This is a genomic window from Bradyrhizobium embrapense, from assembly GCF_001189235.2.
In the GTDB taxonomy this organism is placed as follows: Bacteria; Pseudomonadota; Alphaproteobacteria; order Rhizobiales; family Xanthobacteraceae; genus Bradyrhizobium; species Bradyrhizobium embrapense.
The window spans coordinates 845,113-900,603 of record NZ_LFIP02000002.1 but is presented as its reverse complement, the minus strand read 5'-3'; the positions used below and the strand labels follow the sequence as shown (position 1 = coordinate 900,603).

Genomic DNA, 55,491 nt, shown 5'->3' with positions numbered 1-55,491 from the left:
CTGGAACACGGTGACGCGCCGCCTGTCGGCCGCGGTGGTCTCCGACATCGCCGCGCTGATCGACGTCTACAAGATCTATCCGCAGGACAAGGACCGCGCGCAGCTGCGCGGCATCGCCCAGAAGCTGCAGCTGGTGGTCGACTTCCTCCCCGCCGGCGACATGCCGCCGCCGGGGCCGAAGCCGTTCTTCTCGCTGCTCGACCAGACCCTCTCGGTGCAGCTCGGCCGCCAGATCAGCCGCCCGTTCTGGATCGACACCGTCGGCAAGTCCAATCTGGTCGAGATTCGTGTCCAGCTCGACGATTCCGTGATGCGGATCTTCGCCCAGCGCAGCGCCGCCTACGCCTCCAATTCGGAGATCTTCATCTTCTGGATGGTCGGCACCTCGTCGATCCTCTTGATCGTCGCCGTGCTGTTCCTGCGCAACCAGATCAAGCCGATCCTGCGGCTCGCCGACGCCGCCGAAAGCTTCGGCAAGGGAAGAGAGGCGCCGAACTTCCGGCCGCGCGGCGCGCGCGAGGTGCGGCGCGCGGCGCAGGCCTTCATCGAGATGAAGGCGCGCGTCGAGCGTTCGATCGAGCAGCGCACCGCGATGCTCGCCGGCGTCTCGCACGATCTGCGCACCATCCTGACCCGCTTCAAGCTCGAACTCGCCCTGATCGGCGAAGGCCCCGAGATCGACGCAATGCGCAAGGACGTCGACGAGATGTCGATGATGCTGGAGGACTACCTCGCCTTCGCGCGCGGCGATTCCGGCGAGGTCGCGCAGCCGACCGACATGGCGATGGCGCTGGAGGAATTGCGCAGCGACGCCGAACGTCACGGCCACACCGCAACCGTCGCGTTCCACGGCCTGCCCGTGGTCACGGTGAAACCGGCCTCGTTCAAGCGCTGCCTCGCCAACCTCGTTTCCAACGCGGCGCGCCACGCCAACACGATCTCGATTACCGGCCAGCGCGACCATCGCTATCTCAACATCACCGTCGACGACGACGGGCCCGGCATTCCCGCCGCCATGCGCGAGGAAGTGTTCAAGCCCTTCCTGCGGCTCGACGATGCGCGCAACCAGGACGAGGGCGGCAGCGGCCTCGGACTTGCGATCGCCCGCGACATCGCCCGCTCGCACGGCGGCGACATCACGCTCGGCGAAAGCCCGATGGGCGGCCTGCGCGCCGCGGTGCGGATTCCAGTGTAGCTACCAGCGGTAAGACAGGGTGCCGATCACCTGACGCCGTTCGCCGGCGTAGCAGTAGCCGGACTGGCAGGTCTGGTAGCGCGTGTCGAACAGATTGGTAGCGTTCAAGCGCGCGGTGACGCCGAGCAAGCGTCTGTCGAGCTTGCCGAGATCGTAGTCGATCACGGCATCGAACAACGTTCTCGCTGCATTCTGGAACGTGTTCTGGTCGTTGCCGAAGTTGGCCCCGATGTAACGGACACCGAGACCAAGCCCGAGCCCTTCGACCGGGACGCCGGACTGGAAGGTGTATTTGCCGAAGGCGGCGAAGGAATTCCTCGGAATGCCGGAGAGCTCGTTGCCGGTGGTGTCGGGATTGCCCCGCGTGATCACGACGTTGAGGTGGGTGTAGGCCGCGGTGAGGTCAAACCCCTGCTCGAGCGCGAGCTTCGCCTCGAGCTCGACGCCCTTCGATTCGACCTGCCCCGTTGCGGCCTGGAACGCCATGTTGCTGGGATCGGTACGCAGCACATTGTCCTGCGTGATGTCGAACACCGCGGCGGTCAGCAGCACCGGAAGCTGCGGCATCTGGTACTTGATGCCGATTTCCTTCTGCTCGCCGGTGGTCGGCCTGAACGGCGATCCCGATGCGTCGACGCCGACCTGCGGGGCGAATGAAGTGGCGTAGCTGATATAGGGCGCAATGCCGCTGTCGAACACGTAACTGAGGCCCGCGCGGCCCGTGAAGGCAGTCGCCTTCTGCGTTGACGGCACGCCATCGAGACCCGCGGTCGTCGTCTGCGAGACCCAGCTCTGGCGGCCATTGAGCGTCAGAATGAAGCCGCCGAGCCTGGCCTGCTCCTGCGCATAGACCCCGACCTCGTCGGTCGACTGCTTGTTGAAGATCGAGAATGCCGGTGTCGCGATCGCCTGGGCACCGTAATTCATCGTCAGGAGGTTGAGATCGGGAGCCGCCCCGTAGCCGATCTTGTCGTTGTAGTTGGAGTGCCCGTAATCGACGCCGAACAACACCGTGTTCTTGATCGCGCCGAGCGTGAACTTGGCCTCGGCCTGATTGTCGAGCGTCACCGTATTGAAGCTATCCAGGATCCGCCATGCGGAGCGCGACGCGAGATTGGTGCTGCTGTCGATAGAGTCGATCTGGGTGTATTTCGCGTCGGTGTCGACTTGGTAGAAGCGGAAGTTCTGCCGCACCGTCCAGACGTCGTCGACATTGCGCTCGAACGCGTAACCGATACGATACTGCTTCTGATCCATGGCGCTGAAGGCCGGATCGTTCGAGTAGATGTTTGTCAATTGTCCGTCGGGCATGCGGAAGTTGCCGATGCTCGCGGCGGTCCGGCTCTTTTGATATTCGCTGAGGATGGTGAAGGACGTATCGACGTCCGGCCGCCAGGTCAGCGCAGGCGCGATATAGGCGCGATCGTCGTCGTTGCCGGGATACCAGGTCTTGGCGTCACGGAGCAGACCCGTCAGGCGGTAATACAGCTGGTCGCTGCCGGGCACCGGACCACCGATGTCGAAGCTGCCCTGGTAACGATCATAATTGCCGGCCTGCAGCTGCACCTCGCCGAACGGTGTCAACGGCGGCCGCTTGGTGGTGACATCAACGATGCCGCCCGGAGAGCCGAGACCATAGAGGCCCGAGGCTGGGCCACGGAGGATCGACACGCTGTCGAGGCCATAAGGTTCGATCTTGGGAATGGCGAAATTGCCGCCGCCCTGGCGCAGGCCGTCGCGATAAATCCCGGTATAGGTCGCATCGAAGCCGCGGATGTAGAAACTGTCGAACCGGGGGTCATAGCCGAACGCCGAGGTCGTGACGCCGGGCGTGTAATTGACGGCGTCCTTGAGCGTCTGAACGTTGCGATCCCTGAGCTCCTTCTGCGTGACGACCGACAGCGACTGCGGCGTCTCGATCAACGCCGTGTTGGTCTTGGTGCCGGCCGGGCTGCCGGTCGCAACGTAACCGGTCGTCGTCCCGATCGTGCCGGCGGCGCCTTGCGAGCGCGGCGCCTGGGTCTGGGCCGGCGCCGCGGCAGCACGGCGCCGGCTCGCCACCGTGGTGCGCGAAGATCTCGCGCTCCGGCTTGCAGCGGCGGCACTCCGCTTCCTTGCAGCGTCGGGTTCATCCACCGTCACCGCGGGAAGCACGCTGACGTTGCTCTGCGGAGAACTGGTTTGCGCTTGCGCGCTGGCGAGGTCGGCACCCATCGGCACCAGCATGACCGAACCGAGAAGCGCTGCATTGATCGCAGCCGTTGATGCAAGCAAGCTGCGCTTGCTCCGCGACGAAGCCATTCCCACCAAGCAATCCCCACACTTCCGCAAGGCCGATCTTGATCGAGCCGCGTCTTCCTCATTGAGCGGACATCGATTGGGGCGGACTTCTATCGGCGGGCTGCGCGGAATTCCACACGCGCAAAATAGAATCCATTGAAGCGCGCGATGCACGACACTGGAACGATTCAAGATGCGCAACACTGGAGTGATTCAAAAAGACATGTTGTCGCAGCTAGCTTGCCGCGCGAGGAATGCGATGCGTGCACTCGGTCTCTCAGAGAGTGTTGAGCGCGAGGCAAGCAGCGATCATTCAACGATGTCGATGTCGTGCAGCAATGCTGTCGTGCATTGCGCACGACGGCGCCCAACACCTGATGCCTTGCTTGGGAGTCGATTGAAGGCGAGGGCCGGCCAGCATCGCAGCAGAGCTGCGAGCCCGGCGTAGCCTTCTTGGCGCAGCCGGCGCGGGACATCGCCGTCTTTGCCCTGATCACGGCAGAAACGCAAATGGCCGGGACAAGCCCGGCCATGACGAAGCGAACATCGCTTTCAGTTAGTTGAGCGCCGCGCGCTACTTCTGTTTAGGCAGGAGGCCCTTCAGCTTTTCCATGTCCTTGACGTTCATCTTCATGCCGCCCGGCATGATGATGTCACCCGGCTTCTGGTCGCCCTTGCAGGCGCCGAGCCATTTCGCCTCGATGGTCATCGTGGTGTCGCGTGAGCCGGCCGCGCCGCCTTGCGCGTGCGAGGTGCTCTTGACGGTGTAGGCGGAATTGAAATCGCCGACGATCTCGGCATGGCTCTGCATCGACATGCCGGCGACGCTGCACACGCTGTCGCTGACATAGCCGGTCGCGGTCTTCTGGATGTCTTGCTTGGAGCAGACTTCCTTGGCCATCGGCGAGGCCGCCGCGCTCATCTCCTTGTCGGTGGTCTCGTCAGTGCAGTGCTGCATGGTGATTTCCGGCATCGGCCCGCCGGTGCGCACCATTTTCATCTCCCACAGACCGGCCTTGCGGATCGGCAGGTCGACGGCGCTCGCGGCACCGGTGGACAGGACAACGCAAACAGCAGAACCAAGCAAGGCAAGCTGTCGGGTCATGCGGTGAGCTCCCGGCTGAACGTTTGGAGGATCTGGAGCGCGCTCAGTACAGCGTGCGCACCGGCCTCTCGGCCGAACCATAGGGCACCCAGCGGCAGGCGAAGGAGATGTAGCCGCCCGGGTAGCGCTGCACCCCAAGGAACTTGACCACCTTGCCGTAGGAGGCGCAGTGGTCGACGGCGAGCTGCCGCGCGTCGGTCTGGGCCGCCAGCGTATAGGCGATAATACCGCCGGTATCATTGCCCTTGAACGGCGGCACCGGCTGCATCCAGTCGGCTTGCGCCGGACCAACGGCCAGCATCCCGCTAACGGCAACCAGGCACGCGGCCAATTTCCTTCGCATCGCAGACTCCATTTCGCTTGCGACCAACATAGAGTGCGCCGGCGAGCATGAAAAGAACGAGCGGGCTACCGGCGGTGGACTTCTCGGCAGGTGTTGCCGCGCTGCACTTGACCTTGCCGGGGCTTCACGGCACCGTCCGCGGCATCGGATCATCGGGTGGATTCCCATGCGCAACCTGTTCAACTCCCCCAATAAACTCAGCCATACGCTCGGCCTCGGCGCCGCGCTCGTGGTCGGCCTTCTGGCGTTCGGGGGTACGGCTCAGGCCGCCAATCCGTTCGAGCTGAATTTCTGGCTGTCCGGCCCGCGCTATGACGGCAATGTGGCCCCGTGCGAGAGGGCACTGCCGGTTATCAGCTCGCAATTCCACGAAAAGGAAGCCACCTTCTGGAATTCGCCGCTCGTGATCACCGGCTACAACCGGATTCACGAAACCGCGTTCCGTCCCTGGCAGTCGGATAACATTCCGCGCCGCTATTGCTCGGGCGATGCGATGCTGAGCGACGGCAAGGTCCGCAAGGTGCACTATTCGATCATCGAGGACGGCGGCTTTGCCGGCCTCAGCCAGGGCGTCGAGTGGTGCGTCGCTGGGCTCGACCGCAACTGGGCCTATAACCCGTCCTGCAAGGCCGCCCGGCCCTGATCCCCGACCAGTTCGGTCAAAACGGAAGCCGCCGCCATCCAGTCGGCGGCTTTTGTTCTTGAAATGTTCCGATGGCCTGCTAGGTTCTGGACGGTCGTGTGAGGGAGCGTTTGATGCCTCGGTTGGACACAATTTCCCGATTTCTGATTTCAGTTGCCTTTGCCCTGTGCGGTGCGACGGGGGCCTCGGCCCAGGATCGCCGGCAGAATGCGCCGGGCGAGTTCGATTTCTATGTGCTGTCGCTGTCATGGTCGCCCTCGTTCTGCGAGGCGGCGAGCGAGCGCGGCAACAACGGCCGCGGCACGCAGGCACAGTGCGGCGGGCGGCCCTATTCCTTCGTGGTGCACGGGCTGTGGCCGCAATATGAGCGGGGCTTTCCGGAATACTGCCAACGGCCCTCGCCCCGCCTCGCCCGCAACATCATGACCTCGATGCTCGACCTGATGCCGGCGCCCGGGCTGATCTACAACGAGTGGGACAAGCACGGCACCTGCTCCGGCCTCGGCGAGCGCGCCTATTTCGAAGCCATCCGCAAGGCTCGCGCCGCAGTGAAGATCCCCGAGGAATTCCTGCAATTGACGGAGCCGAAGACGATCGCGCCCGACGACCTGGAGACGGCGTTCATCAAGGCCAATCCGGGGCTCAGCAACTCGGCGATCTCGGTGACTTGCGACAGCAAGCGACTCAGCGAGGTGCGGATTTGCCTCAGCAAGGATCTGCAATTCCGCTCCTGCGAGGAAATCGATCGCCGCGCCTGCCGCCGCGATCAGGTGCTGATGCCGCCGGTTCGCGGCGGCTGACGTCTCGTCCACGTCATGGCCGGGCGGACGCGCGTCGTCGCGCTTGTGTCCCGGCCATCGACGCCATCACGAAACCAGCGAAACAAGGCATGATGCCCGGGACAGGCCGGGCATGACGCAGTACAACATGCGCACCCTCTGGAGCGCAGCGTCATCGCATGAACTATCGCCACGCCTTTCACGCCGGCAGCTTTGCCGACGTCATCAAGCACATCGTGCTGGTGCGCATGCTCACCTACCTGCAGGAAAAGCAGGCGCCGTTCCGCGTCATCGACACTCATGCCGGCGCCGGCCTTTATGATTTGACGTCGAGCGAAGCGCAGCGCGGCGGCGAATGGCTGACCGGCATCGCGCGGCTGATGCAGGCGCGACCCACCGACAAGGCGCTGCCGCTGATCGCGCCCTATCTCGACATCGTCAGAGCATTCAATCCGAGAGGCGAGCTGAAAGCCTATCCCGGCTCGCCGTTGATCGCGCGGGCGCTGCTGCGTCCGCAAGACCGTCTGACGGCCTGCGAGATCGAGCCCGTGGCGCGCAAGCAATTGATCGATGCATTGCGACGCGATGCGCAGGCGCGCGTCGTCGATCTCGATGGCTGGATGGCGTTGCCCGCATTCGTGCCGCCGAACGAGCGGCGCGGCCTGGTGCTGATCGATCCGCCATTCGAAGCGAAGGACGAGTTCGAGCGACTGGCCAGTGCCTTCACGGCGGCGTTCGCGAAGTGGCCGACCGGCGCGTACCTTTTGTGGTACCCCGTAAAATCCCGGAGAGCTTCCGACGAGCTCGCACGCAGCGTGGCTGCAGCAACGGCGACTCGCCGCCCCGCGGGTAAATGCTTGCGCTTGGAATTCAGTGTGGCGCCGCAAGAAGCGGATTCCGGCCTCGTTTCCACGGGCCTTTTGATAGTGAATCCGCCGTGGACGCTGGCGGGCGAGCTGAAGATCATCCTGCCCGAACTCGAGCGACCGCTTGGTCAAGGCGGCGCCGGACGCTTCAGACTCGAAACGCCTAAACCTTGATCGGTAGCCCCCACCGAAAAGTTCTATTTGAGCATAGGCAACGCGCGCGGAACCGTATTATGCTCATCCTGTTACGACTGGCTTTACGTTCCGCTTCCGCGAATGGTTGCGGCGGAGTGACAAGGCCGAAATAAAATCCAGACAGACCGGCGGCGTGACGCCGGCCTGTTCAGGTGGCCAAGCTTCCGACAAGCGAATGTCGGTCAACCGCTACGCGGCGTGCGCGTAGCGGTGGAGCAATACGGGGGAGGAGTTTCCCGATGGCCATGACTGGGACAGTCAAGTTCTTCAACGGAGAGCGTGGCTATGGCTTCATCAAGCCTGACGATGGCGGCCGCGATGTGTTCGTTCACATCACGGCTGTCGAGCGTGCAGGGTTGAAGGACCTGACTGAAGGACAGCGCATTACGTTCGAGGTTGAACCCGACAAGAAGGGCAAGGGCCCGAAGGCGGTCAACCTGGTGGTTTCATGATGAGCGCGCGCGGTGCGTGGCTCGTGATGAACGGCGAATGAAGCGTTGCGTGTGAGTTGACTGCACGGCGCGTGGCTCGCGCTCGCTGCACGACCAGCTGCATGATGCGGACGCGATTGACGGTGCCCGCATATCAGATGCGTGCGGCCGTCCGGCTGGTTTCGCGGACGCCGCGGCGTTCATGCAGCAGCGCGCGATGTCGACGTGATCAGCACAAAGAAAAACCCGGCCGCGCGAGACGCGGCCGGGAGTTGATGTCTGACGTTTTCTTGTTCTCAGAAGTGATAGTTGATGCCGGCGCGCACCAGGCTGAAGCTGTAGCCGTTCGACGCGCCGCCGGTGATCGTGAAGTTGCTGTTGGCGAGATCGACGTAGAGATATTCGATCTTGGCGCTCCAGTTCGGGGCAAAGCCCATTTCGGCGCCGGCGCCGACCGTGAAGCCCGCGTTGGTGTGCGACTCCGTGATGCCGAAGGTCTCGCCGCGCAGTTCGCCGAAGGCGAGACCGCCAGTCGCGTAGAACAGCACGTTGTTGACCGCATAGCCGGCGCGGCCGCGCACCGTGCCGAACCACGGGTTGGAGAACTTCCACGGCGCGAATCGGTCGTCGGCCGTGGTGCCCTGGATATCGGCCTCGATGCCGAACACCCATGGAGAGCCGTTCTGGAAATTGTAGCCGGCCTGCACGCCGCCGACGAAGCCGGACGGCTTGGTCGGGTTGTTCTCGACCGAGCCCCAGCCATAGCCGACGTTGCCGCCGAGATAGGGACCGGCCCAGCTATAGGCATTGAGCGGCTGATAGACGGTATAGGGCGAGCCATAGTTGAGATCGGCCGCCGCCGCCGAGGTCGTCCAGCCTGCGACGAACAGTGCCAGCGCACGCGCAACAAACCGGGTCATAGCTACTCTCCACCACGCAACTGCCGCAGCCCGCTGGTCCCCAAGGCCCGGCGTGGTTACGGAACTCCACTTTTTTCGCTAAGGTTTATCGAGAGTTTTAAGTTAAAGGGTTGTTAAGCCCGGTTACCGGCCCGCTCATCAGTCTTAATAATGTGTTACCGCCTCGCCCCGGCGGCCTTGCCTGGCCGATAACCTGCTGCAATCGAGTTGTTTTTTCCTACGCCGCCAGCGCTGGCGACCGGTCGCCCAAGCGCTTAATTTACGGCCCATGGTTCACGATTCTCCCGAGCGCCCGACGCCGGCCCCCGAGGCTGATTCCAAGGCAGCCCTCAAGCCACGGCGCGGTTCAAAGTCCGACCTGCCGCAGGACGACCTGACGCTCGATACGAGCGACGTCGATCCCGAGAGCTCCGCCACCGAGGAGGACGACGAGGCGCGTCTGCCTGAGGCATCGGAGGACGCCTCCGAGCCGGTTGCCGAGGGGACGCTCTCGATCGGGCATGAGGCGATCGAGAACGCGGTTCGCCTCGCCCCGACCTCGCCGGGCGTCTATCGCATGCTCAACGCCGCCAACGACGTGCTCTATGTCGGCAAGGCGAAGAACGTCAAAAAGCGGCTCTCGTCCTATGCGCGGGCCAACGCACCGCTGCCGGCGCGCATCCTGCGCATGATCGCGGCGACCACGCATGTCGAGATCGTCTCGACCATGACCGAAACCGAGGCGCTGCTGCTCGAAGCCAATCTGATCAAGCAGCTCCGGCCGCGCTTCAACGTGCAGCTGCGCGACGACAAATCGTTTCCCTATATTCTGATCACCGGCGATCACTGGGCGCCGCAGATCCTCAAGCATCGCGGCGCGCAGTCCCGGCCCGGACGTTATTTCGGCCCATTCGCCAACGCCGGCGCCGTCAACCGCACCATCACGGCGCTGCAGCGCGCGTTCCTGATCCGCTCCTGCACCGATGGCTTCTTCGAAAGCCGCACCCGGCCCTGCCTGCTCTATCAGATCAAGCGCTGCGCCGGCCCCTGCACGCGCGAGATCGATTTTCCCGGCTATAGCGAGCTGGTGCGCGAGGCGACCGAATTCCTCTCCGGCCGCAGCCACGCCGTGAAGGAATTGCTCGCGGCCGAGATGGAGAAAGCGTCCGGCGAGCTCGAGTTCGAGACCGCGGCGCTGTACCGCGACCGCCTCGCGGCACTGTCGGCGATCCAGTCGCAGCAGGGCATCAACCCGCGCACCGTCGAAGAGGCCGACGTGTTCGCGATCCACCAGGAAGGCGGCTATTCCTGCGTCGAGGTGTTCTTCTTTCGCACCGGCCAGAACTGGGGCAACCGCGCCTATTTCCCGCGCGCGGAAAAGACCTTCACGCCCGAGGAGGTGCTGTCCTCGTTCCTCGCGCAATTCTACGACGACAAGCCGCCGCCGAAGCTGATCCTGCTGTCGCACGAGATCGAGGAAAGCGCGTTGCTCGCCGACGCGCTGTCGGTGAAGGCCGGATTTAAGGTCGAGGTCTCCGTGCCCAAGCGCGGCGAGAAGAAGGAGCTGATCGGCCACGCGCTCACCAATGCGCGCGAGGCCCTCGGCCGCAAGCTCGCCGATACCGCAACCCAAAGCCGGCTGCTGGAGGGCATGGTCACGACGCTCGGCCTGCCGCATACGCCGAAGCGCATCGAGGTCTACGACAACAGCCACATCCAGGGCACCAACGCAGTCGGCGCGATGATCGTGGCGGGACCCGACGGGTTCATGAAGAACCAGTACCGAAAGTTCAACATCAAGTCCGAAGGGCTGACGCCCGGCGACGATTACGGGATGATGCGCGAGGTGCTGGAGCGCCGTTTCAAGCGGCTGCTGAAGCCGCCGGAGGGCGAGGCTGCCAAGGCGAAGACCGACGACGAGTCGTTCCCGCAATGGCCAGATCTCGTCATCATCGACGGCGGCCGCGGCCAGCTCAACGCGGTCCGGGAGATTTTCACAAATCTCGGACTGACCCAGGTCTCGCTGATGGCGGTGGCCAAGGGACCGGAGCGCGATGCGGGGCGGGAAACCCTGTTCATGCCGGACCGCGAAGCCATCAAGCTGGAGCCGCGCGACCCGGTGCTGTATTTCATCCAGCGGCTGCGCGACGAGGCGCACCGCTTCGTGATCGGCTCGCACCGCAAGCTGCGCAAGAAGGACATCCGCGAGGCCGGCCTGCAGGAAATCCCGGGCATCGGCCCGTCGCGCAAACGCGCCTTGCTGCACCACTTCGGAACGCTCAAGGAGATCGAGCGGGCCTCGATCGCCGACCTCGGCAAGGTTCCCGGCGTCAGCGCCGAGAGTGCCCGCAAGATTTTCGAGTTTTTCCACGCCCAGCCGGGTTAAACCAAAGGCTATTCATCAGGGCGTCGCCTGCGACAGGGCATCTAGGGCATGATGCAGCAAAGCGTCCCGCAATGTTACGAAAAGATCATGCATAAACAACGAGCTAAGACGCCATGACGATTCCGCGTAATCTCGCCGCGCTTTGGCGCCCGCACGGTTGACCTTCTCGCTTCAGCGGTATTGGTAGAACGGATGAACATCGCGACGACCCGGGGACAGACCAAGACCTTGTCCCTCCCGAATATCCTGACCTACGCCCGGATCGCCGCGATCCCGGTGGTGATCGGCTGCGTCTACTGGCAGTCGATCCTGGACGGCCCGCTATGGCTGCGCTGGGTGGCGCTGGCCGTGTTCATTGCGGCGGGGATCACCGACTATCTCGATGGCTATTACGCCCGGATGTGGGACCAGCAGTCCGCTTTCGGCCGGATGCTCGATCCGATCGCCGACAAGCTGCTGGTAGCCTCCTGCCTCCTGATGCTGGCCGCCGACAACTCGATCCATGGCTGGACGCTGTGGGCGGCGATCGTGATCCTGTGCCGCGAGATCCTGGTCTCGGGCCTGCGCGAATATCTCGCGGGGCTGCGGGTCAGCGTACCCGTCACCAAGCTGGCGAAGTGGAAGACCACGATCCAGCTGGTGGCGATCGGCTTTTTGATCGCCGGCGAAGCCGGCGAGCAGGTGTTCCCGGCGACCACCCTGATCGGCATCGTGCTGCTCTGGATGTCGGCGATCTTCACGATCTACACCGGCTGGGATTACTTCCGCGCCGGCATCCATCACCTCATCAAGGAGGATGAGGGATGAAGCTGAAATATTTCGCCTGGGTGCGCGAGCGCATCGGCAAGGCCGAAGAGACCGTCGAACCGCCGGCCGAGGTGCGCACCGTCGGCGAATTGATCGGCTGGCTTGCCGCGCGCGACGACGGCTACGCCCATGCGTTCGAGAAGCCAACCGTGATCCGCGCCGCGATCGACCACGCCCATGTCAAACCGGACGCTGCAATCTCCGGCGCCCGCGAGATCGCGTTCTTCCCGCCGATGACCGGCGGCTAGATCTTCATATGGCCACCGCAGCGACCATCCGGATCCAGGAAGCCGACTTCGACGTCGCGCAGGAGATCGCGGCCTTGAGCAAGGGCCGCACCGATATCGGCGCGGTGGTCAGCTTCGGCGGCATCTGCCGCGGCAGCGAACAGGGCGAGCCGATCGCGGCGCTGACGCTCGAACATTACCCTGGCATGGCGGAAGCCGAGATTGGACGCCATGCCGACGAGGCGCTGGCGCGCTGGCCGTTGCAGGGCCTCACCATCATCCACCGCTTCGGCCGCATCGCGCCGGGCGAGAACATCGTGCTGGTCGTGACCGCCTCGGCGCACCGGCAGGCCGCGTTCGAGGCAGCCGAGTTCCTGATGGACTATCTGAAGACCAACGCCCCGTTCTGGAAGCGCGAGGAGAGCGCGCGCGGCACCAGCTGGATCGAGGCGCAGGGCCATGACGACGCGGCCGCCGCGCGCTGGACCAAATCCTGATGGCCAAGCGCAGCAAAGTGCCGGCCACGCGCAGCCCCGCCACGCCGAAAGCTCCCAGGAACGCACTCAAGGTCGGCGCCGGGGAGCTTCACACTCTGTTCGATTTCCTGCGTTATGCGGTCAGCCGCTTCAACGCCGCCAAGCTGGTGTTCGCGCACGGCACCACCGATCCGGTGGCCGAGGCCGCGTTCCTGATCTCAGAGACGCTGCATCTGCATCCCGATCAGTTCGAGAGCTTCGCGAACGCGCGCGTCACGATTGCCGAAGGCAAGCAGATCCTCGACCTGATCGAGCGGCGGATCGCGACGCGAAAGCCGGCCGCCTATCTCGTCAACAGGGTCTATATGCGCGGCCTGCCGTTCTATGTCGACGAACGCACCATCGTGCCGCGCTCCTTCATCGGCGAATTGCTGGATTCGCATTTCGGCGGCGACGAGGACGGCACCTCGCTGATCGGCGATCCCGCTGACGTCGAAAGCGTGCTCGACCTCTGCACCGGCTCCGGCTGCCTTGCGATCCTGGCCGCGCTGCATTTTGCCAATGCCTCGGTCGACGCGGTGGATATTTCCAAGGATGCACTGGAGGTCGCCGCGCGCAACGTCGCCGACCACGGCCTCGACGATCGCCTGACGCTCCATCGCGGCGACCTGTTCAAGCCATTGGACAACAAGCGCTACGATCTCATCATCTCGAACCCGCCCTATGTCGATGCCGAGGGCATGGCCGCGCTGCCGCGCGAGTGCCGCGCCGAGCCGAAGATCGCATTCGACGGCGGCACTGATGGGCTCGACATCGTCCGCCGCCTGCTCGACGAGGCCAAGCAGCATCTGACCACGCAGGGCGGGCTGCTCTGCGAGATCGGCCGCGGCCGCGACAATCTCGAGGCCGCCTATCCCAACCTGCCGCTGCTCTGGCTCGACACCGAGGACTCCGAGGGCGAGGTGTTCTGGATCGCCGCCGCCGACCTCTGACCGGCGCGCCGCGGCCGGCTCCCGTCTATTACGGAGCCCGACTTCGAGGTCGGCCAAGGCGAAGCGAAAATCGTGTGCAGTTCCAGCCGGTTCGGAAGATCGCTGCCCCGTCGAATCAACAATGGTGCTAAGCTTGCCCCCCGGGGACGTTCGGAGAGAGGGCGCTAAGCGCGCGACATGATTCGCATTTCGACGATCTTCATCGCCATCTGCATGGTGCTGGTCGCAGCCTCGCTGGGCTTCGTGCTGTATTCGGTAGCGGGCATCAGCGGATCGGAATCGGCGATCGTGGCGCTCACCGCCCTCACCTGCCTGATCCTCTACAACGCGGTCTCGATGCGGCTGCGCGACCGCAGCGACGTCGGCGGCCAGATCGCCGACCTGTCGCGCGGCACCGCCGACCTCGCCCGCCAGGTCGCCGAATTCGGCCGCCGGCTGGCCGCGGTCGAAGGCCGCGTCGCCTCGGCGAACTCCACCGGTGCCGACCGGATCCAGGGCATGGCCGGCGAGATCAACGAGCTTGGCGGCCTGGTGCGGCAGCTTGCAGCGTCCGTCGCCCATCATGAGGATTTGCTGGCGGCAGCTCCGGTGGCACAGCCGGTCGCCGCGCCGCGCGACGATCTGCTGCAACCGGTCCCGCCGGCCCCGACCGTCGTGTTTGCCGCCCCGCCGCCGCCGACACCTCCGGCGGCGATCTCGCGCAACCAGACCCAGCTCATCGGCGCGATCAGGCACGCCATCGACGAAAACCGCCTCGACATCTACCTGCAGCCGATGGTGACGCTGCCGCAGCGCAAGGTGCGCTACTACGAGGCGGTGACGCGGCTGCGCGACGAGCGCGACCAGGTGCTTGCCGCCGACGATTTCATCGAGGCGGCCGAAGTCGGCGGCCTGATCGGCCGCATCGACCACATGGTGATGCTCCGCTGCGTCCAGGTGCTGCGCCGCCTGATGATCCGCAGCAAGGATGTCGGCGTGTTCTGCAACGTCTCGGCGGCGACTCTGGCGAGCCCGCAGCACTTCACCCAGTGTCTCGACTTCCTCGAAGCCAACCGCGCGCTGGCGCCCTCCTTCGTGCTCGAGTTCAAGCAGGCGACCTTCCGCAATCTCGGCCCGGTCGAAAGCGAGAATCTCGCGGCACTGTCGCAGCGCGGCTACCGGTTCTCGATCGACCACGTCAGCGACCTTCGGCTCGAGCCGCGCGAGCTCGCCGATCGCGGCGTCCGCTTCATCAAGGTGCCGGCCGCGCTGCTGCTCGACTCCAGCCAAAGCGCGACATCGGATATCGATCCCTCCGATCTGTCCGACCTGCTCGGCCGCTTCGGCATCGACCTGATCGCCGAACGGATCGAGGGCGAGCGCTCGGTGGTCGACCTGCTCGACTACGATGTCCGGTTCGGCCAGGGCTTCCTGTTCGCCCCGCCGCGGCCGTTGCGGCCGGAAGGGGCATCTGCTACCGCCGAGGCTCCGCAGACCAAGCCCCAGGATCTCAATGGCGCCGGCACTTCCTCACCCGTCTCCAGCCCCGCAGCGCCACCGCGCGCAACCGGCAGCGCCGCGCTGGCGCGCCGCGCGCTCGGGCCGAATTAACCGGCGGTTCGCATCATGACATCGTTGCGTTTCGTCGAGCGGCTGCGCGACCTCACTGGCGACGTCGACGTCGTGCTGTCGGACATCTGGGGCGTCGTGCACAACGGGCTCGAATCCTTTCCGGAGGCCTGTGAGGCGCTGCACACCTTCCGCCAGCAGGGCGGCACCGTCATCCTGATCACCAACGCACCGCGTCCGGCCGATTCGGTGCAGCGCCAGCTGCGCAAGCTCGGCGTCGCCGACGAGACCTATGACGCGATCGTCTCCTCGGGCGACCTGACGCGCCATTTCGTTGCTGATCATCCCGGCCAGAAGATCTTCTGGATCGGCCCGGAGCGCGACAGCTCGATCCATCGCGGCCTCGATGCCACCTTGGTGCCGCTGGAACAGGCCGACTACATCATCTGCACCGGCCTGTTCGACGACGAGACCGAATCCGCCGAGGACTATCGCGACACGCTGCTCAAGGCGCTCGAACGCAAGCTGACGCTGGTCTGCGCCAATCCCGACATCGTGGTCGAGCGCGGCGACCGGCTGATCTACTGCGCCGGCGCGGTTGCCGAACTCTATCGCGAGCTCGGCGGCGAGTCGGTGTTCTACGGCAAGCCGCACCGGCCGATCTACGAGCGCGCCATGGCGCTCGCCGCCGAGCGTCGCGGGCGTCCGACCGAACTCGGCCGCGTGCTCGCGATCGGCGATTCCGTGCGCACCGACCTCACCGGCGCCCATGGCTTCGGCATCGACCTTTTGTTCGTCACCCGCGGCATCCATTCCGAGCAGTTCGAGGGCATCGAGCAGCTCGATCCGGCCTCGATCAAGGAATTGTTCGGCCATCCGCCGCGCGCGCTGATGCGCGAGCTGAAATGGTAGCGGGCGCTTCGCCGACAAAATATCGAAAACAACCCCATGCACAGTACCCGGGGGCGGCTGACGGTGGATCAGCCCGCTTGACACGTCGGGCAACTCAGGGATATTATTCTAATATTCCGAAATCGTGCAGACCCTTGCGGCAGACCTCGCTAGCGCTCGCGCAGGCCAGTCACGTCTCGCCTTATCATCACCCAAAAAAGTGGATGCCCGGGACCAGCCCTGGGCATGACGCGAGTTCAGTTAGAGCGGTGAACGGATCTTACGCCGTCGCCATGTCCGGGAAGACCGCCTCGATCTTGGTCTTCAGCGTCGCCGCGTTGAACGGCTTGACGATGTAGTTGTTCACGCCGGCTTTCTTGGCCGCGATCACGTTCTCGGTCTTGGATTCCGCCGTGATCATGATGAAGGGCGTGGTCGCGAGATTCGGATCGGCGCGGACTTCCTTGAGCAAATCGTAGCCGGTCATCGGCTCCATGTTCCAGTCGGAAATCACCAGGCCATACTTCTTGCTGCGCATCTTGTTGAGTGCGGCCGAGCCGTCGGAGGCATCGTCGATATTCTCGAATCCAAGCTGCTTGAGAAGATTCCGGATGATGCGGATCATGGTGCTGTAATCATCAACCACCAGAACCGGCATGGACAAATCAACCGCCATCTTTCCCCCCAAAACGCCTGACGCAACCTGCTTCTGCACGAACGCAGCTTTCCGCCAACGACTAACAGCAGGCGTTAAACAGCGCGTTAACCGGCTGAATCCGGATTGTTACGGATTTGACGCGATTTTCGCTATGCTTGACTTCCACGCCGCCGCCGCGTCACGGTCCGGCCCGCACCAATCATGCTTAAGAATCCTTGAAGAACACCTGACATGAGCACCGGCTTTACCGTTATCCGCGACAACACGCCCGAAAGCGCCATTCCGAAGGGCGCCGTGGTCGCGATGGGAAATTTCGACGGCGTCCATCTCGGTCACCGCGCCGTGATCGGCGCGGCGCTGGCGATGGGCAGAGCGCGCGGCGTGCCTGCGCTCGCCGTGACCTTCGAACCGCATCCGCGCAGTTTCTTCAGCCCGAACACCCCGCAATTCCGCCTCACGGACGAGACCAACAAGCTGCGGCTGCTCGCGGCCACCGGGCTCGCCGGCGCCGTCGTGATGACGTTCGACAAAGCGCGCGCCGGGACCACGGCACAGGACTTCATTCACCATGACCTGATCGGTCGGCTCGGCATCAGCGGGATCGCGGTCGGCTACGACTTCCATTTCGGCAAAGGTCGTGTCGGCTCGCCGAGCCTGCTCGTCAGCGAAGCGCCGCGGCTCGGCATCGAGGTCGATGTGCAGGCCCATGTCGACATCGAGGAACGGCCGGTCTCTTCCAGCGCCATCCGCATGGCGCTCGCCGAGGGCCAGGTCGACGATGCCACCACGATGCTCGGCGGGCCGTGGTTCGCAACCGGCAAGGTCATCCACGGCGAGAAGCGCGGCCGCGACCTCGGCTACCCCACCGCCAACATCCGCCTCGACAAGCATTGCGGCCTGAAGCACGGCATCTATGCGGTGCGGGTCGGCAAGGCGCACGGAAACGACAAGGTGCGGTTCGACGGCGTCGCCAGCTTCGGACGCCGCCCGACCTTCGACAACGGCGCGCCGTTGCTCGAAGTCTTCCTGTTCGACTTCAAGGGCGATCTCTACGACACGGTCCTCGATGTCGCCTTCATCGGTTTCATTCGCGAAGAGCTGAAATTCGACACCATCGAGGCGTTGATACGCCAGATGGATGACGACAGCGCCAGGGCGCGCGCGGCATTGGCCGCAGCGCCGGACGCGTTCCCGCAGCTCGGAGTGATCGATTGAAAACTGAAAAGCAAAAGATGCTCGCGGGCGAGCTCTATTATACCGACGATGAGCTCGCCGCCGATCAAGCCAAGGCGAAGGCCTGGATGGCGCGCTACAACGCGGCGCTGGCATCGCCGATATCGGAACGACACGCCCTGCTGTGCGAACGGCTCGGCCGGGTCGGCAAGGGTGCCGTGATCCGGCCGCCGTTCTTCTGCGATTACGGCAGCAATATCAGCCTCGGCGACGGCGTGTTCCTCAACTTCAATTGCGTCATCCTCGACGTCGTCGAGGTCACGATCGGCGATCGCACCCAGATCGGGCCAGCGGTGCAGATCTATACCGCCGACCACCCGCGCGATGCCGAAACCCGGCGCACCGGGCTGGAGTTCGGCCGCCCGATCCGGATCGGCAGCGACGTCTGGATCGGCGGCGGTGCCATCATCCTGCCCGGCGTCACGATCGGCGACGGCGCCCTGGTCGGGGCCGGCAGCGTGGTGACGCGGGACGTCGCCGCTGGCGCGATCGTGGCGGGCAATCCGGCCCGGCCGCGGCAGGGTTAGCGCGGGATGAAGTTAGGTTGAATCGGTTTGACCGCGGGTTCGGTCCACCTCTCCCCGGCGGGGAGAGGTCGATTTGCGCAGCAAATCGGGTGAGGGGCCGCAGCTCCGTCGAAAGACCTTAACCCCTCACCCGGCGCTTCGCGCCGACCTCTCCCAAGGGAGAGGTAAACCCGCCGCTCCAGCTCAACCGCTCCAGAGGCGGTCCCGCGGTACGGGGCCGCCGGCAACCGAGGGCTTTGCGATTTCCCTGGCTGGCTGCTATGGAAAACCCCATGTTTTCGCGGCGCATCATACGGATTAGCGGCCCGGCTTCCGCCTGAGCCTGAAGGCTCGGCGCAAGACCGGGACTTCGACGTTTCACCCGCGATTGATCGCGTTTCCGCGCCCGCACCTGCCAAATCAGAGCTTTCATGTCCGACAAGCCGCAAAAGACCGACTCCAACGACTATTCCAAGACCCTTTACCTGCCGCAGACGGAATTCCCGATGCGCGCCGGCCTGCCCCAGCGCGAGCCGGAAATCCTGAAATACTGGAACGAGATCGGCCTCTACGACAGGCTGCGCCGGGAAGCCGAGGGCCGCGCCAAATTCGTGCTGCATGATGGCCCCCCCTACGCCAACGGCAACATCCATATCGGCCACGCGCTGAACAAGATCCTCAAGGACGTCGTGACCAAAAGCCAGCAGATGCTCGGCTTCGACTCCAACTACGTGCCGGGCTGGGACTGCCACGGCCTGCCGATCGAATGGAAGATCGAGGAGGAAAACTACCGCTCCAAGGGCAAGCAGAAGCCCGACTTCCGCGACTCCGCCGCGATGGTCGCGTTCCGCCGGGAATGCCGCGCCTATGCGACGCACTGGATCAACGTGCAGCGCGAGGAGTTCAAGCGGCTCGGCATCATCGGCGACTGGGATCATCCCTATCAGACCATGAGCTATCCGGCCGAGGCGCAGATCGCCCGCGAGCTGATGAAGTTCGCCGCCAACGGCACGCTGTACCGCGGCTCCAAGCCGGTGATGTGGAGCGTGGTCGAGAAGACCGCGCTGGCCGAAGCCGAGGTCGAATACGAGGACTACACCTCCGACATGGTGTGGGTGAAATTCCCGGTCACCTCGCCGGCGCATGGCGCGCTGGCCGATGCCTCGGTCGTGATCTGGACCACCACGCCGTGGACGCTGCCCGGCAACCGCGCGATCTCGTTCTCGCCGAAGATCGCCTACGGCCTTTACAAGGTCACCGACGCGCCCGCGGACAATTGGGCCAGGAACGGCGATCTCCTGATCCTCGCCGATGCGCTCGCCGCTGAGGTGTTCAAGCAGGCGCGCGTCACCTCCTATGAGAAGGTCCGCGATATCCCCGGCGACACGCTGGACGCCGTCGAATGTGCCCATCCGCTGCACGGCTTCGGTGGCGGCTACGAATTCACCGTGCCGCTGCTATCAGGTGAACACGTCACCGACGACACCGGCACCGGCTTCGTGCACACCGCACCGAGCCACGGCCGCGAGGACTTCGACGTCTGGACCGCCAACACGCGCGAGCTCGATGCGCGCGGCATCCCGACCGCGATCCCCTACACGGTCGACGAGAACGGCGCCTACACCGCGCAGGCGCCGGGCTTCACGGGAAAACGCGTGCTCAACGACAAGGGCGAGAAGGGCGACGCCAACGAGGCGGTGATCAAGGCGCTGATCGAGGCCGGCAAGCTCTTGGCCCGCGGCCGCCTCAAGCACCAGTACCCGCATTCCTGGCGCTCCAAGAAGCCGGTGATCTTTCGCAACACGCCGCAATGGTTCATCGCGATGGACAAGGACATCGCTGAGGATGGTCACGCCAAGAAGGGCGACACGCTGCGCACCCGCGCGCTGCACGCGATCTCGGTCACCCAATGGGTGCCGCCGGCCGGCGAGAACCGCATCAACGGCATGATCGCCAACCGGCCGGACTGGGTGATCTCGCGCCAGCGCGCCTGGGGCGTGCCGATCGCCGTGTTCGTGCGCGAGAACAGCGACGGCTCGGCCGAGATCCTGCAGGACGAGGTGGTCAACCAGCGCATCACCGAAGCGTTCATGGAGGAAGGCGCCGACGCCTGGTACATGGACGGCGCCCGCGAGCGCTTCCTCGGCAGCCGCGCCTCGGAGAACTGGAAGAAGGTCGACGACATCTGCGACGTCTGGTTCGATTCCGGCTCCACGCATGCCTTCGTGCTGGAAGACCGCCAGAACTTCCCGCAGCTCGGCAACATCGTCCGCAAGATCGACGGCGGCGACGACACCGTGATGTATCTGGAAGGCAGCGACCAGCATCGCGGCTGGTTCCACTCGTCGCTGCTGGAAAGCGCCGGCACCCGCGGCCGCGCGCCCTACGACATCGTGCTGACCCACGGCTTCACGCTCGACGAGAACGGCCGCAAGATGTCGAAGTCGCTCGGCAACACCGTCGAGCCGCAGAAGGTGATCAAGGATTCCGGCGCGGACATCCTGCGCCTGTGGGTCTGCGCCACCGACTATGCCGACGACCAGCGCATCGGCCCGGAGATCCTGAAGAACACCATCGAGACCTATCGCAAGCTGCGCAACTCGATCCGCTGGATGCTCGGCACGCTGCATCACTTCAAGCCGTCCGAGAAGGTCGCCTTTGCCGAGATGCCCGAGCTCGAGCGGCTGATGCTGCACGAACTGGCCGGCCATGCCGAGACCATCCGTCAGGCCTATGCCGCGTTCGACTACAAGACTGTGGTCGCAAGCCTCGCGGCCTTCATGAACTCCGAACTGTCGGCGTTCTATTTCGATATCCGCAAGGACACGCTGTATTGCGATCCGCCGTCCTCGGTGGCGCGCAAGGCGGCGCTGACCACGATCGACCTGCTGTGTGACGCGATCCTGAAATGGTTGGCGCCGATCCTGAGCTTTACCACTGACGAAGCCTGGCGGATGTACCGGCCGGGCGCGGAGCCCTCGGTGCATCTCACGCTGTTCCCCGAGGGTCTGGAGCAATTCCGCGACGACGCGCTCGCCGCGAAATGGGAGACCATCCGCAACGTCCGCCGCGTCGTCACCGGCGCGCTGGAGCTTGAGCGCGCCGCCAAGCGGATCGGCTCGTCGCTCGAGGCATCGCCGGTGATCTACGTCGCCGACCGGGCGATGCTGGCCACGCTGTTCGACATCGACCTCGCCGAGGTCTGCATCACCTCGAACTACGAGGTGCGCGAGGGCGAGGCGCCGGCCACGGCCTTCCGCCTCGATGCCGTGCCCGGCGTCGCCGTGGTGGTCGAGAAAGCGGTCGGCACCAAATGCGCGCGCTCGTGGAAGATCCTGCCGACGGTCGGCGAGGATCCTGAGTATCCCGACGTCTCGCCGCGCGACGCGCAGGCGCTGCGCGAATGGAAGGCGCTGGGGGTCACGGCTTGAGCTCGCCCGTTCGCGCCGGTGTGCTGGCGGCGGTCATCACCCTGATCGCCGACCAGGCCTCCAAGCTCTGGCTGCTCTACATCTTCGGGATCGCCCACCGCGGCGCGGTCGAGGTGACGCCGTTTTTCGACCTGGTGCTGGCCTGGAATCCCGGCATCAGCTTCGGCTGGTTTCAGAGCGAGACCCCGGCGGCCCAGATCCTGCTGATGGTGATCAAGGCCGCCGCCGTGATCGCGCTCGCGATCTGGATGGCGCGGTCGCGGACCTGGCTCGCGACGGTGTCGCTGGGCCTGATCATCGGCGGTGCGATCGGGAACGGGATCGACCGCTTCGCCTATGGCGCCGTGGTCGATTTTGCCCTGTTCCATGTCGAGATCGCCGGAAAAACCTATAATTGGTACATCTTCAACCTCGCCGACGTGGCGATCGTTGCTGGCGTGGCGGCTCTATTGTATGATTCCGTCATGGGGACCCCCGCCGTAAAAGCGCCCTGATCCCGGCCGATACGAGCCGGTCGGCGGCCGACCTGCACCCAGCGGAACTGAGCGCTAAGCCAGTGATCGCTCTGGCGAATTTTGGAAATGGGGATAGCGCGATGCGCAGCACCAAAGCCCGCTTTTACCTGACCGAGACGGCGTCCCTGCCGCTGATGCGCGGCCTGCGCCTGGCGTTCGTCGCGGCCGGGATCGGCCTCGTGATGGCAGCCAGCCCGGTGCGTGCTGGCGACGACGAGGATGACGGCGATGACGGCCTGACCTTCGAAGAGCGGATCATCGACAATCTGATGACCGGGCTCGGCGCCAAGAGCGCCGCCAGCAAGGGCATCGACTATCGCGAGCGCTCGCCGCTGGTGGTGCCGCCGAAGCTCGACCTGCCGCCGCCTGCCTCGACCACCCAGGTCAACGCGCCGAACTGGCCCAAGGACCCCGACATCGCCAAGCGCAAGGCCATGATCGAGGCGCGCAAGAAAGAGGTCAAGAAGGAGCCGTGGCAATCGGCCGTGGCTTTGACGCCGGCCGAGATCGAGGCGGGCCGCAAGCAGCAGACTGCCACCGAAGGCCGCAGGGAGCCGCTCGAGCCCGGCACGAACACCAATCCTTCGCTGATGCCGAGCCAGCTCGGTTACTCCGGCGGTCTGCTCGGCATGTTCAAGGGCAACAGCAGCGAGTCCAAGCCATTCAAGGGCGAGCCGACCCGCGAATCCCTGACCGAACCGCCGCCCGGCTATCAGACGCCGTCCGCGGGGTTCGACTATGGCACCGGGCCGATGAAGCCGAAGGCGCAAGAAGGCCAATACGACGTCATGACCGGAAAACCGTTGCAGTGACGCTTGGCCTGGTCGGGCGAAGGCTGACATGAGCAAAGCTTAATGCGGGTGGACATCCGTCTCTCCGCTTCGTGACGACGGGCACGGAGACGACCGTGTACGATGGCCTGCTTTCGCGCCCCGGCTGTGTGTCCGGGCTTTCATAAGGACCATGATGCCCTCACGCCGATCGATTGCCCTGCTCGCTGCCGCTTTCATTTCAACGATCCCGCTGCCGGGCGCCAGCCTCCGCGCCCAGACCACCGTCACCTCGGAACGCCCCGCAAGCTTCTCGCTCGACAACGGCCTGCAGGTCGTGGTGATCCCCGATCATCGGACGCCGGTCGTGACCCAGATGATCTGGTACAAGGTCGGCTCGGCCGACGAGACGCCCGGCAAATCGGGCCTTGCGCATTTCCTTGAGCATCTGATGTTCAAGGGCACCGCCAAGCACCCGGCCGGCGAGTTCTCGCAGACCGTGCTGCGCGTCGGCGGTAACGAGAACGCCTTCACCTCCAACGACTACACCGGCTACTTCCAGCGCGTGCCGCGCGAGCAGCTGCCCACCATGATGGAGTTCGAGGCCGACCGCATGACCGGCCTGATCCTCAAGGATGAGAATGTGCTGCCCGAGCGCGACGTCGTGCTCGAGGAGTTCAACATGCGGGTTGCCAACAACCCGGATGCAAGGCTCACCGAGCAGATCATGGCCGCGCTCTATCTCAACCATCCCTACGGCCGGCCGGTGATCGGCTGGCACCAGGAGATCGAGAAGCTCGACCGCGAGGATGCACTCGCCTTCTACCGCCGCTTCTACGCGCCGAACAACGCGATCCTGGTCATCGCCGGCGACGTCGACGTCAAGGACATCCGCCCGCTGGTCGAGAAGAATTTCGGCCCGATCCCGGCGCAACGTGCGATCCCCGAGAAGCGTGTCCGGCCGCAGGAGCCGACCCCGGCCGCGCCGCGCACCGTGACGCTGTCGGACCCCCGCGTCGAACAGCCGAACCTGCGCCGCTACTATCTGGTGCCGTCGGCGACCACGGCTGCGGCGGGCGAGAGCCAGGCACTCGACGTGCTCGCGCAATTGATGGGCGGCGGCGCCAACTCGTATCTCTATCGTTCGCTGGTGATCGACAAGGGCCTCGCGATCGCGGCGAGCGCCGGCTATCAGGGCACCGCGCTCGATCCGTCGCAATTCTCGATCGCGGTAACGCCCAAGGCCGGCGTCGAGTTCGGACAGATCGAGGACGCGATCGACAAGGTGATCGCCGATCTCGCGCAGAACCCCGCGCGCGCCGAGGATCTCGAACGGGTCAAGACCCAGCTGATCGCGGAGGCGATCTACGCCCAGGACAACCAGGCGACCTTGGCGCGCTGGTACGGCGGCGCGCTGACCACCGGGCTCAGCATCGACGACATCAGGAGCTGGCCGGAACGCATTCGCGCCGTCACCGCCGAGCAGGTGCGCGCTGCTGCCGCCACCTGGCTCGACAAGAAGCGGTCGGTGACCGGCTATCTGATCAAGGATACTGCGCCGAAACGCGAGGAGAAGCGCTCGTGATCTATTCCATCACCCGCCGCACTCTCACGCGTCGCGCAGTGCTGATCGGCGGCGCCTGCGCCGCGTTGCTGACGCTGACGTCAGCGCCCTCGCAAGCCGCGGCCAAGATCCAGCGGCTGGTGTCGCCCGGCGGCATCGAGGCGTGGTTCGTGCAGGATGCCACCGTGCCGCTGATCGCGATGGAATATTCCTTCGGCGGCGGCGCCAGCCAGGATCCGCCCGGCAAGCCCGGCGTCGGCAATCTGGTCGCCGACCTGCTCGACGAGGGCTCCGGCGATCTCGATTCCAAGACCTATCATGAGCGGCTCGAGCGCCGCGCCATCGAGCTCAGCTTCCAGTCCAACCGCGACCAGTTCCGCGGCTCGCTGCGCATGCTCAAGGACAACAAGGACGAAGCCTACGACCTGTTGCGGATGGCGCTGACCTCGCCGCACTTCGAGCCGAAGGACGTCGAACGCATCCGCGCCCAGGTGATCTCGAACCTGCGCCGCGAATCGACCAATCCGTCCTCGCTGTCCGGCCGCAAGTTCCTCGAGCTCGCCTTCGGCGACCATCCTTACGGCAGGACGGCGACCGGCACGCTGGAGAGCGTGCCGACCATCGAGATCGCCGATTTGAAGGACTATGTCCGCCGCATCATCGCCAAGGACACCCTGCGGATCGCCGTGGTCGGCGACGTCGATCCCGAGACGCTCGGCAAGCTGCTGGACAAGACCTTCGGCGACCTGCCGGCCAAGGCCGAATTGACCCCGATCCCCGACGTCGTGGCGACCAAGCCGCCGCAGCGCGCCTTCGTCCCGCTCGACGTGCCGCAGACCGTCGTCACCTTCGGCGGCCCCGGCATCAGCAGGCATGATCCGGACTTCATGGCCGGCTATGTGGTGAACCACATTCTCGGCGGCGGCGGGCTGTCGTCGCGGCTCTACAAGGAAGTGCGCGAGAAGCGCGGGCTGGCCTATTCGATCTATGAGGCGCTGCTCTGGATGGATCACTCCGCGCTGTTCATCGGCAACACCGGCACCCGCGCCGATCGCGCCGGCGAGACCGTCGATGCGATCGAGGCGGAGATCCGCCGCATCGCCGAGCAAGGTCCGACGCAGCAGGAGCTCGACGAGGCGAAGTCCTATCTGAAGGGCTCGCAGATGCTGGCGCTCGACACCTCCTCCAAGCTCGCGCAGGCGATGCTGCAATACCAGCTCGACAAGTTGCCGATCGACTACATCGAGAAGCGCAGCGCGATCGTCGATGCGGTGACGCTCGACGACGTCAAGCGGGTCTCCAAGCGGCTGTGGGGCAACGGCCTGCTCACCGTGATCGTCGGCCGCGCCCCGCAAGCCGCAGCACAACCGGCCTCGGCGCCGCCGAAGGCGAACTGAGGCGTTTCGGCGCCGTCCGCTTCTTTCATACACCACCCGTTGTGGCCACCCCTCTCCCCAACCCTCCCCCGCAAGGGGGGAGGGACCCTGAGAGACGTGCTCACCTCACATCGCGTCACGACTGACGCTTGAGTTGGTTGAGATAGCGTAAGGGACGCGCAAGCGGATGGGCTCCCTCCCCCCTTGCGGGGGAGGGTTGGGGAGAGGGGTAAGCCGCGCACGCCGACCGCGGACCCAACCAACGCTGCATCTACGCAGTTCAAGCAGGCGCAGCACAAACCCGCTATCCTGCGGCCTGCCGATTCTTCCCTCCACGGGTGATGTCATGCTGCGGGTGTCCCGCGACCTTACGATCGACGAGAACGACATCGAGATCGTCTTTGTCCGCGCCTCTGGTCCGGGCGGGCAGAATGTCAATAAGGTCTCGACCGCGGCCCAGCTCCGCTTCGACACGCACAAGATCGTGCTGCCGCCGGACGCGGCGCAGCGGCTGGCGCGGCTCGCCGGCAGCCGCATGACCAAGGAGGGCGTGATCGTGATCCAGGCATTTCGGTTTCGCACCCAGGAGCGCAATCGCACTGATGCGATCGAGCGGCTGCTCGAGATGCTGAAGGAAGCGATGGTGCGGCCGACCCCGCGGCGGCCGACCAGGCCGACGCTCGGCTCCAAGCAACGCCGCCTCGAAGGCAAGAAACGCCGCAGCGACATCAAGGCCGGCCGCGGCAGTCAACGTTTCGACGATTAGGGGCCGCCGGACACAGCGCGCGGCGCTGCGTCCGGGATCCATCGCGCCTTAGTACTTCTTCGTTGCGGGCGCCATCTCGGAACCACCGGACTTCGGTGGCGTCGCGTGGCCGCTGTTGCTGCCGACCGTTCCCTTCGACTTGGCTGTGGCACCGCTCTTTTGCGACGGCGAAGTCGGCTGCGCCGCCATTTCCTCATCGCCACTGCCGGACATGCCGCCGCCTTGCTGCATCGTTCCTGCGCCCGCTGCGCCGCCGCGAAGCTGGGTATTCGGCGTAGCCGTTCCCTGCGCCAGGACGGGGCCGGCCATCGCGGCCGAGATGGCAAGGACGAGCACGCTGGTTTTTGCAAACGTCATCTATTTCTCCAGGACTTTGACTGACGATGGGTGGAGCGGCGCAGATCGTGCGCCGTTTGCCGCGTCGACCCTGAACCCCATCGCGCGAGACAGAATTTCCGCAAACGGCGCACACCCAATGCAAGCGGCGTCGTGTGGTGATCGTGCAGGGATTTCGCGGTCATTTTGCGGATTTGTCGTCCGCATATGCGGCAACCATCGGTTCCGCGCCAGATCAGTGCCCAGCTTTGTTCTGCCGTGAAACAGCCCGCTACTACCAACGGCCGGTTTCAGCCTCCTACAGTCATCGCACAGAGGCGGTGATGCATATGACAAGGCTGCGCGCCAAATGGACGGCAAGGTGGACGTGGGCGCTGGGATTTTGCAGCGCGATGTTTGCAGTGCAAATGACGGCTGCGCAAATGCCCTTGCCTGCCGCCAAGCCGCCCGACGGGGCGACGCTGTTCAAGCAGCAATGCGCGACCTGCCACACCACGAATATTTCCGATCCGATCCGGCAGGGACCGTCGCTCTACAAGATCGTCGGCCGCCATGCCGGCAAGGCCGACGGCTTCAAATATTCCGCCGGCTTCGCCAAGGCGGATTTCGTCTGGGACGATGCCAGGCTCGATGCCTGGCTGACCAATCCACAACAGGTGATCCCCGGCGCCGTGATGGCTTACCGGCAGGCGAGGCCCGAAACCCGCGCCCTGATCATCGCCTACCTGAAGGAGCTGAACTGAATGGCGAAACCGGTGCATTCGATGATCCGCGTGTTCGACGAGGCCAAGGCGCTCGACTTCTATCACCGCGCATTCGGGCTCGAGATCGCCGACAATCTGCGATTTCCTGATTTCGCGCTGATCTATCTGCGCCATCCCTCCTCGCCGTTCGAGGTCGAGCTCACGGTCAATTTCGACCGCAAGGAACCCTACGCGCTCGGCGACGGCTACGGCCATCTCGCCGTCGTCGTCGATGACGTCGATGCCGAGCACGCGCGCTTCGAGAAGGAGAAACTGTCGCCCGGGCCGCTGCGCGACTTCAAGCATGACGGCAAGACGCTGGCGCGCTTCTTCTTCGTCTCCGATCCCGACGGCTACAAGATCGAGGTGATCCAGCGCGACGGGCGCTTCGGCTAATCCAATCAGAAAATAAATTTTGGAGGAAACCCATGAGAGAAATCGATCGACGCAGCAAATATGACCGGCGTGTCTTCCTCAAAGGCGCGGCCGTCACCGCCCCCGCCGTCGCGATCGCGACATCGACCGGGCTTGGCATCAGCGATGCGTGGGCCGACGAGGCCGGCACGCTGACGCCGGCCACCATGAAGACGCTGCTGAAGATGGCGCGCGACATCTATCCGCACGATTTCCTCGGCGACAGCTACTACATCACGGCGGTCAAGCCGTGGGATGACAAGGCCGCCAAGGATCCGGCCATCAAATCGCTGATCAATGAGGGCGTGACCCGGCTTGATCAGGCGGCCAACGACCGCCACAAGATGCCCTATGCCCAGATCGCCTGGGAGAACGATCGCGTCGCGCTGCTGCAGCAGATCGAGCAAAGCGCGTTCTTCCAGAAGATCCGCGGCGATCTCATCGCATCGCTCTACAACAACAAGGAGGTGTGGCCGCGGTTCGGCTACGAGGGCTCCTCCGCCGAGCACGGCGGCTACATCAAGCGCGGCTTCGCCGATATCGACTGGCTGCCGAAGGCCTGAACCGGACAACGTCGGGAGGAAGCAATGGCAAAATTCGATCTGAATGACAGCGGCGTCGTCGTGATCGTCGGCTCCGGTGCCGGCGGCGGAACGCTCGGCAATGAACTGGCGCAGAAGGGCATCAAGGTCGTGATCCTGGAAGCCGGACCGCGCATCGAGAACCAGGATTTCATCAACGATGAATGGGACAGCTTCGGCCAACTCGCCTGGTCGGACATGCGCACGACGTCGGGAAGTTGGCGCGTGCACAAGGATTTCCCGAACATTCCGGCCTGGATCGTGAAGGCGGTCGGCGGATCAACCGTGCACTGGGCCGGCGCCTCGCTCCGCTTCGACGAGCACGAGTTCAAGATCAAGTCGGCCTACGGCAACATCCCCGGGGCCAACCTCCTGGACTGGCCGATCACGCTCGCCGAGATGGAGCCCTATTACGCCAAGGCCGAGAACAAGATGGGCGTCACCCGCACCAACGGCATTCCCGGACTTCCCGGCAACAATAACTTCAAGGTGCTGGAAGCGGGTGCGAAGAAGCTCGGCTACAAGGAGGTGCACACCGGGCGGATGGCGATCAACAGCGAGCCGCGCGACGGCCGCGGTTCGTGCCAGCAGATCGGCTTCTGCTTCCAGGGCTGCAAGTCGGGCGCCAAATGGTCGACCCTCTACACCGAGATCCCGAAGGGCGAAGCCACCGGCAATCTCGAGGTGCGCCCCGGCAGCATGGTGATCAAGATCGAGCACGACCAGTCCGGCAAGGTCACCGGCGTGGTCTATGCGGATGAGAGCGGCGCGATGCAGCGCCAGAAGGCGCGCGTCGTCGCGGTCGCCGGCAACTCGATCGAGAGTCCGCGGCTGCTGCTCAACAGCGCCTCCAGCATGTTCCCGGATGGCCTCGCCAATTCATCGGGCCAGGTCGGCCGCAATTATTTGCGGCACATGACCGGCAGCGTGTACGCGACCTTCGAGAAGTCGGTGCACATGTATCGCGGCACCACGATGGCCGGCATCATCCGCGACGAGGCGAAGAACGATCCGAAGCGCGGCTTCGTCGGCGGATACGAGATGGAGACGCTGTCGCTCGGCCTGCCCTTCATGGCCGCGTTCCTGAATCCCGGCGCCTGGGGCCGCAGCTTCACCAGCGCCATGGAAGGCTATCCGCGGATGGCCGGCATGTGGCTGGTCGGCGAGGACCTGCCGCAGGAGACCAACCGCGTCACGCTGGATCCGACCATCAAGGACAAGTTCGGCATGCCGGTCGCGAGCGTGCATTTCGACGATCATCCGAACGACGTCGCGATGCGCGATCACGCCTACAAGCAGGGCGCCGCGGTCTATGAAGCGGTCGGCGCCACCGTGACCTATCCGACGCCGCCCTATCCCTCGACCCACAACATGGGCACCAACCGGATGAGCGAAAAGCCGCGCGACGGCGTGGTCAACAAGTTCGGCCAGAGCCACGACATCAAGAACCTGTTCGTCTCCGACGGCAGCCAGTTCACGTCGGGCGCGGCGTGCAATCCGACGCTGACGATCGTGTCGCTGGCGATCCGGCAGGCCGACACGATCGCGGGCGCGATGCAGCGCAAGGAGATCTAGAAGCTGAATCGGCTCGGTAAAGTTTCGGTTCACCTCTCCCCACCGGGGAGAGGTCGGGTTGCGAAGCAATCCGGGTGAGGGCTCTTGCTCTCGATAGACCGTAATCCCTCACGCGATTTGCTGCGCAAATCGACCTCTCCCAAAGGGAGAGGTGGACTCGGATAGGCGAGCTTCGGTTCTGACTTCAATCAGAACCGAAGCTTCAGTTCCCTCTCGACTCGAACGGCCTTGTCCTGCCCGGACAAGGCCGCTTTTTTCTGCGCGATGAGTCCGAAAGTCTATTCGGCGGCGTCGAGGATGGGCTGGCCCTCGAATGCGGGGACTGCCGCCGTGTTCTGCGAGCGATAGATCAGGCAGCAGCAGCGCAGCAACGACGCGAAATTATTGACCTCGCCATGGTGGTCGAGGACTTCGCCATAGAGCGTGGTGACGAACTTGGCGACGCTCATCCCCTCCTTGGCGGCGATCTCCTCGAGCGTGTCCCAGAACGACATCTCCAGCCGGATCGAGGTGCAGTGACCGCCGATCCGCAGCGACCGGGTCTGCGATTCGTAATTGCGCTGCGGCTGGTGCGAGAACAAATGGCACATGGCTACCCTCCCGATCGAATTATGATTTTTCTAAACGATATACCTGCGCGTGCGGCGTCACAATCGCCACGTAGGGCGTAGCCGGTACACACGCGAAGGCGAGTGTCTTCAAGGCGATAGACCGGCTCCATCCCCAGCTAAAGGCAGCCATACGCGGGCGGACCCATGCATTTGGCCGGCGAGCCGACTAGAATGCCGCCGAACCTCGAATCCCTGTCCGATCACGCAAATCCATGCCCGTCCGCCAGCTTCCCGAACAGCTCGTCAACCGCATCGCCGCCGGCGAGGTGGTCGAGCGTCCTGCGAGCGTCGTCAAGGAACTGGTCGAGAACGCGATCGACGCCGGCGCGAGCCGGATCGACGTCTTCACCGATGGCGGCGGCCGGCGCCGGATCGGCATCACCGACGACGGCGGTGGCATGACGCGCACCGATCTCGCGCTCGCGGTCGACCGCCACGCCACCTCCAAGCTCGACGATGAGGACTTGCTGCGCATCCGCACGCTCGGGTTCCGCGGCGAGGCGCTTCCCTCGATCGGCGCGGTCGCAAAGCTCGGCATCACCACGCGTCATGCCAGCGAGCCGCACGCCTGGTCGCTGTCGGTCGAAGGCGGCGAGAAGTCGGAGGTCATGCCGGCCGCGCTTGGCCAGGGCACCCGCGTCGAGGTCAACGAACTGTTCTACGCCACGCCGGCGCGGCTGAAGTTCCTCAAGACCGACCGCACCGAGGCGGAAGCGATCCGCGAGGTGGTGCGACGCCTCGGCATGGCGCGGCCCGACATCGCCTTCACGCTAGCCGGCGAGGAGCGCGCGCCGGTCACCTGGGCCGCCGCGCTGCCCGGCGCGGCCGGCCGGCTGACACGACTCGGCGATATCCTGGGCGCGGACTTTCGCGCCAGCGCGATCGAGGTGCGCGCCGAGCGCGAGGGGGTCATTGTCGAGGGCTTTGCCGCCGCGCCAGCGCTGACCCGCGCCAACGCGCTTGGGCAGTATCTGTTCGTTAACGGCCGCCCGGTGCGCGACAAGCTGATCCTGGGTGCGGTGCGCGCGGCCTATTCCGACTATCTGCCGCGCGACCGCCATCCCGTCGTGGCGCTGTTCGTCACCTGCGATCCGCAGGAGGTCGACGCCAATGTGCATCCGGCCAAGACCGAGGTGCGTTTCCGCAACGCTGGCCTGGTGCGCGCGCTGATCGTGCACGCGCTGAAGGAGGGCCTGGCGCGCGAGGGCCGACGCACCGCGGCCAACACCGCCGACGGCGCGACGCTACAGGCGTTCCGCGCTGCCTTCACGCCGCCGCGCCCGGGCAATTGGGACTGGCGTGCTTCGCCGTCCTATCCGGCTGGTCCGATGCGCGCGTTCGACGGCGCGGCGGCGCCGGTTTTCGCCGAGCCCGGACAGGCAGCTTTCGACGTCGGCACGCCGACCGCCGATGTGCGCTTCGAGGCGGCGCCCGCACCCGATCTGCTCGACCGTCCGCTGGGCGCTGCGCGCACCCAGATCCACGAGACCTACATCGTCTCGCAGACCCGCGATGGCCTGATCGTGGTGGACCAGCACGCGGCGCATGAACGCATCGTCTATGAGAAACTGAAGGCTTCGCTCGCCAAGAACGGCGTGCAGCGGCAGATCCTGTTGATCCCCGAGATCGTCGAGCTCGATGAGGCGACCGTCGAGAAGCTGCTCGATCGCGCCGAGGAGCTGGCCTCGTTCGGGCTCGCGATCGAGTCCTTCGGCCCCGGCGCGGTCGCGGTGCGCGAGACGCCCTCGCTGCTTGGCAAGACCAACGCCGCCGGGCTGCTCCGCGACCTCGCCGAACACATGGCCGAGTGGGACGAGGCGCTGCCGCTGGAACGCCGGCTGATGCATGTTGCCGCCACCATGGCCTGCCACGGCTCGGTCCGTGCCGGCCGCCGCCTCAAGCCGGAGGAAATGAACGCGCTGCTGCGCGAGATGGAAGACACGCCAAACTCCGGCCAGTGCAACCACGGCCGGCCGACCTATGTCGAATTGAAGCTGAGCGATATCGAGAAGCTGTTCGGGCGGCGGTAACCGCCCCACGCGCAGCTGTCATCGCGTGGTGTGACATCCCCTTCGCCGGGACGACACAGACGGCATGGGTGATGACAGCGGTGGGATGGGGGTCGCTAGTCTACCCCTCACAACGAATTCTTGCGCGCGAACACCTCCAGCGCGGTGCGCAACTGTGCAATCCATTCATCGCCGTCCCTGAAGCCGCCTGCCCCGATCCGCTTGCAGACCTGATCGAGATCATCGCCATCGGCGGTGCGTTTGCCGACCTGCCGGACGATCGCGGCATAGCCGTCCACCAGCAGCACGAGGCCGGGCGCGCCCGCTGCACCATATTGCTCGCGCGCATCGCCGAACAGCCGGGACGCCTCGTCGTACCGGCCCAGCGCCAGATCGAACGCCCCCACCAGCCAGATGCCGGTTGCGACACGCAGCGGCTCCAACCCGAGCCTCTCGACGAGACGCAGCGAGCGCTCCGCAAGCTCGCGCGCCGCCAGCAGATGATCCGGGTTGATCGGCTTGTCGGAGACGCTCCAGCCCGGCCAGCAATCCGCCGCCGCGTTGAACGTCAAACGCTGGGCCACCTTCAGCGCTTCGGTCCGGTCACTGTCCGGCGCTCCAGGATGGCGCGCGATCTCGTCGGCGGCATCGCGCGCAGCCGCCAGCAGCGCGGCGTCATCGCCCGCGCCGCGCAATGCCTTGACGCGCGCCTCAAGCTGATTTGCAAGCACGGCAACAGACTGGGCCATGATCACGCTCCGCGAACGACGATGAGAAAGTCGAAGGCCGGATTATCTGGGCGCAGGGTCAACCATAAGGCCGGCGGATGAACGTGACGCTGATCCGCCCTACACTTTTTCGCGAAGGAACACGAACTCGGTATCGTCGTACGCGCGCCGTTCGAGCTCCTCGAATCCCCTGGGAGCCGCGAAGGCCGCGGCCTTCGCCTCCTCGACCACGAGCAGCGCGCCCGGCGCCAGCCATCCGCCGTCGCGCAGCGAGGCCAGCGCCTTGTCGGCGAGACCCTTGCCGTAGGGCGGATCGAGAAACACCAGCGAGAACGGCTCGACCGGATGCGCCGGGCCGAGATCGGTGGCATCGCGGCGATAGACCTTGGTGGTGCCGCCAAGGCCGAGCGCCTCGACATTGTTGCGCAGCAGCGCCCGCGCCTCGGCGCCATTGTCGACGAACAGCGTGAACTTGGCGCCGCGCGAGGCCGCCTCGATCCCGAGCGCCCCGGTGCCGGCAAACAGATCGAGCACCCGCGCGTCCAGAATCGGATTGTCGTAGGCGTGGACCAGGATGTTGAACACGGATTCGCGCAGGCGATCCGCGGTCGGCCGGATCTCGCGGCCCGACGGCGACGCGAGATTGCGGCCCTTCAGCCTGCCCCCGACGACGCGCATCGGCCGTTACTCGTCGCGCGGCTTGAGATCGCGCTTGCCGTGATAGCCGCGCTTGGGACGGCGCGGCGGGCCGTAGCCGTTGGCCTCGTCCTCGTTGCGGGCGCGCGCTTCCTCGCTGCCGGTGCGCTGCACCAGCACGCGGCGGCCCTTGCGGTCGTTGATCGTTTCGCGTTTGCTCGGCTTCGGCTTCCTGGCGGGTGCATCGTCGCCATCTCCGGCATCACGCTGCTCCGGCCGCGTGAAGTCCGCGCCTGCGATCTTGGCGATCTTCTCGCCGAGCTGCTCGCGCAGCACCCGCGTCTTGACCTCCTCGACCTTGCCCTCCTCGAGCTCGCCGAGCTGGAACGGGCCGTAGGAGATCCGGATCAGCCGATTCACCTCGAGCCCGAGATGCGCCATCACGTTGCGCACCTCGCGGTTCTTGCCCTCGCGGATCGCGAACACCACCCAGACGTTGGAGCTCTGGTCGCGCTCCAGCGTGGCATCGATCGGCCCGTATTTGACGCCGTCGACCTCGACGCCGTCCTTGAGCTGGTCGAGCTGCGCTTGCGTCACCTCGCCATGCGCGCGCACCCGGTAGCGCCGCAGCCATCCGGTGTCGGGATGCTCCAGCGTTCGCGCCAGCCCGCCGTCATTGGTCAGCAGCAACAGGCCCTCGGTGTTGAAATCGAGCCGGCCGATCGAGATCAGCCGCGGCAGGCCTTCGGGCAGATTGTCGAACACGGTCGGACGCCCCTCGGGATCGGCATGCGTCGTCATCAGCCCGCGCGGCTTGTGATACATGAACAGCCGCGTCCGCTCACGCGGCGGCAACGGCTTGCCGTCGACCGCCACCACATCGTTGTCGGTGATATCGAGCGCCGGCGAGTTGATCACCCGTCCGTTGACGGTGACGCGGCCCTGCGTGACGATCTCCTCGGCATCGCGGCGCGAGGCAAGACCGGCGCGTGCCAGCACCTTGGCAATGCGCTCGCCGGATTTCTTCGGCTTGGGCTCGGGGCGCTCGCGACGGTCGTCATAGGAGCGCTCGCGATAGGCGCCGCGGCCGCCGAAGGCCGGGCGCTTGGCAAAGACCTTGCTGTCATCCTCATTGTCGCGGCGCGGCCGATCGGAGAAGCGGCCTTCGCTGCGCGGATGCTCCTGCCAATCGGCGCGGCCTTCGGTCCGCTCGCGCCGGCGGTTGTCGCGACCGCCGTTCTCGTCATCGCGATTCCAGCGCGGCCGGCTGAACTTCGGACGATCACCCTGCTCGCGATCGTCGCGGGACCTGGAGAACCGCGGGCGTTCGTCGCCACCGCGATCATCGCGCGACCGCGAAAACCGCGGGCGCTCGTCACCGCCGCGGTCGTCGCGCGGTTTGCGATCACGCTTCTGCCAGGGCTTCTCGTCGCTGCGGTCGCGGCCCTCGAAGTCGCGGTCGCGCTTGAAACGCGGCCGATCGCTGAAATCGCGGCGCGGCGCATCGCCATCCTCACGGCGGCGGAACGGACGGCCCTCGCCCTTATCGCGGAACGAGGTCTTGTCGCGATCGCCGCGCGAAAATTTCCGGTCGTCGAACTTGCGTTCGGCGCGCTCGCCGCGCGGGGCAAAGGTCCGCTTCTCGCCATCGCGCTCGCCGCGCGGCGTATAGGGGCGCTTCTCGCGATCGCCATAGGATCGCTTCTCGCCGAACTTGCGGTCGGATGACCGGCCCTCCGAACGAAAGCCGCCCCGCTCGCCGCGCTGCGGACGATCGCTTGCCTCAAAGTCCCGGCGCTCGCCGCGTGGCTTGAACGAGCGCTTGCCGCCGCCCTCGCCGCCCCGGTCGTCACGCTTGAAGCGCGGCCGGTCGCCATAGTCGCGGCGCGGCGCATCACCATCCTCACGGCGGCGGAACGAGCGGCCCTCGCCTTTGTCGCCGAACGAGCGCTTGCCGCGATCCCCCTTGTCGCCAAAGCTGCGCTTGCCGAACGGCTTGTCCGATCCGCGGGAGCCACCGGGCCGCCCCTTCCCGGGCGCGCCCCGGTCCCGCCGGCCGCGCGGGGAATCGTTGTTTTTGTCGCTGTCGCGGGGCATGAATGTTCTCGCCTGGAGGTTCAATTGGGGCGCAGGGCAACCGGCGATACGCGCGCCATCAGGGCGCGACTGGCGCAAAACCGGCATCCACTTCTGCTGAAGGCGACGCTACTAGCAGGTTTCTTCCGATGATACGAGGCATGTCTGCCCCTTCTTTCATGGATTTGGCGCTGAAAACCGCCGAAAATGCCGGAAAAGCTGGCGAAGTTCCGATCGGATGCGTGATCGTGCGCGGGTACGAGGTGATCGCCGCCGCCGGCAACCGCACCCTGACGGATCACGACCCTACCGCCCATGCCGAGATTTTGGCAATCCGGCAGGCGGCAGATGCCATCGGCACCGAACGGCTGATCGATTGCGACCTCTACGTGACGTTGGAGCCCTGCACCATGTGCGCCGGCGCGATCTCGTTCGCCCGCATCCGCCGGCTCTATTACGGCGCCGCCGACCCCAAGGGCGGCGCAGTCGAGTCCGGTGTGCGGTTCTTCGCGCAGCCGACCTGCCACCACGTGCCGGAGATCTATGGCGCCGTCGGCGAGACCGAGGCGGCGCGCCTCTTGCGCGAGTTCTTCGGGGAGCGGCGGTGAGCCACCAGTCGCCCGGATGAGGCGCAGCGCGATCCGGGGACCTTTCTCCACGGAAACAATCCCGGATTTCGCTGCGCTCCATCCGGGCTACGAAGCTCTCCGCTGTTAGTCCCGTCATCCTGAGTAGCCGCGAAGCGGGGCCGATTCATCCTTCGAGACGCGCGTTCCGCGCTCCTCAGGATGACGGTCCTGCGCTTTGCGCTAACCCGCCAGGAAAAACTCGCGCAGCAACTTCGCCGTGGCGTCCGGCGCTTCCTCAGGCAGGAAATGCCCCGACGGCACCGGCGCGCCGCTGACATTGGTTGCCCAGGTCTTCCAGGTATCGAGCGGCGTGGTTGCCGCGCTGGCAACGCCGGCATCGCCCCACAGCGCCAGCATCGGGATCGTGATCTTCCTGCCGGCGTCGACGTCGGCCTTGTCGATCTCGAAGTCGGCATAGGCGCCGGCGCGGTAGTCCTCGCACATCGCGTGGATGCGGGCGGGATCGCGGAATGGTGCAAGGTAATGCGCGAGCGCGCGCGGATCGATCGCCTCCAGCGTCTTGGTCCTGGTCTGGCTCGCCATCTTCTCCTTGAGGAAGAATTCGCCATTGCTCGCGATCAGCGTCTCCGGCAACGGAGAGGGCTGCGCCAGGAACGCCCAGTGGTAGATCTTCAGCGCCGACAGGCGATTGAGCTTCTGCCAGTAATCATAGGTCGGCGCGATATCGAGCACCGCAAGCTTCGACAGCCGGCCGGGATGATCGAGCGCAAGGCGGTACGACACCCGGCCGCCGCGGTCGTGACCGGCGAGCGCGAAATGCACATGGCCGAGCTGCTCCATCGCCTCGATCATGGTCCTGGCCCAGACCCGCTTGGTATAGGGCGTATGGTCCTTGTCGCTGTCGGGCATGTCGGACCAGCCGTAGCCCGGCAGGTCGGCGATGATCAGCGTGAATGCGTCATCGAGTTTCGGCGCGACCGTGTGCCACATCACATGGGTCGAGGAGAAGCCGTGCAGCAACAGCAATGGCGGGCCCTTGCCGCCGACGCGGGCGAAGATGCGGCCCTGCGAGGTGTTGATCCATTTCGACTCATAGCCGGGAAAAAGATCAGCGAGATCAGGCATCGGTGGCTCCCCGGTCGCGTGCGCCGTGCTTCAAACTTTGTTCGGCGTTACCGCCGGCCTGGTTTATGCCATTCTGCGGTGCTGCCAACAACAACACGAAACGAGGAAGTGCCATGTCGATCGATTTCGAGATTCCGGCCGAAGCCAAGGCGATCCGCGAGAAGGTCCGCAAATTCGTCCACGACGAGTGCATTCCGGCGGAAAAGGAACTCGACACCAAGCCGCTCGCCGAGGTGCTGGCACCGCTGCGCAAGAAGGCCCGCGCGCAGGGCCTGTGGTGCCCGTTCGTGCCGAAGGAGTATGGCGGTATGGGCCTCGGCCCGCTGGCGAATGCGCTGGTGCAGATGGAGCTCGGCGAGAGCATGCTCGGCGCGCTCTCGATGAACACGCAGGGGCCGGACGACGCCTCGATGATGACGATCCTGGCGCACGGCACGGAATACCAGAAGGAGAAATTCCTCAAGCCCCTCTTGAACGGCGACAAGCGGATCTGCTTCTCGATGACCGAGAAGGCGGCCGGCGCCGACGCCACCGGCATGCAGACCACGGCGGTGAAGGACGGCAACGAGAACTACATCCTCAACGGCGAGAAATGGTTCTCCTCGTCGGCGAGCGTCGCCGACATGGCGCTTGTCATGGCGAAGACCGATCCGAACGCCCCGCGCCACAAACAGTATTCGACCTTCATCGTCGAGTTGCCCAACCCCGGCTACCGCATCAAGCGCAACGTCGCCAACATGGCGATCGAGGGACCGCATGACGACGTGATCCATGGCGGCCACTCCGAGATCGAGATCAAGGACCTCAAGGTGCCGGCCGACAACCTGCTCGGCGGCGAGGGCAACGGCTTCAACATGGGCCAGCATCGCCTCGCCTATGGCCGGCTGCGCCACGGCATGCACAACGTCGCCAAGGCGCAGCGCGCGCTCGACATGGCGGCCGCCCACGTCACCAAGCGCTCGACCTTCGGCCAGTTGCTGGCCGACCGCCAGGCGGTGCAGTTCATGCTCGCCGACTGCGCGAGCGAGCTCTATATCGGCCGGCTGATGCTGCTGCACATCGCCTACAAGGCCGAGAAAGGCCTCGACATCCGCCAGGAGAACTCGATCGCCAAGATCTTCCACGCCCATATGGTGCACAAGGTGATCGACACCGCGATCCAGCTGCACGGCGCGCTCGGCTTCAGCCAGGATACGCCGCTGGCGAAATGGTACACCCAGGTGCGCTCGCAGCGGCTGGTCGACGGTCCGGACGAGGTGCACAAGTGGAAGATCGGCAAGAACGTCATCAAGGCGTTCCGCGAGCACGGCACTACCGCGAGCGCGGCGGGCGGGGATTTGCTGTAGACGGCGGCGGCGTCCCAACACCCATCGTCATTGCCGGGCTTGACCCGGCAATCCATCTCACGAAGAGACTTTCCCGAAGGCGATGGATGCGCGGGTCGAGCCCGCGCATGACGAGCGAAGCGAGTGGAGCGCGCTAGCCCTTTTCCGCCTCCACCGCCTGCCAGGCGATGTCGCGGCGGCAGAAACCCTCCGGCCATTTGATCCGATCGACGGCCTGATAGGCGCGGTCGCGCGCCTCGGTGACCGTCCTGCCCATCGCGCAGACGTTCAGCACGCGGCCGCCGTTGGCGAGGATGGTACCATCCTTGGCCACAGTGCCGGCGTGGAAAATCTCGACGCCCTCGACCTTGGCGGCGTCATCGAGGCCGTCGATCCGCGTGCCCTTGATGTAGTCGCCGGGATAGCCCCTGGCCGCCATCACCACCGTCAGCGCCGGGTCCGGGTACCAGCGCAGGTCGAAGTTCTTCAATTGCCCGTCGATCGAGGCGAGCAGCGCCGGCACGATATCCGACATCATCCGCAGCATCAGCACCTGACACTCGGGATCGCCGAAGCGGACATTGTATTCGAACAGCTTTGGGCCCTGCGCGGTCAGCATCACGCCGGCATAGAGCACGCCCTTGAACGGCGTGCCGCGGCTCTTCATCCCGGCCACCGTCGGCAGGATGATCCGGGCCATGATCTGGTCGTGGATCTCAGGCGTCACGAACGGTGTCGGCGAATAGGCGCCCATGCCGCCGGTGTTCGGCCCCTTGTCGTGATCGAACACCCGCTTGTGGTCCTGCGCAGTCGCCAGCGGGATCGCGGTCTCGCCGTCGCACAGCGCGAAGAAGCTGATCTCGCGGCCCGACAGAAATTCCTCGATCACGACCTCGGCGCCGGCCGAGCCGAACGCGCCCTCGAACATCATCGCAATCGCCGCCTCGGCTTCGGGCAGCGTCTGCGCCACCACGACGCCCTTGCCGGCGGCGAGCCCGTCGGCCTTGACCACGATCGGCGCGCCCTGGGCGCGGACATAGGCGGTCGCATCCTTCGCATTGTCGAAGCGGCGATAGGCGCCGGTCGGAATGTCGAACTCGCTGCAGAGGTCTTTCGTGAAGCCCTTGGAGCCCTCGAGCTGCGCGGCCTGCTTGCGCGGCCCGAACGCCTTGATGCCGACGGCGGCGAGGTCGTCGACGATGCCGGCGGCGAGCGGCGTCTCCGGCCCGACCACCACCAGATCGACCGCGTTGCGCCGGCAGAACTCGATGACCGCGGCATGGTCGGCGACGTCGAGCGCGACGCATTCGGCCTCGCGCGCGATCCCGGCATTGCCCGGCGCGCACCACAGTTTCGTCACCAGCGGAGATGCGGCGATCTTCCACGCCAGCGCATGTTCGCGGCCACCGGAACCGAGCAGGAGGATGTTCATCAGAGACAGGCTCAAAAAGGGTGCAAGAGCTGTGTCGGTCGCACGAATCCCCGTTCGCCCGCAAGGGGCGACCGGGCCGATTCCCCTGTCATTCCGGCTTCACGGCTGCTTGCCGGCGATGATCTCCTGCAAGGTCGCGACATGGCGGGCGAAGGCGCCGCGGCCGGCCGCGGTGGCGGTCACGGTGGTCTGCGGCTTCTTGCCGACGAACGCCTTGTCGACCGCGACATAGCCGGCCCTCGCCAGCGTCTCGATATGGGCGCCGAGATTGCCGTCGGTGGCGCCGGTCAGCTTCTTCAGCCGGGCGAATTCCAGCCCGGTCGAAGCCGGCAGCGCATTGAGTGCCGCCATGATCCGCAGCCGCAGCGGCTGGTGAATGATCTCGTCGAGTTCGGCCATCGATCAGATCCGGCGCATCCAGAGCCCGCCGAGGATGAGTGCGCCACCGTGCACCACTGCCATCCACAACAGCAGCGCCGGACCGGCGTAGAAGTAGGCGGTCACGATCAAGGCGCTGCTGCCGAGCCCGATCACGATGAAGGCGTAGCCGAACCACAGGCCGGCGAGCGCATAGAATAGCATGGTGAATAGCGGCCAGAACACCAGCATCTGGCGCGGCCTGAAATGGCCGAGCACAACGGAGCAGAAAATGCCGAATGCGATGAACAGCAGGAACGCCACCAGCAGCCGCAGCGCGTAGGCGCCCGCCCCCGGACCGACACCGCTGAACGCCGCAATTGCGATCGAGCCTGCGATTCCGATGAGATCGACGACGGCCCAGATCGTATAGCCCTGCGGCGGCCAGGTGTAATTGGCGAGGTAGCCTACGAACACCAATGCGCCCCACATGACGATGATGAGACTGGCGATCTGGTAGATTTGCGACTGGCGGAGGCGATGCACGACGTCGTTGATGTCGTTCAGCGCCGCGCTGGCCTGCTGGCTGTCGATCATGACGTCACTCCATTTTGCTCGGCGAGCCCGGAAGAAACCGGTGGGGCGTCGGCCGGCGGGCGATATTTCCCGATCAGGACATAGGCGATCGTCATGGTGATGATCGACAGCACCAGCGCCAGCAGCCCGACCTGCCCGCGCGTCGTCAGCGGCAGCGCGCGCGCCATGATTTCCGTGGCCGCTGCCGACATCAGCGACACGTAGGACCAGGAGATGAAGTAGTAGTGGATCAGCCGCCAGTTCGGCGGACGAGGGCTGCGCAGCAGCGGAACAATCGCCGCAATGATGCAGGCGAAGTTCACGATCGCACCGACATGGAACAGGTTGAGAGCGCCGGTGAACCGGTAGACCAGCATCGCGGTCCCGTCGGCGACCAGCATGGCGTAGACGAAGAAATAGCCGCGCGCCCGGTGGCCTGCGCCGCGCTTCGGCCGCAGGAACTGGATCAGCCCGACCCCGATGCACAGCACAGCCACCACGGCATGGACCGCGCCCGCCGCGGAATGGACGAAACTCGCCGATGTCAACTGCGGGATCATCGGTCAGCGCTCCAGCAAGGTCGCCATTACCCTCAATACAGAGAACTCTGTATCACAGAGTTTAGGGGCAAGCAAGCCCGCGCATTGGCGATGACGGGCAAAAGTCCCTACCTTGCTCTGAAGCTCACAAACAGCCGAATCACCTGCAAATGACCGCTGCCGCGCCGAATCTCGTCAACGCGCCCGAATTCACCGTCTCGGAACTTTCCTCCGCCCTGAAGCGGACGGTGGAGGACCGGTTCGGCCATGTCCGCGTCCGCGGCGAGATTTCGGGCTTCCGCGGCCCGCACTCGTCCGGCCACTGCTATTTCGCCCTCAAGGACGAGAGCGCCAAGATCGAAGCGGTGATCTGGAAATTCGCCCACGCCCGGATGCGCTTCAAGCCGCAGGAAGGGCTCGAGGTCATCGCCACCGGCAAGCTGACCACCTATCCGAACTCCTCGAAGTACCAGATCGTCATCGACTCCCTGGAGCCGGCCGGCGTCGGCGCGCTGATGGCGCTGATGGAGGAGCGCAAGAAGAAACTGGCGGCCGAGGGCCTGTTCGACGAGGCCCGCAAGCAGCTGTTGCCCTGGCTGCCCGAGGTGATCGGCGTCGTCACCTCGCCGACCGGCGCGGTGATCCGCGACATCCTGCATCGGCTCGAGGACCGCTTCCCGCGCCGGGTGCTGGTATGGCCGGTCAAGGTGCAGGGCGACGGCTCGGCCGAGCAGGTCGCCGCCGCGATCCGCGGCTTCAATGCGCTGCCGGAGGGCGGCCGGATCCCGCGGCCCGATCTGTTGATCGTCGCGCGCGGCGGCGGCTCGCTGGAGGATTTGTGGTCGTTCAACGAGGAGATCGTGGTCCGTGCGGCGGCCGAGAGCCACATCCCGCTGATCTCGGCGGTCGGCCACGAGACCGACATTACGCTGATCGACTTCGTCGCCGACAAGCGCGCGCCGACCCCGACCGCCGCCGCCGAGATGGCGGTGCCGGTGCGCAGCGAGCTGTTCGTCGAGGTCACCGCGCTCGCCCGCCGCACCATGGTGTGCTGGCAGCGTGCCCAGGAGGCGCGCCGCACCGAGCTGCGCGCCGCGGCGCGCGCGCTGCCGGCGGCGAACGAACTGCTGGCGATCCCGCGGCAGCGGCTCGATCATCTCGCTGCCGGGCTGCCGCGCGGGCTGAAGGCCAACACGCACGCGCATTTCCGCCGTTTTGCCGCGTCGAGCTCGCGCCTCACCATCGGCGTGCTGCGCGGCCAGGTCGCGCATGCGCGGCAGCGGCTCACCGCATCCGGCGAGCGCATCACGCTGTCGGCGCGCGCGCTGCTGCATCGGCGGCGCGAGCGTTTTGGCGGGCTCGAGATCCGGCTCAAGGCCTCGAAACTCGCCAATGCGAAGGCCCAGCGCACCGCGATCGCGCGCGATCTCGAGCGCACCCACCGCCTCGCCGAGCGCGCCCGCCGCGCACTGGTCACGACGCTGCAACGGCTCGAGGCGCGGGTCGCCCATCGCAGCCAGCTGCTGTCGGCGCTGTCCTATCGCGGCGTGCTGGCGCGCGGCTTTGCGCTGGTGCGCGATGCGCAGGGACACGCACTGCATTCAGCCGCAGCGGTCGGTCCGAACGCCAATTTGTCGATCGAGTTCGCCGACGGCCGCGTCGGCGCCACCACGAATTCCGATCAGCCCGCGGCGACGGCGACGCCCGAGAGCCCGCCGAAGCCTCAGCGCGAGGCGAAGCCGGCAGCGCCGAAACGCGTCATCAAGCCGGTGGACCAAGGTAGCCTGTTCTAAAGCATGATGAGATTAGGTTGAATTGGTGCGGCATCGGGGCCTTACCTCTCCCTTGGGAGAGGTCGGCGCGCAGCGCCGGGTGAGGGGTTACGGTCCCTCGTTGGAGCTGCGGCCCCTCACCCGATTTGCTACGCAAATCGACCTCTCCCCAATGGGGAGAGGTGAACCGAACCCGAGGCCAAACCGATTCAAGCTAACTTCATCGCGCTCTAGACTAGCGCGCCAGCCACTCCGCGACCTGCTTCTGCGCGTCCTTGCGCGCGTCCGCATCGGTGCCGATATGGCCGCGCTCGGCGACATCGACATCGGAAGCCGCGACCGCATGCAGCGGCAGATTGGCCCGGTCGAAATCATGATAGGCCTCGGGATAGACCACGATCCGCGCCAGCGCGCTGCGGCCGCGTGCGCCGTCGACCATCTGGTGGCAAGCCGACGATGAGGTCACGTCGTCGCGCGCGCCGATCAGCACCAGCGTCGGCACCCGCGCGCTCCAGCCGAGGCCGGACGAGGTGCGGCAATCCGGATAGAACGCGACCGCCGAGCGAAAGTCCGGCTCGACACTGCGCGACCACATCTGCGGCCGCACCGCCCACAGCAAGGCGGCCGCGCCATTCCCCCAGCCGATCAGGCTGATGCGGCTCTTGGCCACCCATTTCTGCTGCACCAGCCATTGTCGCGCGGCATTGATGTCGGCAACCCGTGCCCGGCGGGTCTGGACCTGATGCTCCCTGATGCGGCACTGCGGCCCGAGCTCGCGGGAGCCGTAGCTGTCCGGCAGCAGCACCGCATGGCCTGACGTGAGCAGTTGCTCGGCCCAGTCGCGATAGCGCGGTGCGACCTGCTCGGAACGGCCGGCAAGACCGCCGCAGCCATGCAGCGCGATGACCGTCGGGAACGGCCCGTCGCCATCGGGCCGGTAGAGCTGCGCATGCAGCGTGACATTGCCTTCGGAAATTTCGACCTGATGCGGGGCGGGAAGCGGCGCCGCCGCCGCGGGCGGCACGGCAAGCATGGCGAGGCAGGTGAAAACTGACTTGAGGCGCATCCGATCCGGCCGGCTCGTTATGGCGCTGTAAACACAGCGGACCACGGCTGCAACGCTACCATGCGCATCTGCCGCCAAATCATCACAAGTCGGTGGTTTAACGGGCGGACATGCCCCCCTATCTGTGATAAACGGCTTGATGAACATTTAAGGCTGCCTCATCAGGGGCAAGGCGGAGAGCTCAAACGTGCTGAACAAGTTCGGTCCCTCGGGCCATGGCGAAGCGCAGGTGCAATATCTCGACGGCGATTTTCGCGTGATCTCGCCTGGCACCTTCGTGCGTTGTGCCATCACCGACGTCCGGATCCCGCTCGACGAGCTGAAGTACTGGAGCGTCGACCTGCAGGAGGCCTACGCCACCCCGACCGCCGTGCTGCAGCGGCATCATCCCGGCGTGCTCAAGCCGCAGGCCTGAGCTCGAAGCCCGCTTCATGTTTGCAGCCTCCTGTTCCGCGCCTTGAACAGCTGATCGGTCACCAGGCGCCGCAGCGCGCCGGCCTCCTCGAATTGCAGCGTCACCGCGAATGGCACGATCGCCTGTGCCCAGGCCGGCATCCCCGCCGGACCACGCAGCCGCGCCAGATCCTTTTCCGTCGTCACCAGCGTCAGGGCGTCGCCTCTCGCATCGGCAACGAGCTGCGCGATCTCATCCCTGGTGAAGGCATGATGATCGGGGAACGCCGTGTTGCGGACGACGTCGATGCCGCTTGCGCGCAGCGAGTTGAAGAAGCGCGTGGGATTGCCGATGCCGGCGAAAGCGAGTACGCGCTGACCACGCAACGCATTCAATGAGGCCTCGTCTGGCCTCAGATGCGCCGACAAGATCGGCTTGCCACGGGATGCGAGATCGGCCGCAATCTTCTGCGCCGCGCTCCCCTCGCCGACCACGATCAGCGCGTCGGTGCGCTCCAGCTGCGGCGAGAGCGGCGCACGCAACGGTCCTGCCGGAATAACGCGACCATTGCCGATGCCGCGCGTGCCGTCGATCACGATCAGGCAGGTGTCCTTGAGCACGCTCGGATTCTGGAAGCCGTCATCCATCAGGATCACGCTCGCATTCTGCGCGCGCGCCAGCGCCAGGCCAGCGGCGCGGTCGCGCGACACCACGACCGGCAACGTCGCGGCCATCATCAGCGGCTCGTCGCCGACATCGGCCGCCGTGTGGCTGTCGCGATCGACCTTGACCGGCCCGTCAAGCGCGCCGCCATAGCCGCGGCTGAGCACTACCGGGCGTTCGTCGAGCTCGCGCAGCAGTTTTGCCAGCGCCAGCACGGTCGGCGTCTTGCCGGCACCGCCGACATGGTAATTGCCGACGCAGATCACGGGAATGCCGGCATCGATGCCGGCCCGCTGCATCCGCCGCGCAGCCACCGCGCCGTACAGCGCGGCAAGCGGTCGGAGTAATTGCGATGTCCAAGACGATGGCCGGTGCCAGAAGGCCGGCTCACGCATTGGCGGCTCCCATCTCGAGCTGCAACTGCAACAGATAGGGCTCGAGAGCGGTCACCGTACGCTCCAGCGCGCCGCCGAGCTGTTCGACGACGCGCTCGGACGCCGCAAGCGAGGTATCGCGCGCTGCGGGATCGGCGAGGAACTGGCCGAGCTGCTTGACCAGCGCGTCCAGATCGTCGGCGCGGCGCGCGCCGCCGGCGCGATCGAGTGCCTCATAGACCTCGGTGAAGTTGAAGACGTGCGGGCCGTGCACGATCGCAGCGCCGAGCTTGATCGCCTCGATCGGGTTCTGGCCGCCATGCGCGACCAGCGAGCCGCCCATGAACACGATCGGCGCGAGGCGATAGAACAGGCCGAGCTCGCCCATTGTGTCGGCGACGTAGATATCCGTGGTTGCGACCGGCAGGTCCTCATGCGAGCGCAGGCCGGGTCGCAGGCCCCGCTCCGTCACCAGCCGCGCCACTGCCTCGCCGCGCGCGGCATGGCGCGGCACGATCACCGTGAGCAGCCCGGGGAAGTATCCGGCGAGCGACTTGTGCGCCTCGATCAGGAGCTCTTCCTCGCCGGGATGGGTCGACGCGGCAACCACGATCGCACGGCCGCGCGTCACCGACATCAGCCGCTCCAGCTTGGCGGGATCGGCCGGCGGCGCCGCGACGTCGAGCTTGAGGTTGCCGGTGACCAGGACATTCTGGCTGCCGAGCGCGGCAAAGCGCTCGGCATCGGTCTTCGACTGCGCGAGGCAGATGTCGAACCGTCCGAGCAGCGCCCCGATGGTGTTGGAGAGGCGGCGCCAGCGCGGGAACGAGCGCTGCGACATCCGCCCGTTGATCAGGACCATCGGCAGCCGCCGCGCGGCGCTCGACAGGATCAGGTTCGGCCACAAATCGGACTCGATGAACAGCGCCAGCGACGGACGCCAGTGATCGAGGAAGCGCGCGACGTAGCGCGGCGAGTCGTACGGCACGTATTGATGGATCACGTCGGGCGGAAAGCGCTTGGCGACGATCGCGGCAGACGTCACCGTCCCTGACGTGAGCAGGATGCGCAGGTTCAGCGCGCGCAACCGCTCGATCAGCCCGACCGCCGCCAGCACCTCGCCGACGCTCGCGCCGTGAATCCACACCAGCGGTCCCTGCGGCCTGGTATCGGCGCTGACGCCGCGCCGCTCGCCGACACGTTCGGGGTCTTCCTTGCCGAGCTTGAGCCGCCGCTTGATCAGCGCAGGCGCGAGCGGCACCATCGCGGACGACAGCTTGCGATAGACACGCAACGTCATCGGTAGCGAGCTAGCCAAGCGTTGCCTCCGGCCGCCCGACGGCTGCATAGGCGCGCCGGGTCGCTTCGTTGAGCAGATTCTCCACGTGCTGCCGAAGCTTCTCCATCGTCGCGGCATCGGCATCGGGCGGCACATAGACCGGCTCAATACCTACCACTGCGCCGCGCCCGAATGGCAAATTGATGGTCGTGGAATCCCAGTTTTTCAACCGGATGAAGCGGCTGGTGACCATCGCAAACGGGATGATCGGCCGGCCGGTTTCCCGCGCCAGCATGATGGCCCCGAGGCCCGCCACCCGCGCTCGCTTCGGCACATCGGCGGTGGTCGCCATATTGCAGCCGTCTTCCAGCGTCCGCACCATCTCCAGGAAGGCGCCGACGCCGCCCTTGCGATGGAACGCGCCGGAATGGTCGCCGGACCCCCTGATCGTGCCGATGCCGAGCCGCTCGACCGCCAGGGCATTGAACTCGCCGTCGCGGTGGCGGGAGATCAAGACCTTGGCGCGGTAGCTGTCCTTGGTCCTGATGAACGGCGTCATGAAGTGCTGGCCGTGCCAGAACACGAAGATCGCCGGCATCAAGGGCTCGACGATCCCGTATACGTCATGCGGCTGATAGATGAAGCGGTTGGTGTACCACACCAGCCGCAGATACTCGGCCGCAAGCACACCCAGCGCGCGCTGCACGAAGCCGCTGCGCAGCAGATCGCGAAATAGTCGTTTCAATGGGAGTGCTTTGCGTCCTGCTCGGGATCGAGCAACCGGTGGAGGTGAACGACGAAATAGCGCATCTGGGCGTTGTCCACGGTCGCTTGCGCCTTCGCCTTCCAGGCCGCATAGGCGGTCGCATAGTTCGGATAGACGCCGACGATCTCGACTTCGTCCAGATTCTTGAAGGTGTTGTGCTCGAGATCGGTCAACTCGCCGCCGATCACGAGGTGAAGCAGCTGTGGCTGGGCATTGTCTGACATGATGGTTTTCCTAACGAGATGCCCGGCAAGCAAATGAAGTCGTGGTCGTCACAGATCTGATCGTTATCAAGGCTGGTCGTTATCAAGTCGGCTCGTTACAAGTCTGGTCGTCACAAGCCTGTCGTAACAGGTCTGCTCGTCACAATCGGAAGCGCGGCGCGGATTGGCGGGACCTCACGGCAGTGGACGGTTGCGAAAATGCTCGACAATGCGTGCATGACGTTCGCGTCCTGCTGCCACCAGCACCCCATGCGTCACCTCCCGGCGATTGTACTCAATCGCTTCCCCCGAGAGCGCGGTCATCTTACCACCCGCTTCCTGCACGATCAAATTCGCGGCGGCAAGATCCCAGTCGCGGCTTTGCCCGCCGGCAAAGGCGGCGTCAAGTCGACCTTGTGCTACGCGGCACAACCGCAGGGCCAGCGATCCGATCCGCGGAAACAGCGTGATCTCGTCCGACGTCGGGCTGAGCCGCTGCACCAGCGGCTTCGGCCCGGCCATGCGCGGGAAATCGAAATCGGTGCCCGTTGTCGCGTGCACACCGCTGTCGTTCAGGGTGGCGCCCTGACCGCGGGCGGCGAAGAAGAATTCCTCGGTCACCGGCGCATACACCGCCGCGAGCACCGGCGATGCATTTTCAACCAGCGCCACACTGACGCACCAGTCTTCGCGGCCGGCGAGATAGGCACGGGTGCCATCGATCGGATCGACGATCCAGGTGAAACGCCTGTCGAGACGGCTCTCGTTGTCGGCACTCTCCTCCGACAACCAGCCGTAACCCGGCGTCGCCGAACGAAGCTGCTGCTCCAGCAGGTCGTTGACCGCGATATCGGCCTCCGACACCGGCGAGGACGCGCCCTTGATCCAGTTCTTCAATTCGGTGCGGAACATCGACAGACCGAGCCGGCCCGCCTCCTGCACTGTCTTGGTCAGCAAGGCGGCATCGCGCGCCTTGGTCCAGTCGTCCGTATCAGCGTCCGCCAAGCGTCAGGCCCTCGATGCGCAAGGTCGGCGAATTGACGCCGTAGCGGAACTCCAGATCGTTGGCGGCGACCAGCGACTTGAACATCGGCAGCAGATGGCCGGCGATGGTCACTTCGCTGACCGGATAGGTGATCTCACCATTCTCGATCCAGAAGCCGGACGCGCCGCGGCTGTAATCGCCGGTCACGCCGTTGACGCCGGAGCCGATCAGGTCGGTGACATAGAAGCCCTGCTTGATGTCGGAGATCAGCTCCTTGGGCGTCACTGCACCCGGCTCCAGATGCAGATTATAGGTGCCCGGCGACGGCGAGGAGGACACGCCGCGATGCGCATGCCCGGTCGTGACCAGGCCGAGCTCGCGCGCGGTCGCGGAGTCCAGCACCCAGGTGGTCAGCACGCCCTCGTCAATCAGCGCGATCTTCTTCACCTTGACGCCCTCGGCGTCGAAGGTCTGCGAGCGCAGGCCACGCACGCGCAAGGGATCGTCGATGATGCGGATATCCCTCGAGAACAGCTGCTCGCCGAGCTTGTCCTTCAGGAAGCTGGTCTTGCGCGCGATCGAGGCGCCGTTGATGGCGCCGACCAGATGGCCGACGATCGAGCCCGCAACCCGCGGGTCGAACACCACAGGCACCTTGCAGGTCTCGACCTTGCGCGGATTCGCGCGCGCCACCGCACGCTCGCCGGCCTTGCGGCCGACGGTGGCAGGTGAATCGAGATCGGATGCATGCGGCGCGCTGGTGAAATCGTAATCGCGCTCCATGCCGGTGCCCTCACCGGAAATCGCCGTCGTCGAGATGCCATGGCTGGAACGAAGATAGGATCCGTGGAAGCCGGTAGACGTCACCAGCACCATGCCGCCGATCCCGGTTGAGGCCGACGCACCGCCGGACTTGGTGACACCCTTGACCGCGAGCGCGGCAGCTTCCGCTTCGATGGCGCGCTGCTCGAGCTCGGCCGTGGTCGGGACGTTGCGGTCGAGCAGATCGAGATCGGGGAAATCATGCGCGAGGAGCGCGGGATCGGCGAGGCCGACATATTTGTCGTCGGGCGCGACGCGCGCCATCGCGACCGCGCGCTCGGCGAGCTTTGCGATCTCGTCGCCGCTGATGTCATTGGTCGACACCACCGCCTGGCGCTGGCCGACGAATACCCGCAGGCCGACGTCATCGCCTTCGGAACGTTCGGTTTCCTCGACGCGGCCATCGCGCACTTCGACGCCTTGCGAGACGCCGCGCACCGCGATGGCATCGGCCGCATCGGCGCCGGCGCGCTTGGCGGCTTCGACCAGACGCTGCGCAAGGTCGCTCAGGCCGGACTGATCGAACAGATCGGAGGTATCGCCGTGTCGCGATGCAAATGGTGAAGAGTTCACGAACGAATTCCTGCGGATGGAGGGGGCCCGGAATGGCGTCGACAGACCTAACCAGATGTGCCGGATTCACAGGGATTTCAAGCACTTTGCACCGGCGGCCAACAAAGATTTGAGTGATTGGCGCAAGGCTTCGTCAATCATGCGGGCCAACCTCTTGTCAATCATGGCACGAGGTGAGGAGCGGTTAACCAGGCTTTTTAAGCCGAAACGGCCATCGCTCGGCTAGGCTCTCACACATCGACCGGGAACATAATCCCGGCGGGGAGACTAAGGCTTTGAGGCGTCAAACACCAACAAGCGGAATCAATTCCGCCGGGTCGAGCCGCGCACTGCGGCTCGACCCCCTTTGCCTTCCGCTTAGCTTCCACGCGCAGGATGCGCGCGCGGATGGCGGCATGCGGCAGGTCGAGCTTCATCGCGAACATGTCGTGCTGCGCCGCGCCGTTCTCGGCATGCGGATGGCGGTCAATGTTCGCGTCAGCGATTTCCTCGGCGTCGCGCTGCGCGGCATCGACGACGTGCAGATGTTGGTGCTGGTTCACCGCGATCCCGCGCTCAGCATTCCACTCGGCTCAAGTTCGGATGCCGAAGAAATCGCCTCCGCCTGGCAGATGTGGAGCGACATCTTCCGTCTGCCGCAACTGACCGAGCCGGCGCCGCGGACGCCCTCCCCGCGCCGCCGTCGCCGCAACGCGATCCGCGCGCGACGCCCGAAATTCCTGGCCCGCCGCCGCGCCGGCGTCAGCCTCAACGGCACCAGCGTGCATCGCGACGAGCGCGAGATCATCGCGCGGGACTGAGTTCGTTGCGCCGCGCTCCACGACTCTCACCTCTTTCGCCAGGACGACGATGAAAATGGCTCACGGCGCGTAAGGGATGCACCGGCGGAAGGGTTCCCTCCCCCCTCGCGGGGTAGGGTTAGGGAGAGGGGTGCCACACGACGCGCTCTCTCCGTATTCGTCACGATGACGAGCGAACAAGTTGCGAGAACGATCTCCCCTTCGATCATCTCGCCCGGGGCCACCCCTCTCCCCACCCTCTCCCGCAAGGGGAGAGGGAGCCTGAGCAGCGTGCTCACCTCACTGTTATTTGTGGCGAGTGAAGAAGAACTACGCCGCGCGCAGCACCGCATCGACGACCAGGCTCGCGAACAGAATGAAGCCGGCGTCGCGATTGGATTTGAAGATGCGCAGGCAGAGCGCGGGATCGCTGGTGTCGAGCCGGCGGATTTGCCAGGCGAGATGCAGCGCGAACGCCGCTAGCCCGATCCACGCCGGCCAGCGGGCGCCGGCAAGCGCGAACGCTACGCCGATCAGCAGCACGGCGAGACCGTAGAAAATCTTAAGCGCCAGATGGGTGCGTGCGCCGAACAGGCGCGCGGTGGATTTGACGCCGATCAGCGCGTCATCCTCGGCATCCTGATGGGCGTAGATGGTGTCGTAGGCGATCACCCAGGCGATCGATCCGGCGTAGAGCGCGATCGCGGCCGGATCGATGCGCTCCAGCGTCACCGCAAAACCCATCAGCGCGCCGTAGGAAAAGGCGAGGCCGAGCACGACCTGCGGCCACCAGGTGATCCGCTTCATGAACGGATAGATCGCGACGATCAAAAGCGAGGCGATGCCGGTCATGACAGCAAAGCGGTTGAACTGCAAAAGCACCGCAAGCCCGATCAGCGCCTGCAGCACCATGAAGACCACAGCCTGCGTCACCGTCACCTGCCCGGCCGGGATCGGCCGCGACCGGGTGCGCTCAACCCTGGCGTCGAGATCGCGATCGGTGATGTCGTTCCAGGTGCAGCCCGCGCCGCGCATCACGAAGGCGCCGATGAAGAACAGCAGCACGACGAGCGGCAGCGCGCGAACATCATGTGCGACGCCGGCGGCGAGCGCCGCCGACCACCAGCACGGCATCAACAACAGCCAGGAGCCGATCGGCCGGTCGTAGCGCGCAAGCCGCAGATAGGGCCGCGACCAGACCGGCGCATGGGTATCCACCCAGTTGCCTGTGGAGTCGGCAACGCGGGCGGAAACATCGCTCATGACGGATCCATCAACGGGTGAGAACGTTGCCGTTCAGCGTGTCGAAGGTGCTGCCGCCCTTCTTGGTCGGGGTCGCTTCCGGCAGCGAGGCGGACGAGCCGAGCACGTCGCTCAGCGACGGTCCCGCGGGCCCGCGCGGCTGCGCCGCCGCCTGCTCCGCAACGTTGCAGACCTTCTTCAGCAACGCCTCGGTATTCTTGTGGCCGGTCTTGAGCTGCTCGGAGATCTGCGGCGGGATTCCGCACTTCGACGCGTTGGTGTCGACGTATTTGATCATCCTGACTTCGGCCTGGCTGTAATTGCCGATCAGCTTGCAGGCCTCCTGGGGGCTGGCATGCCGGTCGCTCGCCGCCTTGATCGCCTTGCCGCGCTTCTCGGTCTCCTCGCGCAGCGGAACGAAATCCTTCATGCAGGCATCACCTGCCCCGCCGGCACCGGGCGGGGGCGGCGGCGACGACAGACCGCCGCCGGCAATCGGGGCTGCACCATTGGTCGGGAATGCCGATGGCGTCGCGCCGATCCTGGCCGCCGGCGCACCGTTGACCGGCGGGAACGCAGGATCCGAAGCGGTGCCTGCCCGGCCCGGGCTTGCACGCGCGCCGTTCACCGGCGGGAACGCGGGATCGGACGCAGTGCCGGCCTGGCCTTGATTGGGCAGCGGCGCCGGAAAGGCGCTCTGGGCCGCGGCGTTCCCCGCGGACAGGGCGGTCGCGGCAACGGTCAGCACGATCAGTCGGCGGATCATCGAGGGTGTTTCTCCGGCAAAAGGTCCAGGCAACCCCAGCGCAACAAAACGAAGCAACGAAATTTGGGGGCGTTTTACGATTCCTGGGAGCCCTTAACAACCCGTGGATTTGGGCGGCAGCGCGGCGTAGGGCCACACCGGCCACATTAAATTGTTCCCCGATTTGAAGCCTTTAGGTGGCGAGCAGCGGTAAAACCGGACCATCAAGTCTGCCTGAACACGATTTTCAGTCATGCCTCGCGCAGCGCGCGGGGTTGGCCGAAAGGCAAAAGGGGCCGCGTGCAAGCGACCCCTTGGATTTCAAATAAGACTTGGTGACAGAAGCAATGTATCGACACCTCGTACTTACTGGGCCGGTGAGTTCCTGACGAGTCCGCACCATTACGGGGTCGCTCAGTTTGGTAAACTTGCCCGCAGCACTGAGCCGCATCGAATATGCCTGACCACGATTTTCGCAGCCCCCGACTGTTCGTCGATGCCCCGCTCGGCGCTGGCGCCTCCGTTCCGCTGGAGCGCGACCAGAGCAACTATCTCGGCAACGTGCTGCGGCTCAATGCCGGCGACAGCGTGCTGGTGTTCAATGGCCGCGACGGCGAATGGCGCGCCGAGATCTCCGGCCGCAAGCGGGCCGACACGCTGACGATCACGGCGCAGACCCGGGTGCAGGACCGCCTACCCGACCTGACCTATGTGTTCGCACCGCTGAAACATGCGCGGCTCGACTACATGGTGCAGAAGGCGGTCGAGATGGGCGCGGCACGGCTGGTGCCGGTGCTGACGCGCTTCACCCAGGTGTCGCGGGTCAACGGCGAGCGGATGCGCGCCAATGTGATCGAGGCCGCCGAGCAATGCGGGATCATCTCGCTCGCCGAGGTCGCCGATCCCCTCCCGCTCGACCGTTTCCTCGCGGGTCGCGATCCGGCGCGGCTGCTGGTGTTCTGTGATGAGGCCGCCGAAGTGGCGAACCCGGTGCAGGCGCTGCAGGCGGCAAGGCGCGCGAACGCCGGGATCGACATCCTGATCGGCGCCGAGGGCGGCTTTGCCGAGGAGGAGCGCACCCTGCTGCTGCGCCAGCCCACCATTCTCCGTCTCGCCCTCGGCCCGCGTATCCTGCGCGCCGACACCGCCGCCGTCGCGGCGCTGGCGCTGGTGCAGGCGGCGCTCGGGGATTGGCAGTGAAAAGCAGCCCCCGTTCCGTCTCCTGAGGCGCGCGGAGCGAGCCTCAGGACGACGGGACCTGAAAGCTGAGGGGAAGCATCTTTCCCTAGCCAA

Annotated in this window: 55 protein-coding genes (1 of these 55 only partly in view); 31 read left to right on the top strand and 24 right to left on the bottom strand. The window is 65.5% G+C overall.

What is annotated here, in order from left to right; all coding sequences use genetic code 11:
* A protein-coding gene (locus AKN83_RS11675; protein WP_050402746.1) for an ATP-binding protein crosses the window boundary here: on the top strand, positions 1-1,195 show its 3' portion. The gene continues 191 nt to the left of window position 1, outside the view; only the last 1,195 of its 1,386 coding nucleotides appear in the window; the start codon falls outside the window, past its left edge; the stop codon is at positions 1,193-1,195.
* On the opposite strand, the gene AKN83_RS11670 is transcribed toward AKN83_RS11675, so the two are convergent.
* From AKN83_RS11670 to AKN83_RS11660, 3 genes are all read right to left on the bottom strand, one after another.
* Entirely contained in the window at positions 1,196-3,469 is a 2,274-nt protein-coding gene (locus tag AKN83_RS11670) for a TonB-dependent siderophore receptor (RefSeq protein WP_244521958.1), read from the bottom strand.
* Positions 3,470-4,049: 580 nt separating this feature from the next.
* Positions 4,050-4,580 (bottom strand): DUF3617 domain-containing protein, encoded by a 531-nt coding sequence (locus tag AKN83_RS11665; protein WP_050402748.1) that lies wholly within the window; start codon positions 4,578-4,580, stop codon positions 4,050-4,052.
* A gap of 43 nt (positions 4,581-4,623) precedes the next feature.
* Positions 4,624-4,923, bottom strand: a complete 300-nt coding sequence (locus tag AKN83_RS11660) for a hypothetical protein (protein WP_050402749.1) — start codon at positions 4,921-4,923, stop codon at positions 4,624-4,626.
* A 166-nt stretch (positions 4,924-5,089) separates the two neighbouring features.
* Between AKN83_RS11660 and AKN83_RS11655 the strand changes: the two genes are divergently transcribed.
* The 4 genes from AKN83_RS11655 to AKN83_RS11640 all read left to right on the top strand — a co-directional run bounded on the left by AKN83_RS11655 (position 5,090) and on the right by AKN83_RS11640 (position 7,858).
* The gene (locus AKN83_RS11655; RefSeq protein WP_050402750.1) at positions 5,090-5,566 is read left to right on the top strand and encodes a hypothetical protein; all 477 of its coding nucleotides are present in this window, start codon (positions 5,090-5,092) and stop codon (positions 5,564-5,566) included.
* 113 nt (positions 5,567-5,679) lie between these two features.
* Positions 5,680-6,366, top strand: a complete 687-nt coding sequence (locus AKN83_RS11650; protein WP_050402751.1) for a ribonuclease T2 family protein — start codon at positions 5,680-5,682, stop codon at positions 6,364-6,366.
* A 158-nt stretch (positions 6,367-6,524) separates the two neighbouring features.
* Complete coding sequence (locus AKN83_RS11645) at positions 6,525-7,385, top strand: 23S rRNA (adenine(2030)-N(6))-methyltransferase RlmJ (RefSeq protein ID WP_050402752.1); 861 nt, start codon at positions 6,525-6,527, stop codon at positions 7,383-7,385.
* Between the two features lie 260 nt (positions 7,386-7,645).
* Entirely contained in the window at positions 7,646-7,858 is a 213-nt protein-coding gene (locus AKN83_RS11640) for a cold-shock protein (protein WP_016844477.1), read from the top strand.
* Between the two features lie 275 nt (positions 7,859-8,133).
* On the opposite strand, the gene AKN83_RS11635 is transcribed toward AKN83_RS11640, so the two are convergent.
* Complete coding sequence (locus tag AKN83_RS11635; RefSeq protein WP_050402753.1) at positions 8,134-8,757, bottom strand: outer membrane protein; 624 nt, start codon at positions 8,755-8,757, stop codon at positions 8,134-8,136.
* A 268-nt stretch (positions 8,758-9,025) separates the two neighbouring features.
* Between AKN83_RS11635 and uvrC the strand changes: the two genes are divergently transcribed.
* From uvrC to AKN83_RS11600, 7 genes are all read left to right on the top strand, one after another.
* Positions 9,026-11,122, top strand: coding sequence for an excinuclease ABC subunit UvrC (gene uvrC / locus AKN83_RS11630; RefSeq protein ID WP_050402754.1), 2,097 nt, complete (start codon positions 9,026-9,028; stop codon positions 11,120-11,122).
* 192 nt (positions 11,123-11,314) lie between these two features.
* Complete coding sequence (gene pgsA / locus AKN83_RS11625; RefSeq protein WP_050402755.1) at positions 11,315-11,929, top strand: CDP-diacylglycerol--glycerol-3-phosphate 3-phosphatidyltransferase; 615 nt, start codon at positions 11,315-11,317, stop codon at positions 11,927-11,929.
* The gene (gene moaD / locus AKN83_RS11620; protein ID WP_050402756.1) at positions 11,926-12,177 is read left to right on the top strand and encodes a molybdopterin converting factor subunit 1; all 252 of its coding nucleotides are present in this window, start codon (positions 11,926-11,928) and stop codon (positions 12,175-12,177) included. Before pgsA ends, moaD begins: the two co-directional genes overlap by 4 nt.
* An 8-nt stretch (positions 12,178-12,185) precedes the next feature.
* On the top strand, positions 12,186-12,653 hold the full coding sequence (locus tag AKN83_RS11615) for a molybdenum cofactor biosynthesis protein MoaE (protein WP_050402757.1): 468 nt from the start codon (positions 12,186-12,188) through the stop codon (positions 12,651-12,653).
* Positions 12,653-13,624, top strand: a complete 972-nt coding sequence (gene prmB, locus AKN83_RS11610) for a 50S ribosomal protein L3 N(5)-glutamine methyltransferase (RefSeq protein WP_050402758.1) — start codon at positions 12,653-12,655, stop codon at positions 13,622-13,624. Before AKN83_RS11615 ends, prmB begins: the two co-directional genes overlap by 1 nt.
* A 177-nt stretch (positions 13,625-13,801) precedes the next feature.
* Positions 13,802-15,214: an EAL domain-containing protein gene (locus AKN83_RS11605; RefSeq protein ID WP_050402759.1), complete on the top strand. Its 1,413-nt coding sequence runs from the start codon at positions 13,802-13,804 to the stop codon at positions 15,212-15,214.
* Between the two features lie 15 nt (positions 15,215-15,229).
* Positions 15,230-16,084 (top strand): TIGR01459 family HAD-type hydrolase, encoded by an 855-nt coding sequence (locus AKN83_RS11600; RefSeq protein ID WP_050402760.1) that lies wholly within the window; start codon positions 15,230-15,232, stop codon positions 16,082-16,084.
* 259 nt (positions 16,085-16,343) lie between these two features.
* On the opposite strand, the gene AKN83_RS11595 is transcribed toward AKN83_RS11600, so the two are convergent.
* Complete coding sequence (locus AKN83_RS11595) at positions 16,344-16,739, bottom strand: response regulator (protein WP_050402761.1); 396 nt, start codon at positions 16,737-16,739, stop codon at positions 16,344-16,346.
* A 213-nt stretch (positions 16,740-16,952) separates the two neighbouring features.
* On the opposite strand from AKN83_RS11595, the gene AKN83_RS11590 reads away from it, so the two are divergent.
* The 8 genes from AKN83_RS11590 (at position 16,953) to arfB (ending at position 26,882) form a co-directional block, all read left to right on the top strand.
* Positions 16,953-17,936, top strand: a complete 984-nt coding sequence (locus AKN83_RS11590; protein WP_050402762.1) for a bifunctional riboflavin kinase/FAD synthetase — start codon at positions 16,953-16,955, stop codon at positions 17,934-17,936.
* A gap of 17 nt (positions 17,937-17,953) precedes the next feature.
* The gene (locus AKN83_RS11585; RefSeq protein WP_050402763.1) at positions 17,954-18,481 is read left to right on the top strand and encodes a sugar O-acetyltransferase; all 528 of its coding nucleotides are present in this window, start codon (positions 17,954-17,956) and stop codon (positions 18,479-18,481) included.
* Positions 18,482-18,891: 410 nt separating this feature from the next.
* Positions 18,892-21,891 carry an isoleucine--tRNA ligase gene (ileS, locus tag AKN83_RS11580; protein WP_050402764.1) on the top strand — a complete coding sequence of 1,000 codons (3,000 nt, stop codon included), beginning with the start codon at positions 18,892-18,894 and terminating at the stop codon, positions 21,889-21,891.
* Positions 21,864-22,385: a signal peptidase II gene (gene lspA, locus AKN83_RS11575; RefSeq protein WP_050402765.1), complete on the top strand. Its 522-nt coding sequence runs from the start codon at positions 21,864-21,866 to the stop codon at positions 22,383-22,385. The genes ileS and lspA overlap by 28 nt, the downstream gene beginning before the upstream one ends.
* 101 nt (positions 22,386-22,486) lie before the next feature.
* Positions 22,487-23,218 (top strand): hypothetical protein, encoded by a 732-nt coding sequence (locus tag AKN83_RS11570; RefSeq protein WP_050402766.1) that lies wholly within the window; start codon positions 22,487-22,489, stop codon positions 23,216-23,218.
* A gap of 151 nt (positions 23,219-23,369) precedes the next feature.
* Positions 23,370-24,761 (top strand): M16 family metallopeptidase, encoded by a 1,392-nt coding sequence (locus AKN83_RS11565; protein WP_172803525.1) that lies wholly within the window; start codon positions 23,370-23,372, stop codon positions 24,759-24,761.
* A gap of 38 nt (positions 24,762-24,799) precedes the next feature.
* Complete coding sequence (locus AKN83_RS11560; protein WP_050402799.1) at positions 24,800-26,137, top strand: M16 family metallopeptidase; 1,338 nt, start codon at positions 24,800-24,802, stop codon at positions 26,135-26,137.
* A gap of 325 nt (positions 26,138-26,462) precedes the next feature.
* Complete coding sequence (gene arfB, locus AKN83_RS11555; RefSeq protein ID WP_050402767.1) at positions 26,463-26,882, top strand: alternative ribosome rescue aminoacyl-tRNA hydrolase ArfB; 420 nt, start codon at positions 26,463-26,465, stop codon at positions 26,880-26,882.
* 48 nt (positions 26,883-26,930) lie between these two features.
* Here arfB and AKN83_RS11550 read toward each other — a convergent pair whose 3' ends face one another.
* Positions 26,931-27,239, bottom strand: coding sequence for a hypothetical protein (locus AKN83_RS11550; protein WP_050402768.1), 309 nt, complete (start codon positions 27,237-27,239; stop codon positions 26,931-26,933).
* 401 nt (positions 27,240-27,640) lie between these two features.
* Between AKN83_RS11550 and AKN83_RS11545 the strand changes: the two genes are divergently transcribed.
* From AKN83_RS11545 to AKN83_RS11530, 4 genes are read left to right on the top strand one after another with little or no spacing between them, the layout of a single operon-like run.
* Complete coding sequence (locus tag AKN83_RS11545) at positions 27,641-27,961, top strand: c-type cytochrome (protein ID WP_050402800.1); 321 nt, start codon at positions 27,641-27,643, stop codon at positions 27,959-27,961.
* Positions 27,962-28,357: a VOC family protein gene (locus AKN83_RS11540; RefSeq protein ID WP_050402769.1), complete on the top strand. Its 396-nt coding sequence runs from the start codon at positions 27,962-27,964 to the stop codon at positions 28,355-28,357. It abuts the gene before it with no gap.
* 32 nt (positions 28,358-28,389) lie between these two features.
* A complete protein-coding gene (locus AKN83_RS11535; protein WP_050402770.1) occupies positions 28,390-28,938 on the top strand; it encodes a twin-arginine translocation pathway signal in 549 nt (182 codons plus the stop codon).
* Between the two features lie 24 nt (positions 28,939-28,962).
* Positions 28,963-30,531, top strand: coding sequence for a GMC family oxidoreductase (locus tag AKN83_RS11530; RefSeq protein WP_050402771.1), 1,569 nt, complete (start codon positions 28,963-28,965; stop codon positions 30,529-30,531).
* A 278-nt stretch (positions 30,532-30,809) separates the two neighbouring features.
* On the opposite strand, the gene AKN83_RS11525 is transcribed toward AKN83_RS11530, so the two are convergent.
* Entirely contained in the window at positions 30,810-31,121 is a 312-nt protein-coding gene (locus AKN83_RS11525; protein ID WP_050402772.1) for a ribbon-helix-helix domain-containing protein, read from the bottom strand.
* Between the two features lie 233 nt (positions 31,122-31,354).
* Here AKN83_RS11525 and mutL point away from each other — a divergent pair, with 233 nt between their 5' ends.
* The gene (gene mutL, locus AKN83_RS11520) at positions 31,355-33,172 is read left to right on the top strand and encodes a DNA mismatch repair endonuclease MutL (RefSeq protein ID WP_050402773.1); all 1,818 of its coding nucleotides are present in this window, start codon (positions 31,355-31,357) and stop codon (positions 33,170-33,172) included.
* A 107-nt stretch (positions 33,173-33,279) separates the two neighbouring features.
* Here mutL and AKN83_RS11515 read toward each other — a convergent pair whose 3' ends face one another.
* From AKN83_RS11515 to AKN83_RS11505, 3 genes are all read right to left on the bottom strand, one after another.
* Positions 33,280-33,900, bottom strand: a complete 621-nt coding sequence (locus tag AKN83_RS11515; RefSeq protein ID WP_050402774.1) for a hypothetical protein — start codon at positions 33,898-33,900, stop codon at positions 33,280-33,282.
* 99 nt (positions 33,901-33,999) lie between these two features.
* Entirely contained in the window at positions 34,000-34,557 is a 558-nt protein-coding gene (gene rsmD, locus AKN83_RS11510; protein ID WP_050402775.1) for a 16S rRNA (guanine(966)-N(2))-methyltransferase RsmD, read from the bottom strand.
* A 6-nt stretch (positions 34,558-34,563) separates the two neighbouring features.
* The gene (locus AKN83_RS11505) at positions 34,564-36,612 is read right to left on the bottom strand and encodes a pseudouridine synthase (protein ID WP_050402776.1); all 2,049 of its coding nucleotides are present in this window, start codon (positions 36,610-36,612) and stop codon (positions 34,564-34,566) included.
* Positions 36,613-36,740: 128 nt separating this feature from the next.
* Here AKN83_RS11505 and AKN83_RS11500 point away from each other — a divergent pair, with 128 nt between their 5' ends.
* Positions 36,741-37,199: a nucleoside deaminase gene (locus tag AKN83_RS11500; RefSeq protein WP_050402777.1), complete on the top strand. Its 459-nt coding sequence runs from the start codon at positions 36,741-36,743 to the stop codon at positions 37,197-37,199.
* A 201-nt stretch (positions 37,200-37,400) separates the two neighbouring features.
* Here AKN83_RS11500 and AKN83_RS11495 read toward each other — a convergent pair whose 3' ends face one another.
* Complete coding sequence (locus AKN83_RS11495; RefSeq protein WP_050402778.1) at positions 37,401-38,306, bottom strand: alpha/beta fold hydrolase; 906 nt, start codon at positions 38,304-38,306, stop codon at positions 37,401-37,403.
* A 113-nt stretch (positions 38,307-38,419) separates the two neighbouring features.
* On the opposite strand from AKN83_RS11495, the gene AKN83_RS11490 reads away from it, so the two are divergent.
* On the top strand, positions 38,420-39,652 hold the full coding sequence (locus AKN83_RS11490; RefSeq protein WP_063695301.1) for an acyl-CoA dehydrogenase family protein: 1,233 nt from the start codon (positions 38,420-38,422) through the stop codon (positions 39,650-39,652).
* A 133-nt stretch (positions 39,653-39,785) separates the two neighbouring features.
* On the opposite strand, the gene purD is transcribed toward AKN83_RS11490, so the two are convergent.
* The 4 genes from purD to AKN83_RS11470 form a co-directional block, all read right to left on the bottom strand.
* Positions 39,786-41,063, bottom strand: coding sequence for a phosphoribosylamine--glycine ligase (purD, locus tag AKN83_RS11485; RefSeq protein ID WP_050403674.1), 1,278 nt, complete (start codon positions 41,061-41,063; stop codon positions 39,786-39,788).
* A 99-nt stretch (positions 41,064-41,162) separates the two neighbouring features.
* On the bottom strand, positions 41,163-41,462 hold the full coding sequence (locus tag AKN83_RS11480; protein ID WP_050403675.1) for a winged helix-turn-helix domain-containing protein: 300 nt from the start codon (positions 41,460-41,462) through the stop codon (positions 41,163-41,165).
* A gap of 3 nt (positions 41,463-41,465) precedes the next feature.
* Complete coding sequence (locus AKN83_RS11475; protein ID WP_050403676.1) at positions 41,466-42,017, bottom strand: hypothetical protein; 552 nt, start codon at positions 42,015-42,017, stop codon at positions 41,466-41,468.
* Positions 42,014-42,556, bottom strand: coding sequence for a DUF2306 domain-containing protein (locus AKN83_RS11470; RefSeq protein WP_050403677.1), 543 nt, complete (start codon positions 42,554-42,556; stop codon positions 42,014-42,016). Before AKN83_RS11470 ends, AKN83_RS11475 begins: the two co-directional genes overlap by 4 nt.
* Positions 42,557-42,705: 149 nt before the next feature.
* Here AKN83_RS11470 and xseA point away from each other — a divergent pair, with 149 nt between their 5' ends.
* Positions 42,706-44,328 (top strand): exodeoxyribonuclease VII large subunit, encoded by a 1,623-nt coding sequence (gene xseA / locus AKN83_RS11465; RefSeq protein WP_050403678.1) that lies wholly within the window; start codon positions 42,706-42,708, stop codon positions 44,326-44,328.
* Positions 44,329-44,542: 214 nt separating this feature from the next.
* On the opposite strand, the gene AKN83_RS11460 is transcribed toward xseA, so the two are convergent.
* Positions 44,543-45,373: a dienelactone hydrolase family protein gene (locus AKN83_RS11460; protein WP_050403679.1), complete on the bottom strand. Its 831-nt coding sequence runs from the start codon at positions 45,371-45,373 to the stop codon at positions 44,543-44,545.
* Positions 45,374-45,560: 187 nt separating this feature from the next.
* On the opposite strand from AKN83_RS11460, the gene AKN83_RS11455 reads away from it, so the two are divergent.
* Positions 45,561-45,788 carry a DUF2093 domain-containing protein gene (locus AKN83_RS11455; RefSeq protein WP_016848019.1) on the top strand — a complete coding sequence of 76 codons (228 nt, stop codon included), beginning with the start codon at positions 45,561-45,563 and terminating at the stop codon, positions 45,786-45,788.
* 14 nt (positions 45,789-45,802) lie between these two features.
* On the opposite strand, the gene lpxK is transcribed toward AKN83_RS11455, so the two are convergent.
* The 6 genes from lpxK to AKN83_RS11425 form a co-directional block, all read right to left on the bottom strand.
* Positions 45,803-46,825, bottom strand: a complete 1,023-nt coding sequence (gene lpxK / locus AKN83_RS11450; protein WP_050403680.1) for a tetraacyldisaccharide 4'-kinase — start codon at positions 46,823-46,825, stop codon at positions 45,803-45,805.
* Positions 46,818-48,152, bottom strand: a complete 1,335-nt coding sequence (locus AKN83_RS11445) for a 3-deoxy-D-manno-octulosonic acid transferase (protein ID WP_050403681.1) — start codon at positions 48,150-48,152, stop codon at positions 46,818-46,820. Before AKN83_RS11445 ends, lpxK begins: the two co-directional genes overlap by 8 nt.
* A complete protein-coding gene (locus AKN83_RS11440; RefSeq protein WP_050403682.1) occupies positions 48,115-48,828 on the bottom strand; it encodes a lysophospholipid acyltransferase family protein in 714 nt (237 codons plus the stop codon). Before AKN83_RS11440 ends, AKN83_RS11445 begins: the two co-directional genes overlap by 38 nt.
* The gene (locus AKN83_RS11435) at positions 48,825-49,073 is read right to left on the bottom strand and encodes a DUF4170 domain-containing protein (protein ID WP_050403683.1); all 249 of its coding nucleotides are present in this window, start codon (positions 49,071-49,073) and stop codon (positions 48,825-48,827) included. Before AKN83_RS11435 ends, AKN83_RS11440 begins: the two co-directional genes overlap by 4 nt.
* Positions 49,074-49,247: 174 nt before the next feature.
* Positions 49,248-50,057 (bottom strand): inositol monophosphatase family protein, encoded by an 810-nt coding sequence (locus tag AKN83_RS11430; RefSeq protein ID WP_050403684.1) that lies wholly within the window; start codon positions 50,055-50,057, stop codon positions 49,248-49,250.
* Positions 50,044-51,432, bottom strand: coding sequence for a TldD/PmbA family protein (locus AKN83_RS11425; RefSeq protein WP_050403685.1), 1,389 nt, complete (start codon positions 51,430-51,432; stop codon positions 50,044-50,046). Before AKN83_RS11425 ends, AKN83_RS11430 begins: the two co-directional genes overlap by 14 nt.
* A gap of 275 nt (positions 51,433-51,707) precedes the next feature.
* Between AKN83_RS11425 and AKN83_RS11420 the strand changes: the two genes are divergently transcribed.
* Complete coding sequence (locus tag AKN83_RS11420; protein ID WP_050403686.1) at positions 51,708-52,232, top strand: DUF6101 family protein; 525 nt, start codon at positions 51,708-51,710, stop codon at positions 52,230-52,232.
* 309 nt (positions 52,233-52,541) lie between these two features.
* On the opposite strand, the gene ubiA is transcribed toward AKN83_RS11420, so the two are convergent.
* Together ubiA and AKN83_RS11410 are read right to left on the bottom strand one after the other, a co-directional pair.
* Positions 52,542-53,474, bottom strand: coding sequence for a 4-hydroxybenzoate octaprenyltransferase (ubiA, locus tag AKN83_RS11415; protein ID WP_050403687.1), 933 nt, complete (start codon positions 53,472-53,474; stop codon positions 52,542-52,544).
* Positions 53,475-53,484: 10 nt separating this feature from the next.
* Positions 53,485-54,219 carry a hypothetical protein gene (locus tag AKN83_RS11410; protein WP_050403688.1) on the bottom strand — a complete coding sequence of 245 codons (735 nt, stop codon included), beginning with the start codon at positions 54,217-54,219 and terminating at the stop codon, positions 53,485-53,487.
* A 435-nt stretch (positions 54,220-54,654) separates the two neighbouring features.
* Between AKN83_RS11410 and AKN83_RS11405 the strand changes: the two genes are divergently transcribed.
* Positions 54,655-55,398, top strand: a complete 744-nt coding sequence (locus AKN83_RS11405) for a 16S rRNA (uracil(1498)-N(3))-methyltransferase (RefSeq protein ID WP_050403689.1) — start codon at positions 54,655-54,657, stop codon at positions 55,396-55,398.
* Positions 55,399-55,491 lie beyond the last annotated feature (93 nt).

What these genes read in the sequence shown, in the direction of transcription:
- AKN83_RS11645 (WP_050402752.1), top strand. Translation starts at nt 6,525, where the DNA reads ATGAACTATCGCCACGCCTTTCACGCCGGCAGCTTTGCCGACGTCATC.
- prmB (WP_050402758.1), top strand. Translation starts at nt 12,653, where the DNA reads ATGGCCAAGCGCAGCAAAGTGCCGGCCACGCGCAGCCCCGCCACGCCG.
- AKN83_RS11410 (WP_050403688.1), bottom strand. Translation starts at nt 54,219, where the DNA reads ATGATCCGCCGACTGATCGTGCTGACCGTTGCCGCGACCGCCCTGTCC.
- lpxK (WP_050403680.1), bottom strand. Translation starts at nt 46,825, where the DNA reads ATGCGTGAGCCGGCCTTCTGGCACCGGCCATCGTCTTGGACATCGCAA.
- AKN83_RS11470 (WP_050403677.1), bottom strand. Translation starts at nt 42,556, where the DNA reads ATGATCCCGCAGTTGACATCGGCGAGTTTCGTCCATTCCGCGGCGGGC.
- mutL (WP_050402773.1), top strand. Translation starts at nt 31,355, where the DNA reads ATGCCCGTCCGCCAGCTTCCCGAACAGCTCGTCAACCGCATCGCCGCC.
- AKN83_RS11540 (WP_050402769.1), top strand. Translation starts at nt 27,962, where the DNA reads ATGGCGAAACCGGTGCATTCGATGATCCGCGTGTTCGACGAGGCCAAG.
- ileS (WP_050402764.1), top strand. Translation starts at nt 18,892, where the DNA reads ATGTCCGACAAGCCGCAAAAGACCGACTCCAACGACTATTCCAAGACC.
- AKN83_RS11585 (WP_050402763.1), top strand. Translation starts at nt 17,954, where the DNA reads ATGCTCGCGGGCGAGCTCTATTATACCGACGATGAGCTCGCCGCCGAT.
- AKN83_RS11445 (WP_050403681.1), bottom strand. Translation starts at nt 48,152, where the DNA reads ATGCAGCCGTCGGGCGGCCGGAGGCAACGCTTGGCTAGCTCGCTACCG.
- pgsA (WP_050402755.1), top strand. Translation starts at nt 11,315, where the DNA reads ATGAACATCGCGACGACCCGGGGACAGACCAAGACCTTGTCCCTCCCG.
- uvrC (WP_050402754.1), top strand. Translation starts at nt 9,026, where the DNA reads ATGGTTCACGATTCTCCCGAGCGCCCGACGCCGGCCCCCGAGGCTGAT.
- AKN83_RS11500 (WP_050402777.1), top strand. Translation starts at nt 36,741, where the DNA reads ATGATACGAGGCATGTCTGCCCCTTCTTTCATGGATTTGGCGCTGAAA.
- AKN83_RS11635 (WP_050402753.1), bottom strand. Translation starts at nt 8,757, where the DNA reads ATGACCCGGTTTGTTGCGCGTGCGCTGGCACTGTTCGTCGCAGGCTGG.
- arfB (WP_050402767.1), top strand. Translation starts at nt 26,463, where the DNA reads ATGCTGCGGGTGTCCCGCGACCTTACGATCGACGAGAACGACATCGAG.
- AKN83_RS11525 (WP_050402772.1), bottom strand. Translation starts at nt 31,121, where the DNA reads ATGTGCCATTTGTTCTCGCACCAGCCGCAGCGCAATTACGAATCGCAG.
- rsmD (WP_050402775.1), bottom strand. Translation starts at nt 34,557, where the DNA reads ATGCGCGTCGTCGGGGGCAGGCTGAAGGGCCGCAATCTCGCGTCGCCG.
- AKN83_RS11505 (WP_050402776.1), bottom strand. Translation starts at nt 36,612, where the DNA reads ATGCCCCGCGACAGCGACAAAAACAACGATTCCCCGCGCGGCCGGCGG.
- purD (WP_050403674.1), bottom strand. Translation starts at nt 41,063, where the DNA reads ATGAACATCCTCCTGCTCGGTTCCGGTGGCCGCGAACATGCGCTGGCG.
- AKN83_RS11545 (WP_050402800.1), top strand. Translation starts at nt 27,641, where the DNA reads ATGCCCTTGCCTGCCGCCAAGCCGCCCGACGGGGCGACGCTGTTCAAG.
- AKN83_RS11605 (WP_050402759.1), top strand. Translation starts at nt 13,802, where the DNA reads ATGATTCGCATTTCGACGATCTTCATCGCCATCTGCATGGTGCTGGTC.
- AKN83_RS11480 (WP_050403675.1), bottom strand. Translation starts at nt 41,462, where the DNA reads ATGGCCGAACTCGACGAGATCATTCACCAGCCGCTGCGGCTGCGGATC.
- AKN83_RS11405 (WP_050403689.1), top strand. Translation starts at nt 54,655, where the DNA reads ATGCCTGACCACGATTTTCGCAGCCCCCGACTGTTCGTCGATGCCCCG.
- AKN83_RS11600 (WP_050402760.1), top strand. Translation starts at nt 15,230, where the DNA reads ATGACATCGTTGCGTTTCGTCGAGCGGCTGCGCGACCTCACTGGCGAC.
- AKN83_RS11435 (WP_050403683.1), bottom strand. Translation starts at nt 49,073, where the DNA reads ATGTCAGACAATGCCCAGCCACAGCTGCTTCACCTCGTGATCGGCGGC.
- AKN83_RS11490 (WP_063695301.1), top strand. Translation starts at nt 38,420, where the DNA reads ATGTCGATCGATTTCGAGATTCCGGCCGAAGCCAAGGCGATCCGCGAG.
- AKN83_RS11550 (WP_050402768.1), bottom strand. Translation starts at nt 27,239, where the DNA reads ATGACGTTTGCAAAAACCAGCGTGCTCGTCCTTGCCATCTCGGCCGCG.
- lspA (WP_050402765.1), top strand. Translation starts at nt 21,864, where the DNA reads ATGGAAGGCGCTGGGGGTCACGGCTTGAGCTCGCCCGTTCGCGCCGGT.
- AKN83_RS11570 (WP_050402766.1), top strand. Translation starts at nt 22,487, where the DNA reads ATGCGCAGCACCAAAGCCCGCTTTTACCTGACCGAGACGGCGTCCCTG.
- AKN83_RS11475 (WP_050403676.1), bottom strand. Translation starts at nt 42,017, where the DNA reads ATGATCGACAGCCAGCAGGCCAGCGCGGCGCTGAACGACATCAACGAC.
- AKN83_RS11590 (WP_050402762.1), top strand. Translation starts at nt 16,953, where the DNA reads ATGAGCACCGGCTTTACCGTTATCCGCGACAACACGCCCGAAAGCGCC.
- ubiA (WP_050403687.1), bottom strand. Translation starts at nt 53,474, where the DNA reads ATGAGCGATGTTTCCGCCCGCGTTGCCGACTCCACAGGCAACTGGGTG.
- AKN83_RS11460 (WP_050403679.1), bottom strand. Translation starts at nt 45,373, where the DNA reads ATGCGCCTCAAGTCAGTTTTCACCTGCCTCGCCATGCTTGCCGTGCCG.
- AKN83_RS11595 (WP_050402761.1), bottom strand. Translation starts at nt 16,739, where the DNA reads ATGGCGGTTGATTTGTCCATGCCGGTTCTGGTGGTTGATGATTACAGC.
- AKN83_RS11495 (WP_050402778.1), bottom strand. Translation starts at nt 38,306, where the DNA reads ATGCCTGATCTCGCTGATCTTTTTCCCGGCTATGAGTCGAAATGGATC.
- AKN83_RS11640 (WP_016844477.1), top strand. Translation starts at nt 7,646, where the DNA reads ATGGCCATGACTGGGACAGTCAAGTTCTTCAACGGAGAGCGTGGCTAT.
- AKN83_RS11665 (WP_050402748.1), bottom strand. Translation starts at nt 4,580, where the DNA reads ATGACCCGACAGCTTGCCTTGCTTGGTTCTGCTGTTTGCGTTGTCCTG.
- AKN83_RS11530 (WP_050402771.1), top strand. Translation starts at nt 28,963, where the DNA reads ATGGCAAAATTCGATCTGAATGACAGCGGCGTCGTCGTGATCGTCGGC.
- AKN83_RS11655 (WP_050402750.1), top strand. Translation starts at nt 5,090, where the DNA reads ATGCGCAACCTGTTCAACTCCCCCAATAAACTCAGCCATACGCTCGGC.
- xseA (WP_050403678.1), top strand. Translation starts at nt 42,706, where the DNA reads ATGACCGCTGCCGCGCCGAATCTCGTCAACGCGCCCGAATTCACCGTC.
- moaD (WP_050402756.1), top strand. Translation starts at nt 11,926, where the DNA reads ATGAAGCTGAAATATTTCGCCTGGGTGCGCGAGCGCATCGGCAAGGCC.
- AKN83_RS11535 (WP_050402770.1), top strand. Translation starts at nt 28,390, where the DNA reads ATGAGAGAAATCGATCGACGCAGCAAATATGACCGGCGTGTCTTCCTC.
- AKN83_RS11515 (WP_050402774.1), bottom strand. Translation starts at nt 33,900, where the DNA reads ATGGCCCAGTCTGTTGCCGTGCTTGCAAATCAGCTTGAGGCGCGCGTC.
- AKN83_RS11660 (WP_050402749.1), bottom strand. Translation starts at nt 4,923, where the DNA reads ATGCGAAGGAAATTGGCCGCGTGCCTGGTTGCCGTTAGCGGGATGCTG.
- AKN83_RS11650 (WP_050402751.1), top strand. Translation starts at nt 5,680, where the DNA reads ATGCCTCGGTTGGACACAATTTCCCGATTTCTGATTTCAGTTGCCTTT.
- AKN83_RS11615 (WP_050402757.1), top strand. Translation starts at nt 12,186, where the DNA reads ATGGCCACCGCAGCGACCATCCGGATCCAGGAAGCCGACTTCGACGTC.
- AKN83_RS11565 (WP_172803525.1), top strand. Translation starts at nt 23,370, where the DNA reads ATGATGCCCTCACGCCGATCGATTGCCCTGCTCGCTGCCGCTTTCATT.